At 37.4% G+C, this 57,671-nt stretch carries 56 protein-coding genes, 1 pseudogene and 1 riboswitch (2 of these 58 cut by a window edge); of the genes and pseudogenes, 39 read left to right on the top strand and 18 right to left on the bottom strand.

Features of this window, described 5'->3' with window-relative positions:
- The 3 genes from glcD to V2145_RS10285 all read right to left on the bottom strand — a co-directional run.
- Positions 1-516 carry the beginning of a glycolate oxidase subunit GlcD gene (glcD, locus tag V2145_RS10295; RefSeq protein WP_094909900.1) on the bottom strand. Its footprint begins 897 nt before the window's first position, so only the first 516 of its 1,413 coding nucleotides appear in the window; its start codon is at positions 514-516; its stop codon lies off the left edge, out of view.
- A 113-nt stretch (positions 517-629) separates the two neighbouring features.
- On the bottom strand, positions 630-1,718 hold the full coding sequence (locus tag V2145_RS10290) for a CdaR family transcriptional regulator (RefSeq protein WP_094909901.1): 1,089 nt from the start codon (positions 1,716-1,718) through the stop codon (positions 630-632).
- A 170-nt stretch (positions 1,719-1,888) separates the two neighbouring features.
- Complete coding sequence (locus tag V2145_RS10285; protein ID WP_094909902.1) at positions 1,889-2,665, bottom strand: 3-hydroxybutyrate dehydrogenase; 777 nt, start codon at positions 2,663-2,665, stop codon at positions 1,889-1,891.
- A gap of 178 nt (positions 2,666-2,843) precedes the next feature.
- Here V2145_RS10285 and V2145_RS10280 point away from each other — a divergent pair, with 178 nt between their 5' ends.
- Positions 2,844-4,061, top strand: a complete 1,218-nt coding sequence (locus V2145_RS10280) for an MFS transporter (RefSeq protein ID WP_094909903.1) — start codon at positions 2,844-2,846, stop codon at positions 4,059-4,061.
- A 12-nt stretch (positions 4,062-4,073) separates the two neighbouring features.
- Here V2145_RS10280 and V2145_RS10275 read toward each other — a convergent pair whose 3' ends face one another.
- The gene (locus V2145_RS10275; RefSeq protein WP_094909904.1) at positions 4,074-4,613 is read right to left on the bottom strand and encodes a dihydrofolate reductase family protein; all 540 of its coding nucleotides are present in this window, start codon (positions 4,611-4,613) and stop codon (positions 4,074-4,076) included.
- A gap of 100 nt (positions 4,614-4,713) precedes the next feature.
- Between V2145_RS10275 and V2145_RS10270 the strand changes: the two genes are divergently transcribed.
- The 3 genes from V2145_RS10270 (at position 4,714) to V2145_RS10260 (ending at position 7,501) form a co-directional block, all read left to right on the top strand.
- Positions 4,714-5,646, top strand: a complete 933-nt coding sequence (locus V2145_RS10270; protein ID WP_094909905.1) for a helix-turn-helix transcriptional regulator — start codon at positions 4,714-4,716, stop codon at positions 5,644-5,646.
- A 68-nt stretch (positions 5,647-5,714) separates the two neighbouring features.
- Positions 5,715-6,710 carry an LLM class flavin-dependent oxidoreductase gene (locus V2145_RS10265; RefSeq protein ID WP_330988136.1) on the top strand — a complete coding sequence of 332 codons (996 nt, stop codon included), beginning with the start codon at positions 5,715-5,717 and terminating at the stop codon, positions 6,708-6,710.
- A gap of 59 nt (positions 6,711-6,769) precedes the next feature.
- Entirely contained in the window at positions 6,770-7,501 is a 732-nt protein-coding gene (locus V2145_RS10260) for a polyphosphate kinase 2 family protein (RefSeq protein ID WP_131886821.1), read from the top strand.
- A 33-nt stretch (positions 7,502-7,534) separates the two neighbouring features.
- Here V2145_RS10260 and V2145_RS10255 read toward each other — a convergent pair whose 3' ends face one another.
- Positions 7,535-9,154, bottom strand: coding sequence for an ABC-F family ATP-binding cassette domain-containing protein (locus V2145_RS10255; protein ID WP_094909906.1), 1,620 nt, complete (start codon positions 9,152-9,154; stop codon positions 7,535-7,537).
- Between the two features lie 380 nt (positions 9,155-9,534).
- The gene (locus V2145_RS10250; RefSeq protein ID WP_094909907.1) at positions 9,535-9,975 is read right to left on the bottom strand and encodes a YtoQ family protein; all 441 of its coding nucleotides are present in this window, start codon (positions 9,973-9,975) and stop codon (positions 9,535-9,537) included.
- A gap of 146 nt (positions 9,976-10,121) precedes the next feature.
- On the opposite strand from V2145_RS10250, the gene V2145_RS10245 reads away from it, so the two are divergent.
- From V2145_RS10245 to V2145_RS10230, 4 genes are all read left to right on the top strand, one after another.
- Positions 10,122-11,033 carry an ABC transporter ATP-binding protein gene (locus V2145_RS10245; RefSeq protein ID WP_330987667.1) on the top strand — a complete coding sequence of 304 codons (912 nt, stop codon included), beginning with the start codon at positions 10,122-10,124 and terminating at the stop codon, positions 11,031-11,033.
- Complete coding sequence (locus tag V2145_RS10240) at positions 11,026-11,787, top strand: ABC transporter permease (RefSeq protein WP_330987666.1); 762 nt, start codon at positions 11,026-11,028, stop codon at positions 11,785-11,787. Before V2145_RS10245 ends, V2145_RS10240 begins: the two co-directional genes overlap by 8 nt.
- Before the next feature lie 113 nt (positions 11,788-11,900).
- A riboswitch (SAM riboswitch) is annotated at positions 11,901-12,004 on the top strand.
- 78 nt (positions 12,005-12,082) lie between these two features.
- On the top strand, positions 12,083-13,393 hold the full coding sequence (locus tag V2145_RS10235; protein ID WP_094909910.1) for a Na+/H+ antiporter NhaC family protein: 1,311 nt from the start codon (positions 12,083-12,085) through the stop codon (positions 13,391-13,393).
- 98 nt (positions 13,394-13,491) lie between these two features.
- Positions 13,492-13,839 carry a n-acetylglutamate synthase gene (locus V2145_RS10230; RefSeq protein ID WP_179289187.1) on the top strand — a complete coding sequence of 116 codons (348 nt, stop codon included), beginning with the start codon at positions 13,492-13,494 and terminating at the stop codon, positions 13,837-13,839.
- Between the two features lie 21 nt (positions 13,840-13,860).
- Here the strand turns inward: V2145_RS10230 and V2145_RS10225 are convergent, their stop codons facing one another.
- A complete protein-coding gene (locus V2145_RS10225) occupies positions 13,861-14,004 on the bottom strand; it encodes a hypothetical protein (protein ID WP_330987665.1) in 144 nt (47 codons plus the stop codon).
- Positions 14,005-14,082: 78 nt separating this feature from the next.
- On the opposite strand from V2145_RS10225, the gene V2145_RS10220 reads away from it, so the two are divergent.
- The 7 genes from V2145_RS10220 (at position 14,083) to V2145_RS10190 (ending at position 21,832) form a co-directional block, all read left to right on the top strand.
- Positions 14,083-15,042 carry a LacI family DNA-binding transcriptional regulator gene (locus tag V2145_RS10220; protein ID WP_094909911.1) on the top strand — a complete coding sequence of 320 codons (960 nt, stop codon included), beginning with the start codon at positions 14,083-14,085 and terminating at the stop codon, positions 15,040-15,042.
- Positions 15,043-15,111: 69 nt separating this feature from the next.
- Positions 15,112-15,354: a transcriptional regulator SplA domain-containing protein gene (locus V2145_RS10215; RefSeq protein WP_094909912.1), complete on the top strand. Its 243-nt coding sequence runs from the start codon at positions 15,112-15,114 to the stop codon at positions 15,352-15,354.
- A gap of 115 nt (positions 15,355-15,469) precedes the next feature.
- A complete protein-coding gene (gene splB, locus V2145_RS10210) occupies positions 15,470-16,498 on the top strand; it encodes a spore photoproduct lyase (RefSeq protein ID WP_094909913.1) in 1,029 nt (342 codons plus the stop codon).
- 120 nt (positions 16,499-16,618) lie between these two features.
- Positions 16,619-18,274 (top strand): DUF2339 domain-containing protein, encoded by a 1,656-nt coding sequence (locus tag V2145_RS10205; RefSeq protein ID WP_131886820.1) that lies wholly within the window; start codon positions 16,619-16,621, stop codon positions 18,272-18,274.
- Between the two features lie 131 nt (positions 18,275-18,405).
- Positions 18,406-20,481, top strand: coding sequence for a DNA topoisomerase III (locus V2145_RS10200; RefSeq protein WP_330987664.1), 2,076 nt, complete (start codon positions 18,406-18,408; stop codon positions 20,479-20,481).
- Between the two features lie 87 nt (positions 20,482-20,568).
- A complete protein-coding gene (locus V2145_RS10195) occupies positions 20,569-21,030 on the top strand; it encodes a YrvL family regulatory protein (protein WP_094909915.1) in 462 nt (153 codons plus the stop codon).
- Between the two features lie 106 nt (positions 21,031-21,136).
- Entirely contained in the window at positions 21,137-21,832 is a 696-nt protein-coding gene (locus tag V2145_RS10190) for a metallophosphoesterase (protein WP_131886818.1), read from the top strand.
- 14 nt (positions 21,833-21,846) lie between these two features.
- Here V2145_RS10190 and V2145_RS10185 read toward each other — a convergent pair whose 3' ends face one another.
- Both V2145_RS10185 and V2145_RS10180 read right to left on the bottom strand, forming a co-directional pair.
- Positions 21,847-22,173, bottom strand: a complete 327-nt coding sequence (locus tag V2145_RS10185; RefSeq protein ID WP_094909917.1) for a general stress protein — start codon at positions 22,171-22,173, stop codon at positions 21,847-21,849.
- 147 nt (positions 22,174-22,320) lie between these two features.
- A complete protein-coding gene (locus V2145_RS10180) occupies positions 22,321-22,863 on the bottom strand; it encodes a DUF3231 family protein (protein WP_094909918.1) in 543 nt (180 codons plus the stop codon).
- Between the two features lie 180 nt (positions 22,864-23,043).
- Here V2145_RS10180 and recQ point away from each other — a divergent pair, with 180 nt between their 5' ends.
- Complete coding sequence (recQ, locus tag V2145_RS10175; protein WP_330987663.1) at positions 23,044-25,197, top strand: DNA helicase RecQ; 2,154 nt, start codon at positions 23,044-23,046, stop codon at positions 25,195-25,197.
- A 396-nt stretch (positions 25,198-25,593) separates the two neighbouring features.
- Positions 25,594-26,514, top strand: coding sequence for a 1,4-dihydroxy-2-naphthoate polyprenyltransferase (locus V2145_RS10170; RefSeq protein WP_094909919.1), 921 nt, complete (start codon positions 25,594-25,596; stop codon positions 26,512-26,514).
- A gap of 28 nt (positions 26,515-26,542) precedes the next feature.
- Here the strand turns inward: V2145_RS10170 and V2145_RS10165 are convergent, their stop codons facing one another.
- Positions 26,543-27,721, bottom strand: coding sequence for an alanyl-tRNA editing protein (locus V2145_RS10165; RefSeq protein ID WP_131886816.1), 1,179 nt, complete (start codon positions 27,719-27,721; stop codon positions 26,543-26,545).
- A 205-nt stretch (positions 27,722-27,926) separates the two neighbouring features.
- Positions 27,927-28,127: pseudogene (locus V2145_RS10160) on the bottom strand (manganese catalase family protein); the annotation flags it as partial.
- A gap of 149 nt (positions 28,128-28,276) precedes the next feature.
- Between V2145_RS10160 and V2145_RS10155 the strand changes: the two are divergent.
- From V2145_RS10155 to V2145_RS10135, 5 genes are all read left to right on the top strand, one after another.
- A complete protein-coding gene (locus V2145_RS10155) occupies positions 28,277-28,651 on the top strand; it encodes a PH domain-containing protein (protein ID WP_094909922.1) in 375 nt (124 codons plus the stop codon).
- Between the two features lie 184 nt (positions 28,652-28,835).
- Positions 28,836-29,789 (top strand): ABC transporter substrate-binding protein, encoded by a 954-nt coding sequence (locus V2145_RS10150; RefSeq protein ID WP_330987662.1) that lies wholly within the window; start codon positions 28,836-28,838, stop codon positions 29,787-29,789.
- A gap of 89 nt (positions 29,790-29,878) precedes the next feature.
- Positions 29,879-30,889: a FecCD family ABC transporter permease gene (locus V2145_RS10145; RefSeq protein WP_094909923.1), complete on the top strand. Its 1,011-nt coding sequence runs from the start codon at positions 29,879-29,881 to the stop codon at positions 30,887-30,889.
- Positions 30,886-31,869: a FecCD family ABC transporter permease gene (locus V2145_RS10140; RefSeq protein ID WP_131886814.1), complete on the top strand. Its 984-nt coding sequence runs from the start codon at positions 30,886-30,888 to the stop codon at positions 31,867-31,869. Before V2145_RS10145 ends, V2145_RS10140 begins: the two co-directional genes overlap by 4 nt.
- 24 nt (positions 31,870-31,893) lie before the next feature.
- Complete coding sequence (locus V2145_RS10135) at positions 31,894-32,679, top strand: ABC transporter ATP-binding protein (RefSeq protein ID WP_094909925.1); 786 nt, start codon at positions 31,894-31,896, stop codon at positions 32,677-32,679.
- A 30-nt stretch (positions 32,680-32,709) separates the two neighbouring features.
- Here the strand turns inward: V2145_RS10135 and V2145_RS10130 are convergent, their stop codons facing one another.
- A complete protein-coding gene (locus V2145_RS10130) occupies positions 32,710-33,591 on the bottom strand; it encodes a LysR family transcriptional regulator (protein WP_094909926.1) in 882 nt (293 codons plus the stop codon).
- 281 nt (positions 33,592-33,872) lie between these two features.
- On the opposite strand from V2145_RS10130, the gene V2145_RS10125 reads away from it, so the two are divergent.
- The 4 genes from V2145_RS10125 to V2145_RS10110 are packed head-to-tail and all read left to right on the top strand — an operon-like array spanning position 33,873 to position 37,631.
- A complete protein-coding gene (locus V2145_RS10125; protein WP_094909927.1) occupies positions 33,873-34,262 on the top strand; it encodes a GntR family transcriptional regulator in 390 nt (129 codons plus the stop codon).
- The gene (locus tag V2145_RS10120) at positions 34,255-35,154 is read left to right on the top strand and encodes an ABC transporter ATP-binding protein (RefSeq protein WP_094909928.1); all 900 of its coding nucleotides are present in this window, start codon (positions 34,255-34,257) and stop codon (positions 35,152-35,154) included. The genes V2145_RS10125 and V2145_RS10120 overlap by 8 nt, the downstream gene beginning before the upstream one ends.
- Complete coding sequence (locus V2145_RS10115; protein WP_094909929.1) at positions 35,129-37,135, top strand: DUF6449 domain-containing protein; 2,007 nt, start codon at positions 35,129-35,131, stop codon at positions 37,133-37,135. The genes V2145_RS10120 and V2145_RS10115 overlap by 26 nt, the downstream gene beginning before the upstream one ends.
- A 13-nt stretch (positions 37,136-37,148) precedes the next feature.
- Complete coding sequence (locus tag V2145_RS10110; protein ID WP_094909930.1) at positions 37,149-37,631, top strand: RNA polymerase sigma factor; 483 nt, start codon at positions 37,149-37,151, stop codon at positions 37,629-37,631.
- Between the two features lie 37 nt (positions 37,632-37,668).
- Here the strand turns inward: V2145_RS10110 and V2145_RS10105 are convergent, their stop codons facing one another.
- Positions 37,669-38,244: a DedA family protein gene (locus V2145_RS10105; protein WP_131886811.1), complete on the bottom strand. Its 576-nt coding sequence runs from the start codon at positions 38,242-38,244 to the stop codon at positions 37,669-37,671.
- A 197-nt stretch (positions 38,245-38,441) separates the two neighbouring features.
- Between V2145_RS10105 and V2145_RS10100 the strand changes: the two genes are divergently transcribed.
- Complete coding sequence (locus V2145_RS10100; protein ID WP_094909932.1) at positions 38,442-39,641, top strand: DNA polymerase IV; 1,200 nt, start codon at positions 38,442-38,444, stop codon at positions 39,639-39,641.
- Positions 39,642-39,753: 112 nt separating this feature from the next.
- A complete protein-coding gene (locus V2145_RS10095; protein WP_094909933.1) occupies positions 39,754-40,170 on the top strand; it encodes an organic hydroperoxide resistance protein in 417 nt (138 codons plus the stop codon).
- Between the two features lie 32 nt (positions 40,171-40,202).
- Here the strand turns inward: V2145_RS10095 and V2145_RS10090 are convergent, their stop codons facing one another.
- On the bottom strand, positions 40,203-40,658 hold the full coding sequence (locus tag V2145_RS10090; protein WP_131886809.1) for a MarR family winged helix-turn-helix transcriptional regulator: 456 nt from the start codon (positions 40,656-40,658) through the stop codon (positions 40,203-40,205).
- 157 nt (positions 40,659-40,815) lie between these two features.
- Between V2145_RS10090 and V2145_RS10085 the strand changes: the two genes are divergently transcribed.
- On the top strand, positions 40,816-41,025 hold the full coding sequence (locus V2145_RS10085; protein ID WP_094909935.1) for a cold-inducible protein YdjO-related protein: 210 nt from the start codon (positions 40,816-40,818) through the stop codon (positions 41,023-41,025).
- 323 nt (positions 41,026-41,348) lie between these two features.
- On the opposite strand, the gene V2145_RS10080 is transcribed toward V2145_RS10085, so the two are convergent.
- Both V2145_RS10080 and V2145_RS10075 read right to left on the bottom strand, forming a co-directional pair.
- Positions 41,349-41,459, bottom strand: a complete 111-nt coding sequence (locus V2145_RS10080; RefSeq protein WP_256993243.1) for an LPXTG cell wall anchor domain-containing protein — start codon at positions 41,457-41,459, stop codon at positions 41,349-41,351.
- Between the two features lie 121 nt (positions 41,460-41,580).
- Positions 41,581-42,561 (bottom strand): LysM peptidoglycan-binding and 3D domain-containing protein, encoded by a 981-nt coding sequence (locus V2145_RS10075; protein WP_330987660.1) that lies wholly within the window; start codon positions 42,559-42,561, stop codon positions 41,581-41,583.
- 312 nt (positions 42,562-42,873) lie between these two features.
- On the opposite strand from V2145_RS10075, the gene V2145_RS10070 reads away from it, so the two are divergent.
- Genes V2145_RS10070 through V2145_RS10060 form a run of 3 tightly spaced genes read left to right on the top strand, consistent with a single transcriptional unit; the run spans position 42,874 to position 46,706 of the window.
- Positions 42,874-45,402: a DEAD/DEAH box helicase gene (locus tag V2145_RS10070; protein WP_330987659.1), complete on the top strand. Its 2,529-nt coding sequence runs from the start codon at positions 42,874-42,876 to the stop codon at positions 45,400-45,402.
- Between the two features lie 21 nt (positions 45,403-45,423).
- Positions 45,424-46,086, top strand: coding sequence for a cobalamin B12-binding domain-containing protein (locus V2145_RS10065; protein WP_094909939.1), 663 nt, complete (start codon positions 45,424-45,426; stop codon positions 46,084-46,086).
- The gene (locus V2145_RS10060) at positions 46,083-46,706 is read left to right on the top strand and encodes a hypothetical protein (protein ID WP_131886806.1); all 624 of its coding nucleotides are present in this window, start codon (positions 46,083-46,085) and stop codon (positions 46,704-46,706) included. Before V2145_RS10065 ends, V2145_RS10060 begins: the two co-directional genes overlap by 4 nt.
- Here the strand turns inward: V2145_RS10060 and V2145_RS10055 are convergent.
- The gene (locus tag V2145_RS10055) at positions 46,703-50,260 is read right to left on the bottom strand and encodes a CheR family methyltransferase (RefSeq protein ID WP_330987658.1); all 3,558 of its coding nucleotides are present in this window, start codon (positions 50,258-50,260) and stop codon (positions 46,703-46,705) included. The two genes, V2145_RS10060 and V2145_RS10055, sit on opposite strands and share 4 nt — an antisense overlap.
- A 530-nt stretch (positions 50,261-50,790) precedes the next feature.
- On the opposite strand from V2145_RS10055, the gene proC reads away from it, so the two are divergent.
- The 7 genes from proC (at position 50,791) to V2145_RS10020 (ending at position 55,937) form a co-directional block, all read left to right on the top strand.
- Positions 50,791-51,633 (top strand): pyrroline-5-carboxylate reductase, encoded by an 843-nt coding sequence (gene proC, locus V2145_RS10050; RefSeq protein ID WP_094909942.1) that lies wholly within the window; start codon positions 50,791-50,793, stop codon positions 51,631-51,633.
- Between the two features lie 80 nt (positions 51,634-51,713).
- Positions 51,714-52,820: a glutamate 5-kinase gene (proB, locus tag V2145_RS10045; protein WP_094909943.1), complete on the top strand. Its 1,107-nt coding sequence runs from the start codon at positions 51,714-51,716 to the stop codon at positions 52,818-52,820.
- 98 nt (positions 52,821-52,918) lie between these two features.
- On the top strand, positions 52,919-54,181 hold the full coding sequence (locus V2145_RS10040) for a glutamate-5-semialdehyde dehydrogenase (RefSeq protein WP_094909944.1): 1,263 nt from the start codon (positions 52,919-52,921) through the stop codon (positions 54,179-54,181).
- Positions 54,182-54,538: 357 nt separating this feature from the next.
- Positions 54,539-54,736 (top strand): cold-shock protein, encoded by a 198-nt coding sequence (locus V2145_RS10035; RefSeq protein ID WP_094909945.1) that lies wholly within the window; start codon positions 54,539-54,541, stop codon positions 54,734-54,736.
- 216 nt (positions 54,737-54,952) lie between these two features.
- Positions 54,953-55,423 (top strand): hypothetical protein, encoded by a 471-nt coding sequence (locus V2145_RS10030; RefSeq protein WP_094909946.1) that lies wholly within the window; start codon positions 54,953-54,955, stop codon positions 55,421-55,423.
- The gene (locus V2145_RS10025) at positions 55,411-55,713 is read left to right on the top strand and encodes a YxcD family protein (RefSeq protein ID WP_094909947.1); all 303 of its coding nucleotides are present in this window, start codon (positions 55,411-55,413) and stop codon (positions 55,711-55,713) included. Before V2145_RS10030 ends, V2145_RS10025 begins: the two co-directional genes overlap by 13 nt.
- Positions 55,710-55,937, top strand: coding sequence for a DUF2164 domain-containing protein (locus V2145_RS10020; protein WP_094909948.1), 228 nt, complete (start codon positions 55,710-55,712; stop codon positions 55,935-55,937). Before V2145_RS10025 ends, V2145_RS10020 begins: the two co-directional genes overlap by 4 nt.
- Positions 55,938-55,961: 24 nt before the next feature.
- Here the strand turns inward: V2145_RS10020 and V2145_RS10015 are convergent, their stop codons facing one another.
- Positions 55,962-57,671 carry the 3' portion of an MMPL family transporter gene (locus tag V2145_RS10015; RefSeq protein ID WP_330987657.1) on the bottom strand. The gene runs 459 nt beyond the window's last position, so the window shows 1,710 of its 2,169 coding nt (coding positions 460-2,169); its start codon lies off the right edge, out of view; it ends in the stop codon at positions 55,962-55,964.

The following is a 57,671-nucleotide window of genomic DNA, read 5'->3' as shown; positions in this document are numbered from 1 at the left end:
GGCAAGCACCACTTCAAGGCCTAACACATAATCGCGCGTAACTCCGTATTTAAGTCCGCGAAGCCCACCTGAGTTTTCATTGATGTTGCCACCAATTGTAGAAATTTTCATTGAGCTTGGGTCTGGAGGATAAAAGAGTCCTTTTTCTTCAACTTGGTGGATAAAGTCTAATGTAATGACTCCAGGCTGAACCGTAGCTGTTAAGTTTTCTTCATCGATTTCTAGCACTTTGTTCATATGTTTAAATAAAAGAACAATTCCACCTTCAGTTGGACAAGTACCAGCACATAAGTTTGTACCAGATCCTCTAGGTACAATCGGGATATTATGTTGATTGCATAGCTTTACAATAGCTACTACTTCTTCAGTATTTTTGGGTGCAATAACGGCATCGGGCAGCGATTGAAATTGAGGCGTAGCGTCGTAGGAATAAACGAGTCGTCCGGCTTTTGAGTCATCATAATTATGGGCACCGACAATGTCTTCAAAGGATTTCTTTAGTTCAATAGGTATCATGATTATAGCTCCTTTTAAGTAAACAAATTCTTATTTTTATGATAAGAAATAAAAGAAGGATTAACTATAGTTAATCCTCTAAAATGTAGCGGTTATTTATCTGATATAGTTGGTTATTCATCTAAAAATAAGAAAGCGAGATGGAAAATGAGCAAGTCCTCGGTATGACGAAGGTTTAGTCCAGTTAATTCTTCGACTCGCTTTATGCGGTAGTGTAACGTGTTGATATGAATATGCATTGTATCTGCTGTAGCTTTAAAGGATTGATTCTTTCTTAAAAACGTCTTAACGGTTTTTACTAATTCTTGGTCCTTCATAACCTGGGAAATGGTTCTGCGTACAAATTCAGCCTTTGTTTCTTTCTTTATATCCTTTAACAACATTTCAAGGCGAAGGTCATCATCAAATATAATGGAGGCTGATTTTTTGGCAGTATTCAAAGCTCGTTCCGCTTCGTGGAAGGATTGATGAACTGACTTTGGGGAAGCAGGTTGTCCAATTCCAATTGCGACGCTTAGCTGATATCTGTTTTGAAGGTAACTACTAATTTGTTTAGCAAAGTAAAGCGTACGTTCTTTTGTCTTCTTACCAGCTTGTAAAATAACAAAGCGCTCATTTCCCCAGCGAACAAACACATCTGTATTATTCTTATCGAAAGTTTCCATGAGCTCTTTTAAAATTTGATTCGTCATCATGTCTGAACAGTGGCCAATCAACACTTGTCTTTCAATTGAAAGGTCGATGCCAATTAGCTCGCCTTGATGAATAAATTCTTCGCTCCAATCAGATTTTTGCACCCAGTCGAAAACAAATGCTTCAAGTGCCCGTGCTTGCCATTCAAGCTGTTCGGAATAGTAACGCTCGTTCATCATTAATTCGGTCATTCTTTTTAAAATTTCTGCATAGGCAGATACGCGTTCTGGGTTACCTGTAATTCCAATTACACCAGCAATTTGGTTTTGAAAAAGGATTGGAAGGTTAATACCTGCTTTGACGCCTTTTAAAGTCGCTTGATCCTCTCGAGTAATAATGAACTTTTTCTTTTTTTGCGTGCAAATAAGAGCTCCCTCATGAAATGTATTTATTCGGTTTTTATCCGTGCTGGCAATAATCATGCCAGACGTATCAGCTACAATTAAATCTTCATGAATTAGATGATTGATTTCTGAAATGATGCTATCTGCTAAGGATGCTATCATCATGCATATTCCTCCGTTCGGTTTCTATCACTAGTGTAGCATAGTGGGAGTGAAGAGCTAGTAGTGTAATGAAAAGAGGATGAAGTAAAATTTCTCGCATTTGAGCAAGCGGGCTTCATCTTTATCTTAATCTTGCAAACAAGAAGAGACTCTAAAAGAGCCTCCCTCTAGTTTTATTGAGCCGTATATCCACCGTCAATAACGACAGCTTGACCGGTCACGCCTTTTGCTGCATCACTTGCTAGAAAGAGGGCGTAATCGGCAATTTCACGTACATCTAATAAACGCTTTTGAGGAACGAGCGGATAAATTACTTCTTCAAGTACTTTCTCAAGCGCAACGTTTCTTGTACGAGCTAAGTCTTGTAATTGATTGCGGACAAGAGGTGTATCCGCGTAGCCGGGACAGATAGCGTTAACGGTCACACCATGTTCAGCACCTTCTAGCGCAGCTACTTTTGTTAAGCCAATAACTCCGTGTTTTGCACTGTTATAAGCAGCTTTCCCTGCAAAGCCAATTAAGCCATTTATAGACGCCATATTGATAATTCGGCCAAATTTTTGCGCTTTCATAAGAGGAAAGACATGCTTAGTAGCAACAAATGGTGCAGTCAACATAATCTTTAGTAAGAGTTCAAATTTTTCAGTTGGAAATTCTTCGATTGGGGAGACGAACTGCATGCCTGCATTGTTAATTAAGACATCAATTCGGCCATATTTTGCAGATGCTGCTTCAATCATTGACTTAATATCATCTTCATTCGTTACGTCCGCTTTTACACCGTAGACGTCATACCCCTTTGAAGAAAGCTCTTGCTCTGCTCTTTTTACACCATCTTCATTTAAATCAGTCAAGATAACCTTCGCACCGTTTTCAGCAAAACGCTCACCGATTTGAAAGCCAATACCTTGAGCAGCCCCTGTGATTAAAACAACCTTATTCTTAACCATTATTCATTCCTCCCACACGTTTTATATAAAACGCTTACTTTTTTATTTTATCAAAAGAATAGACTGATAGAAATATAATTACATTTCAAAAAAGGAAATTTTCTTTGTTTGAAGAATATAATACAAGTTCATAGAAAGTTGACGTAGAGATAAGTAGGCAATAGAAAGAAGGTTTTTTATGCAAGCAGTAGTAAAGTTACAAACTAAACAAGAACAAACTATTTATCGTATTTTATTCGCTATCAGCTTAGGTCATTTTTTAAACGACTGCATGCAGTCAGTTGTTCCAGCGCTTTTTCCTATTTTAGAAAAATCCATGAATTTGAATTATACGCAAATTGGCTGGATTGCATTTGCTTTGAATATGACATCATCCATCATGCAGCCGGTATTTGGTATCTTTGCAGATAAGAGGCCACTCCCGTTTTTATTACCAATTGCAATGTGTTTAAGTCTAGTCGGTATTATTGGTTTAGCGCTAGCACCTAACTTTTATTTTGTCTTAGCGTCCGTACTATTTATTGGATTAGGATCAGCCATTTTTCATCCTGAAGGCTCGCGCGTTGCCTATATGGCTGCTGGACAGAAAAGGGGACTAGCTCAGTCCATTTACCAAGTAGGAGGTAATACGGGTCAGTCAATGGCTCCTTTGTTTACCGCTTTTATCTTTATTAGCTTAGGGCAGTTTGGCACGATGTGGTTTACAATCTTAGCAGCAGTTGGAGTTGCAACCCTTTACTACGTATCAACGTGGTATAAGCAAGAGCTGATTGTTCGAAAACAGTTGCAAAAAAAACAATCAGTAAACGAAATGAAGGTGACAAAAAAATTAATGTTTGCCATTGCTTTATTAATTTTTTTAGTGTTTGCTCGTTCATGGTATGGAGCAGGAATTTTGAATTATTTTCAGTTCTATTTAATTGAAGCATATGGAGTAACGATAAAACATGCACAAATCTACGTCTTTTTATTTATGATTGCAGGGGTGTTTGGGACTTTTTTTGGGGGACCTTTAGCAGATCGTTTCGGAAAGCGAAATGTTTTGTTGGTATCCATGCTTGGATCAGCACCATTTGCACTTATGCTACCGCACGTAACGCTTGGTGTAGCAGCACCGTTGTTATTGCTTATTGGTTTTATCCTTCAGTCTAGTTTCAGCGTTACCGTAGTTTACGCTCAAGAATTATTACCTGGAAAAATCGGTCTTGTTTCAGGACTTATCGTGGGATTAGCGTTTGGAATGGGAGCGCTAGGAGCCGTTATATTTGGAAAGTTAGCGGATATATATAGCTTGCAATTTATTATGCTGTTTTGCAGTATCCTTCCTCTGCTTGGAATTCTAACGTGGTTATTGCCAAGTGACAAGGAAGTAAAACAGATGAATAGCGAAGTATAAAAGCCGTCAGCATTACGCTGTCGGCTTCTTACCATTCACAAATTTAAGAAAAACAAATCCAGAAGGATAAATTTTTGAATCAATTAACGAAAGAGGCGTGTCGGCTACGTTTCCTTGGAAGAGAGGGATGCCACTTCCTAGCAATATAGGTTTTTGGAAAATCCAATACTCATCAATTAAGTTTTCATTTAAAAACAGTGCATTTAGTGATCCGCCACCTACTAAAAAGATATGTTTACCTGGCTGCTGTTTTAAATTGATAACGGTATCGTGTACTTCTGTAGGTGAGATGAACGTTACATCTTCAGAGTTGCCGCCTTTTTTTGTCGTTACTACAAATACTTCTTTTCCTTTATAAGGAAACTCGCCAAAGGTTAATACTTGTTCATATGTGTGCCGCCCCATGAATACAGTATCAATGCTTTCATCGAATTCATTATATCCATAATCTTCATTTGTTTCATTCTCCACTAGCCAATCAATTTTTCCGTCTTCACGTGCAATAAAGCCATCAATTGTAGTTGCAATATATAAGATTACTTTTCTTGTCATTTCATGTTCCTCCTTAGCAAACCGCTATTATATTTTACCCGCTTCGTGTATGATAATAACACTTAAATACGTCAAAATCTGTCATGGATAGGTGAATAATATGAAAACCAAAAGGTTATTTGAAGTGATGTTTTACATCAATGCGAAGCGCTATTTTACTGCCAGGGAAGTTGCAGAAGAGTTTAATATGTCTGTGCGAACTGTTCAGCGCTATTTGTTGGATTTACAGGAACTAGGGGTTCCTTTATATGCTGAAAAAGGAAAATATGGCGGCTATCGTGTTTTGAACAATCGCGTATTGCCTCCTTTATTCTTTTCTGAGGAAGAAGGGAAAATGATGTATTTTTTACTTGAAATGATTACTCATTATCCTACAATCCCATTTCAAGTAGATGCTCAAAGTGTAAAAACCAAGTTTTATACTCATTTACCTGCAGATGTCAGAAATCAACTAGAACAAATAAATGATTTTGTTGTATTTTTAACGCCAAATCGTTCAGAGGAAGCCCCCTTTTTAAAAGACTTATTGTTATCAGCAATGAAGCATAAAAAAGTAGCGATTCAGTATGAAAGTAAAACAGGGATAAAGGGGCATATCGTTAAACCAATTGGTATTTATGCACATGAAGGTCTATGGTATTTTCCAGCTTATAGCTATAAAAAAGAAAAAATCCTGCTTTTTCGTGCAGATAGAGTTAAAAAAATTGAGCACTTAGGTGAGGATTTTACGGAATCTCTAACGTTAAAGAAATGGTTAGCTCAAGACTATGTTCCCAAAAAGGCTCTATTGTTGCATATTGAAATGACAAAAGAAGGCGTGCGGTTAGCAAGTGCAAATCCTAGTTTAGGGCCTCATATAACCATAAATAACGATGGAACGGGAACAATAAAATCAGTAATTGGTCGAGATGACCTTGATTTTACGGCAAATATATTACTGAATTTAGGATGCTATGCAGAAGTAGTTGAACCAAAAGAATTAAGGGAGTCCTTAAAAAAGAAAGCAACTGAAATTGTAAATATGTATACATAAATGACTAAGCAAAATAACGGACGAGAAAGCCTCTTTCTTTTAAAATAAAAGCAAAGGAAGTGATATCAATCATGATTTTAAGCGTATTAGATCAGTCTCCAATATCAAGCGGCCAAACAGCAAAAGATGCGCTTGCTCAGACGGTACAGCTAGCAAAGTGGACAGAAAGACTAGGATATCATCGCTTTTGGGTAGCTGAACATCATAATAAAAATGGGTTGGCAGGTTCTTCGCCACTTTTATTAATGACTCATTTGGCATCTCAAACAAGTTCGATTCGAATTGGCTCTGGAGGCGTACTTCTCCCTCAATACAGCCCATATAAAGTGGCTGAAGACGTACAGTTATTAGAGAATTTGTTTCCAGGGCGAATTGACTTGGGATTAGGTCGATCTCCAGGAGGCGATGCACTAACGAGATTAGCATTAACAGACGGAGTACGAAAAAGTCTGAATGAATTTCCACGTCAAATTCAAGCGCTACAGGGACATTTGCTGCAAAACCTTCCTGAAAATCACCCTTATTACGGGGTAACAGCTTATCCCAAAAGTGATACTAAGCCTGAGATGTGGCAGTTAGGAATTAATAAACGAGGTGCGCGAGCAGCTGGGGAACTTGGAGTTTCCTTTACATTTGGACACTTTATCTCCCCAATCGGAGGAAAAGAAGCGCTGAAACACTATCGGCAAACATATGTTCCATCAGACTATCAGCAAGTGCCTCATACGAACGTTTGTGTATTTGTCGTATGTGCTGATACAGAGGAGGAAGCGGAACAACATGCCAAAACGCTTGATGATTGGTTGTTGAAAGTAGAAAAAGGAAAAGATACAAAGGTTTCTTCTATCAATGAAGTTAATCAGCGTGTGTATTCTGAATATGAGCAACAAAAAATAAAGAAAAATAGAAGTCGAATGATTGTAGGGTCTCCAGAAACTGTTCATGCTAAGTTGTTGCGTTTACAAAATGAATATAATAACGATGAGTTTTTAATCATTACTAATATTCACGATTTCCAAGCGAAGCTACACTCTTATGAACTGATTAGCAAAGTGTTTCAATAACATAATTACAGCCTAGAACGTTCATACTATACTACTGACTAGTAGGTAGGAGTGATTATATGAATTTAGAAGATATTGATCTGTCTAAAAAGATTTCATCTAAAAAAGAATATAAAAAAAAGCTAAAATCTTTGCAGCTACGCTTATTGCGATTAGAACACATTATCTATATGGAAAAGGTACCTATTATATTTGCGTTTGAAGGGTGGGATGCGGCAGGGAAAGGGGGAGCTATTAAGCGTATTACACAAAAGTTGGACCCCCGAGGCTTTCATGTGTATCCAATTAGTGCACCAACTGATGATGAACGCAGTTATCACTACCTCCATCGGTTTTGGACGAGGCTGCCACACGCTGGACAAATAGCTTTATTCGATCGTTCTTGGTACGGTCGCGTACTTGTCGAGCGAGTTGAAAATTTAATTTCAACAAGTGAGTGGGGAAGGGCTTACGAAGAAATCAATCAGTTTGAGCGTACGTTAACAGATAACGGCTATATTGTAGCGAAGTTTTGGTTCCATATTAGCAAAGATGAACAGCTCAAGCGCTTTAAAGAAAGAGAAGCAGATCCTTTTAAACGCTGGAAGTTAACGGAAGAAGATTGGCGTAATCGAAACAAGTGGGACGAGTATGAAGAAGCTGTAGAGCATATGTTTAAATACACGAATACGAATCAAGCACCGTGGTTTGTTATAGCAGGTAATGATAAGCAATATGCGCGAGTTAAAACCTTAAGCATGATGATTTCTTACCTTGAACAAAAACTGATGGAACGGGGAATTCGAGTATAAAAAAAGGTGACGAACATTCGTCACCTTTTTAAATTAAGCATACATACCTTTTAGTTGTTTTTGTAGTTCAGTATTTGCTAGGTATTCGTCATATGTTGTTTGCTTATCAACCACTCCGTTTGGCGTGATTTCGATAATGCGATTCGCAATTGTTTCAACGAACTGATGGTCATGAGATGTGAAAATCATTGCACCTTTATAGCTCATCAATCCATTGTTTAATGCCGTAATTGACTCTAAGTCTAAGTGGTTGGTAGGGTCGTCTAAAAGAAGAACATTTGAACCACTTAGCATCATTTTAGAAAGCATGCAGCGAACCTTTTCGCCTCCGGATAATACGTTGGCTTTCTTTAATACCTCTTCACCAGAGAATAACATTCTTCCTAGGAATCCACGAAGGAAGCTTTCGCTTTCATCTTGTGGTGAGTATTGGCGTAACCACTCAACTAAGTTTAAATCGCTATTCTCAAAGTACTCAGAGTTATCTTTCGGGAAGAAAGATTGAGATGTTGTTACACCCCACTTAAATGTACCGCTATCTGCTTCCATTTCACCCATTAGAATCTTCATAAGCGTTGAGTTTGCAATTTCGTTACGACCAACTAAGGCAATTTTATCTTCTCGATTCATCGTAAAACTTACATTATCTAGTACCTTAACACCATCAATAGTTTTTGTTAAACCTTCAACTCGCAGTACGTCATTTCCAATTTCACGCTCTGGTGTAAAGTTTACGTACGGATAGCGACGAGAAGATGGACGGATATCGTCTAACGTAATTTTATCAAGTAGTTTTTTACGAGATGTTGCTTGTTTTGATTTTGACGCATTGGCGCTAAAACGAGCAACAAACGCTTGAAGTTCTTTAATTTTTTCTTCTTTTTTCTTATTAGCATCTGATGCCATTTTTTGGGCAAGTTGGCTAGACTCATACCAGAAGTCGTAGTTACCAACGTAAACTTGAATTTTACCAAAGTCTAAATCTGCAATATGTGTACAAACTTTGTTTAAGAAGTGACGATCATGGGATACAACGATTACTGTGTTTTCAAAGTTAATTAAAAACTCTTCCAACCACTGAATTGCTTGAATGTCTAAGTTATTCGTCGGCTCATCTAGTAGTAAAACATCCGGTTTACCAAATAGGGCTTGAGCAAGTAACACTTTTACTTTTTCACTACCTGTTAGCTCAGACATTTTTTTATCATGAAGATCTTCGGAAACGCCTAAACCTTTTAAAAGAATTGCAGCTTCTGATTCAGCTTCCCAACCGTTAAGTTCAGCGAATTCACCTTCAAGCTCAGCTGCTTTCATTCCATCTTCATCAGTGAAGTCAGCTTTCATATAAATAGCATCTTTTTCTTGCATCACTTCATATAAGCGAGCGTGACCCATAATAACGGTTTTTAATACTTCGTACTCTTCGTATTCGAAATGGTTTTGTTTTAAGACCGCTAGGCGTTCGCCTGGTCCCATATGTACATCACCAGTTTGTGACTCGAGTTCACCAGATAAAATTTTCAAAAATGTTGATTTTCCAGCACCGTTCGCTCCAATTAATCCGTAGCAGTTACCAGGAGTAAACTTAATGTTTACATCTTCAAATAACTTACGGTCTGCAAAACGTAGGCTTACATTACTAACTGTAATCATGTATGAGCAATCCTCCAAATTCAATATCTATCAAATTATATCATTCTTTCTTTACAAGAGCGATATCAATAGCAATAAATTGAACATAAAGTGTACATGAACAAAGAAATAACGTCAAGGAGGCTACGTCATAACGAAATGATTCCTTTTAAGAGGGAAATCATGACTTTTCTAAAGGCTTTCGTTTGGAAAAAAATTTCGCTCTGTTGTGCGACTGGTTCTGAATTTTTCTTCTACTTTCTGGAGAAGTGGAATGTCTTACGCTTCATTCCACTATTTATTTAAGTTGTTTTTGATAAAAGTAAAAAATATCCGAGCAGTTGCAAATTAATTTGCAATCGCTCGGATATTTTATTGACTGAGGTAGGTATATCTCAACCTTATTCAAAGATATAAGCTAGTGCACGAATCGCTTGGTCTGGTGTTTCAACAACTACTTGTGCTTTGTTTGAAAGTTCTTTTAAAGGATGGTGCAACTTTTCTGGACGAACAAGAATAAGCGGCTTGTTTAATGCAACGGCTGTAGCAGCATCCATTGCGCTATTCCACTGCTTGTATTTTTCACCGAAAAGCGCAATGACTACGTCGGATTTCTTAAGCAGTACTTCTGTACGCAAATTATTAAAAGCTGAAGCAGCTTCATCTTTTAAAACAGCTGAGTCTTGTTTACCTAAGATTACTTCGCCGATATTATCCGAGCGATCATGGTCGGTCATCGGTCCTACAAACGTAATTGGGAGCTTTAAGTCTTCAGCTTGTTTTTTAATATCGTCTCTCCAATTATCATGAATTTGTCCTGCTAAATAAACGACTAATTCCATAACGGCATCCCCTTTATAAAGAAATATATGTGTATATAGCTTACCAAAAAAAACAAAGATAAACGAATAGTTTGCTTTAATCTAGACAAATACCTTAAAACAAGGAAAAATAAAAGACGGATTACATAGAGGAAAGGATGAACATGATGTCAGAGAGAGAGGTACTACAGGTACATGGCGTCACGAAAAAGATTGGCAGTAAGATTATTTTAGATAACGTATCATTATCTGTGCAAGAAGGAGAAATCTTTGGGCTACTAGGTCCAAATGGTTCAGGTAAAACCACGCTTATTCGAACAGTTGTAGGTTTAGTAAGTTCAACAGGGGACGTTATCATTAACAATAAAGACCTGCGCAAACAGTTTAATGAAGCCGTAAAATCAATTGGGGCAATCATTGAAAATCCAGAGTTTTACGGATATTTAACTGGTTATCAAAATCTTAAGCATTTTGCACGGATGCATGGTGTATCTGCAAGTCGCATTGATGAAGTAGTAAAGTTAACAAGATTAGAAAAAAGCATTCATCAACCCGTAAAAACGTATTCACTAGGGATGCGTCAACGTCTCGGTGTTGCACAAGCTATTTTGCACAAGCCCTCATTGCTGCTTTTAGATGAGCCTACTAACGGCTTGGACCCAGCAGGAATGATTGAGTTTAAAGCGTATTTAAAGCAGTTGTGCAAAGAAGAAGGTATTTCCATTCTTATCGCTAGCCATTTGCTGAAAGAAGTGGAAGCTTTGTGTGATCGCGTAGGAATTATTCAAGAAGGTAGATTACTATCTGTTCAAGAATTGGCTAATCGTAATACGGCAGAGAGGGTAACAATTGTATTTGCAGTTAGCGCGTTAGAGCAAGCGGAAAAGCTGCTTTTAGCTAAAGGTTATACTTGTGTGATAAAAGAAAATCAGCTTTCTGTACAAGTTCAACCGAAAGAAGCTGCTACTATTAATAAACTGCTAGTGGAAGAAGGCATTGGAGTGTACCAAATTACCCCAATTTATGAATCGTTAGAACAATCGTTTATGTCTGTTACGGGAGGAGATTTCAATGCTTAATTTAATACAAAATGAACACATGAAATGGTTTATGAAGAAAAGCACGAAGGTCGTATTTTTAGCACTTGCTGTTTTAACGCTTGGAATGGCTCTTGTAATGAGGGCTATTACGACGAATGCAGGAATTACAGAAACGCTGCCAGGCTTTGTTGCTTTCACTTCAAACTTCTTAGTTATTGTCCAATTTTTTGCTGTAGCTGCTGCAGGATCAATTGTTGCGTCGGAATTCGAAAAAGGAACGATTAAATTTTTATTAATTCGTCCTAAGAGTCGCTCAACTATTCTTTTATCGAAATACCTGACTAGTATTTTGATTAGTTTATACTATTTGGCTGCCTTCTTTTTCTTTTCAGTCATTTGGGGAACTATTTTCTTTTCAGGAGAAGCTTTTAGTGGTCAAGAAGCGCAAGGGATATGGATTGCATACGGCGTTTCATACCTTGAAACCTTTATGATGGTTGCTTTTGCATTTATGCTATCTTCGGTATTCCGAAATAGTGCATTAGCCGTTGGTCTTAGCATTGTTGTTGGAGTAGGAGCAAAAATGCTTGCTGGAATTCTATCTGAGTTTCAAGTGCAGTGGGGAATTATTTTACTGTTTGCTAACACGAATCTTAGTCAATATATGGAAGGGAGCCAAACTTATTTCCCGGGCATGACCCTACCGTTTTCTTTATTTATTATTATAGCTCACCTGATTTTCTTTGTAGGAACGGCTTGGCTGTTTTTCCTAAAGCGAGACGTAGCGAACTGAAGTTTGAATTTTCTTTCTTTTTGTTTTTCTACAATAGTGTTTGACAAGGAAAGTAAAAGATATTACAGTAGTTAAGAGTTAATTTTGAATAATAAATTTAAAAAATATTATACTTCTTATCAAGAGAGACGGAGGGACTGGCCCGATGATGTCTCGGCAACTGACTCACAGAGTGCGGTGCCAAATCCAGCAAACAATTTTGTTTGAAAGATGAGAAGAGCGTATTCTTATAAAGAATTATAAGAGGGCCTCTTCTTGATGAAGAGGTCTTTTATTTATGTAAAGAGGTGTAAACATGGAAAAACAAAAAGAAAACGGCTGGGCACTGCTTCCGTTAGGAGTGTTTTTGGCTTTGTTTGTAGGCTCAGGGATTATTACAGGTGATTTTTATAAGTTACCTGTACTTGTAGCAATCATCGTAGCGGCTATTGTGGCATTAGCGATGAATCGAAAAGAAACGCTAAACGCAAAGGTAGAGCGCTTTGCTAAAGGCGCAGGACATCCGGATTTGATGATTATGGTCTTTATCTTTATTCTAGCGGGTGCTTTTTCGGAAGTAGCAAGCGGCATGGGAGCGGTTGATTCAACCGTTAATCTTGCTTTGTCTGTTTTGCCACAAAGCTTGCTTGTAGTTGGGTTATTCGTTATTGGTGCTTTTATCTCACTTGCAATGGGAACGTCGACTGGTACCATTGCGGCGCTAGCACCAATTGCAGTTGGAGTAAGTGCTGAAACGGATATTTCTGCAGCGCTAGCCGTAGCAGCCGTTATTGGCGGTGCGATGTTTGGAGATAATTTATCTATTATTTCTGATACAACAATTGCTGCGGTTCGTACGCAAAAGACAAAAATGAACGATAAGTTTAAAGTTAATTTTCTAATCGTATTACCAGCAGCAATTATTACAATGGTTCTTTTACTAGTAATGACGCTTGGAAATAATTCTAATATAGATGTTGAAAGCTTTAGCTTTGTAAAAATGCTTCCTTATATAGGCGTTTTGGTTGCGGCATTACTTGGGTTTAATGTATTGGCAATCTTGACAGGTGGTATTGTTGTAGCTGGGATTATTGGGTTGGCAGATGGAAGTTATACGCTAGCATCGTTTGCAAAAGCTATTACAACAGGAATAGGCGGTATGGCTGAACTCATTATTCTTAGTATCTTAATTGGTGGAGTTGTTGAACTGATTAAGCATAATGGAGGAATCCATTTCTTGCTTGGGTTGCTAACACGTAATATTAAAACAAGAAAAGGCGCAGAGTTTAGTATTGCAGGGTTAGTAAGCGCAACAAACCTTTCTACAGCTAATAATACAATTTCAATTATTACGGTGGGCTCTTTAGCAAAAGAGATTGCAGATGAATATGAAATCGATAATCGCAAGTCAGCAAGTATCCTTGACTTATTTTCATGTAGCGTGCAGGGACTTGTTCCATATGGAGCACAAATGCTTATTGCATCAGAGTTTGCAAAAGTATCCTCAGTTGAACTAATGCCATTCGCATTTTATCCGATTTTAACAGCGATATTTGGAATTTTAGCGATTGTTTTTAATTATCCAAGGCTAACTCGTAAACAACCTGCTAAAAAACAAATAGCGTAACGTTATCATTTTCATTAGGTGACATTAACCAGAAAGAAGGGTTGATGTCATCTTTTTTTAGGGTTAAAATGTTAGAAAATTGAAAAAGAGGTGAAGGGATGATTTGTTTTAAGAATCGAGTATTTCGCTCTGTAGAGAATACGGCTAACGGTGAAGTTTCTTCTCATACGACGTTTCGCTATGAGCAGGAAGGTAAAATTATTCATGCAACATATGAAGGTGGAGACACTTTATATGGGACGTTAGTGGGGACCATAGATGAAAAGAGCTGTCTTACATTCCGCTATCAGCATGTTAACAAAGCTTATAAAATTCGCGGAGGGACGTGTTTTTCTACACCGGAAGTTTTGCCAGATGGAAGAATTCGCCTGCATGAAGAGTGGCAATGGTTAGATACGGATGAAACAAAAGGTCAGTCAATCATTGAAGAGCTTGTACATAAATAAGTAGAAAAAGCGATAGAAGTTCTATCGCTTTTTTAAATCATAAAAATCATAAAAATCTTCCAGTTCAATCCCCTTCCATAAATCTGGTTTTTGATTTAAAGCTATCGCAGCTAGTAGAAGTTCAACTCCACATAAAATAAATAAAATAACCAATCCAAGCATCATTTATGACCACCTTCCGTTATAATAAAAACAGCATAAATGATGAAACGCGTTTCAGAACAAGAGCAAAAGGAGAGAAAAATGGTAAATATTCGAGATATTGCAAAGAAAGCAGGAGTATCCGTTTCTACCGTATCGCGAGTTTTGAACAATCACCCTTATGTAAGCGAAGAAAAGAGAGAACGTGTACAAGCCGTAGTAGATGCACTTAACTATGAGCAGAATATCAATGCAGTTCATTTATCAAAAGGAAAAACTAATCGAATTGCGGTTGCCCTCCCTTTTATCAACCATCCTTACTTTAGTGTTATTCTTGAAGGCATTGCAAAAGAAGCTCTTGGTGCCCACTGCCAGCTTATTTTGTGTCAAACCGCTTATGATCTACAAAAAGAGATGGATGCTCTCCATATGCTAAAAACAAAGCAGGTAGATGGCGTAATTATTTGCTCTAGAGCAAATGACTGGGATGTTCTTAGTGAGTACCAATCTTATGGACCCATTGTTGTATGTGAAAACGGAACAGCTAAAAAGGTATCGTCCGTTTACGTTAATCATTACGCGGCTTTTGAAAAAGCCCTATCTTACCTGCATGAGAACGGACATCAGAAAATTGGTTACTGCGTAGGTAGGATGAGTGGCACAAACAGCGAACAGCGAGCTAACGCTTACGGTGATTTTATGAAGAGAATGCAAGAACCAATAAGAAAAGAGTGGATATTCACAGATTGTTTATACATTACGGACGGAGATATGATTGTAGATCGTTTGCTTGAAATGGAGGATCGGCCAACAGGGCTGCTTGTGACCAACGATCAGCTTGCAGTAGGAGTTATTACTCGCTGTAAAAAAGAAGGTTTATCAGTGCCCAAAGACATTGCGATTATTGGGTTTGATAATCATCCATTAACAGCTTATTTAGACATTACAACGATAGAGCTACCTCTTTTTGAAATGGGAGAGTATTTATTTAAACTCGTGCTTGATAAAAGTCTTCAATATATGGAACTTCCGTTTCAGCTTATTGAGCGCCAGACAGTGTAAAAAAACACCATTATAAAATCATTATGTGCGGACACTATAGAGATAAAGCTAAATAGAGAAGGTGACATAATGAAAAAAGAATATCATGTTGGTGACCAAGTTTTTGTAATCTATCGAAATCCTCACACGGCAAACGTGGCTAATATTACGCAGGGAGAAGTAGTTCAGCATCCTGAAAATGACAGTGACGTTGCGCTGCTTTTACATGAGTCATATCACTTATTATCAGATGATGACGCAATATATACAAGCTATGAAGAAGCAGAACGAGCATATAACGAACTATTTGATTACGAACCATACGAAGGCTAAAAAAAGACGCTGTATTAAACAGCGTCTTTTTTTAGCCTACATTTAACAGGCATATGCTTTTCTTTTCTTCAAAGACTATATGCTATGAAGTGAATAGTAAAGGGAAGTGATGAATGTGATAAAACCGTTTGTGCCCCAATTAGTATATATTGAGCCAAGAGCTTTAGAATATCCATTAGGCGTAGAGCTAAAAGACAAATTTGAAAAAATGGGCATTGAAATTCGCGAAACAACGTCTCATAACCAGGTTCGAAATATTCCTGGAGAGAATCATCTTCAAAAATATCGCAATGCAAAATCGACGCTTGTTGTGGGTGTACGTAAAACGCTGAATTTTGATACTTCCAAGCCTTCAGCAGAATATGCAATTCCTTTTGCCACAGGATGTATGGGACATTGCCACTATTGTTATTTACAAACAACAATGGGAAGTAAGCCGTACATTCGAACGTATGTAAATGTAGAAGAAATTCTAGATAGAGCTGAGCAATACATGAAGGAAAGAGCACCAGAAATTACGCGATTTGAGGCTGCGTGTACGTCTGATATCGTAGGTATTGACCACTTAACTCATACGTTAAAGCATGCCATTGAATATTTTGGAGAAAGCGACTTAGGACAACTCCGCTTTGTAACAAAATTTCATCATGTCGATCATTTACTTGATGCAAAACATAACGGTAAAACACGCTTTCGTTTCAGCGTGAACGCTGATTATGTAATTAAATATTTCGAACCTGGGACATCACCATTAGATTACCGGATTGAAGCGGCAAACAAAGTTGCAAAAGCCGGTTATCCTCTAGGATTTATCGTAGCACCTATCTATATCCATGAGGGATGGAGAGATGGATATCGGGAGCTATTTGAAAAGCTGGATGCTTCCATTCCACAGGAATCACGAGATGATATTACATTTGAAATGATTCAGCATCGATTTACCAAACCAGCTAAGCGTGTCATTGAAAAGAATTATCCAAAATCTAAGCTGCAAATGAATGAAGAAGAGCGTCGTTATAAGTGGGGGCGCTATGGAATTGGAAAATATGTGTATACAAAAGACGAAGAGCATGAGCTGCGTGAAACGCTTGAATATTATATTGGGCAATTCTTTCCAAATGCAAAAATTGAATACTTTACATGAGCAGAAAGTGCAGGCAGTTTTTAGCCTGCACTTTTTATTGTTGGAATCCAAAAAAATATATCCTAAAAAACACTTAAATGATATAATTTGGTAATTATTGGAGCTGTAGGGAGAGATGTTATGGATTATAAAAGAATAGAGAACCTAGAAAAAAAGATTACGGTATTAGAGGAGGAAGTAAAGGAGTTAAAGAAACTACTTACTGAACAATATCCGAGCAAAACAGAATTCACAGGGCAGGCAAAGAAACCTTCAATTCATGAAGAAGCGGTTTCTCATCAGCCGATGAAGCCAACTGAAGTTCATGAACAACAATCGAAAGAATCAATGAATTGGGAAGAACAGCTTTTTCAAGTATGGTTGCCCCGCATCTTTATTTTTGTTTTTATAGTTGGTGTTCTTTGGGGATTTAAAGCTGCATCTGACTACGGGGTAATGAGTGAAGGTGTAAAGATTACGCTAGGATACATTGTTAGTGTCGTGTTCGTAGGTATTGGCCATTTGCAAATTGTAAAGAACCGATCTGTATTAGGGCAAGTGCTTCTTGGTGGCTCTGTTCCAATACTAATGCTAACAACATTTGCAGCGCATAGTCTATATGAAATGATTGGGTTTTCGTTTGCTTTTATTCTGAATGTGCTGTGGATTGTAGTAGGTCTTGTTATGACGGTTTATTACTGTTCGCAAGCGCTTGGAGTTATTAGTATAATTGGGGGTATTTTGGTTCCTTTTTTAATAGAAAGTAATTCACCGAATCCACTTGTATTTATTAGTTATGAAACACTCTTATACCTTGCTTTTGCGTTCATTGCATGGAAGTTAAACTATCATGTGTTATATGGTTTAGCAGCAATACTCTTGAATATAGTGTTGTTAGTATATGGGTGGTTTGTAGAATTTACCGCCCTTCTAGGAGCAGCTATTCTCATTCAACATGTTTGTTTGCTTTTACTGTTAGTTGTTCGTAAAGTGAATGAGTTTATTTATGCTTCAACCGCTCTGGCAAGTTTATTTATCGTTTATGGCTGGATAAGTAATACAATGGAAGAAACGAATGTTACCGTTATAGTTGCTGGGCTTATTGTAGTATATGGTCTATGTATTAAGCTATATAAAGAAGAAAAGGTGAAATTCGATTTCTTTATGAGCTATCTGGTCATTGGAATTGCTTTTTTGATTAATCAGCTCTTTAATAAAACGGAAGATGCACTGTTGCTTTACATTATTCAAGGGGCTGTTACATGTTATTTAGCACATAAATATAACAATCAGATTCAGAAAATTGTAGGGTACGGAATTTACACAATCAGCGCAGTTGCTATTATGGGTATGCCAATTGAGTCGGTATTTTCACAACCTACATTAAATTGGCTGGGGTTTTTAGGAACAATGCTGTTCCTAGTGTTTATTCAAACTAATTCAATGAAAAAATCGACCCTATTTGTAGCAAGTACCAGTATTTTGTTTACTGTTTTAACTTTGAGCTTTGTCACACAGGAAGTTCTACTTTCCACAGAAGCGCTATCCACCAATAATCAAACACTAGCTCTAACATTTTCGTGGCTTTTACTATCTATCATTGGACTATCCATTGGTATAGCAAGGGCCTTTAAAACAGCTACTTATATTGGAATAAGCTTGTTATTTCTTACTTTAATAAAACTTGTGCTTTATGATCTACCATTCATTCCATTAGCAATTCGAGCCGTTTTATTTATTGCTTTAGGAGGAACAGGTCTTATCGTATCAAGAATTTTGCATAAAAAAATGACATGACGTAAAAAAGGCCTCCTAAATAGTGGAGGCCTTTTTATTAACTATAAATTTATTATGTAAACTTATCTAATCATACACAAACAATCACAATACATGTATAATGGAACAAGTGAATTGGAGGTATACATAAAATGAAATCACTTGTATTAGCAGAAAAGCCAAGCGTTGCGCGAGATTTGGCGCGTGTGCTTGGCTGCACTCAAACGAAAAAAGGCTACATTGAAGGACCTAATTATGTAGTAACCTGGGCGTTAGGTCATTTAGTTGAGCTACAAACACCAGAAGATTATGATAATCAATATAAAACATGGCGCATGGAAGATTTACCGATTATGCCAGAGAAAATGAAATTAAAGGTGATTAAAAAGACAAGCCCGCAGTTCCGAACAGTTTCTCAACTGGCTAAACGCAGCGACATCAAAGAGTTAGTTATTGCAACAGATGCAGGGCGTGAAGGAGAACTTGTTGCAAGATGGATTATGGAAAAAGTGAGATGGAACAAACCGTTTAAACGCTTATGGATTTCTTCTCAAACAGATAAAGCAATTAAGCAAGGTTTTCAACAGCTTAAGCCAGGAAAAGAATTCGACCGCTTGTATGAATCAGCCGTGTGCCGTTCAGAAGCGGATTGGCTAATTGGCCTCAACGTTACGCGTGCGCTAACGACAAAATATGAAGAGCCGTTATCAGCTGGAAGAGTTCAAACGCCAACTCTAGCTATGATTATTGAAAAAGAACAACAAATCCAAGCATTCAAGCCGCAACCATATTGGACGCTAACGGCAGTTTTACCTGGGTTTGAAGCAAAGTGGCAAGGTGGACAAGAAAAGCGAATTTTTAATGAAGAAAAAGCAAAAGAGCTGCGTGAAAAGCTTATGGGCCAAGCGGTAGTTAAGCATGTCAAAAAGAAAGTAATGAAAGAATCGCAGCCGCTTCCGTATGATTTAAATGAACTGCAGCGAGATGCCAACAAGCGCTTTGGATTTTCAGCGAAAAAGACGTTAAACGTGTTACAAAAATTATATGAGCAACACAAGCTCGTAACCTACCCACGAACAGATTCTCGCTACCTTACAACGGATATGGTTGGAACAATGAAAGAGCGATTAGAAGCCGTATCAGGTGCCTATAAAGAAGAAGTGAGGCCGCTGATTGCTAAAAATGCACAGCTCCCAAAACGCGTAGTGAACAATGAAAAAGTCAGCGATCACCATGCGATTATCGTAACAGATCAGCCTGTCTTCTTACAGGATTTATCTTCAGATGAGCGTAAACTGTACGATTTAATTGCCAAGCGCTTCATTGCACTATTTTATCCTGCATACGAATTTGAAGTAGTAAAAGTAGAGCTTGAAGTCAACGGAGAGCAGCTTGTAGCACAAGGGAAAAGAGTGATAAAACTTGGATTTAAACAAGTGATTAGTAGTGATTTAGAAGAGTCAACGCTTCCTAATTTACAAGAAGGTGCTACTTTATCGATTAAAGCCGTTGAAATGAAGCATGCTTTAACAGAACCACCTCTGCGTCACTCAGAAGCGGATTTACTTGGTCAAATGGAAAAGCATAATCTTGGAACGCCAGCAACTCGTGCTGATATTATTGAAAAGCTGTTACAAAATGAGTCCATTGATCGTCAAAATAATCGTCTGCATCCTACGCCAAAAGGAAAGCAGCTCATTTCACTTGTAGCAGATGAACTAAAATCACCGGATTTAACAGCAAAATGGGAACGAGAGCTAGAAGCAATTGCAAAAGGAAAAGGAAATGCCAAAGAATTTTTAGCTAACATTCGAAAACAAACAGCAAAGCTTGTACAACAAGTGAAAACAAGTGAAGAAACGTATAAGCCTCATAACTTAACAGGATCAAAGTGTCCAGAGTGCGGCTCGTTCTTAAAAGAGAAAAAGACAAAGCAGGGAAGAGTACTTGTTTGTTCTAGCCTTGAATGTAGCTATCGACGTGCTAAAGATCCGAAGCTATCCAATCGTCGCTGTCCACAGTGCCATAAAAAGATGGAAATTCACGAGGGGAAAGCAGGTAAGTATTTCCAATGCCGTCAATGTCAAGTTGTTGAAAAAGCAGAGGACAAAAAGAAAAAGATGACGAAGCGAGAAGAAAGAAAACTGCTTAATAAATACAGTGATGACGGTGACTTTGGCTCAAGTTTAGGGGATGCATTAAAGCAAGCGTTGAAGAAAAAAGAGTGAGAAAAAAGAAGGAGCTAGATTTTTCTAGCCCTTTTTTTGTTGTTTTTTGGTATAATTTAACTTAAAGCTAACAGTAAAGGAGATAGAATGAGAAAACAAAAGAAAAAAGAAGATATGATGTCCAAGATAATTGCGATTTTATTCGTTATGCTAATTATTGTCGTAGCGCTTGTTGCTATTGCTGGAGTGTACTTTTTTGGTCTCTTAGGCATATTTAAATTTATGGGAGTTACGTATACAACAACAAGTGCTTTTTTATGGTTTGTTTTACTCTTACTTATTGTTGGAAGCATAGTAGATTTGCTTTCTAGAGCACTCATTTCACTATTTAAACCCTTCGCTACATCAACTTTAAGTCGCTTCATTTTAATTGCCACTATCGACATTTGGTTCTCTTGGTTTGCTATTTACACAGCGGATACATTCGTTAAAGGAATTACGCTATCTTTTGGTGCTGAATTCGCCCTAGCGGTCATTTTATTTATTATTGATTACGGACTAGATATGAAAGTCGGGAGCGTAAAAGTAAAGGTTGAAAATAATACATAAACACTCATGATGAAAAGTCGCTAGTACTGGCGGCTTTTTTGCCTGGTGCAAAATTGCCTAGCCTACGAGTATAATAAATTTATGAAATGAAAAAGGAGAGGGCGACATGAGGAAATTTGCAATGAGTGATATTCACGGTAGCTATTACGAAATGATGCGCTTATTAGAAGCCGTAAAGTTTAATCCAAGCGTAGATCAGCTCGTAATAGTAGGAGATTTAATCAATCGTGGCCCTTATAGCGGCGAGGTTTTGAAAGAAATAAAAAGCTTAAATGAAGCGTATGACCATGTGCACGTTACGATTGGTAATCACGAAGAGATGATGCTTTGGTATATTGAAGGTAAAAATCCGATGTGGTCGCAGTTTGGTGGGCAACGTTCTTCGAGTACTATTATTGAAGCATTTGGCAAACAGGGAATTGATGAAGCGATTCATTGGGTGAAAAAATTACCTCTCATTTTTGAAGATAATGAATACGTTTATGCGCATGCGGGCTTTCAACTACCTTATAAAACTGCTTTTAATAATAGAAGTAATTTGTGGCTACCCCGAAAAGAGTTTTATCAAACTCCAATTAATCGCCTCTTACAAGAAACAAACGGTAAGCCTGTCGTCCACGGACATACGCCAGCACCGAACGTGGTGTTTGATGGGGCGAGAATTGGGATTGACCTCGGAGCTCAGGTTGTGAGTAAAGGGAGATTAGCATGTGTTGAATTAACCACTTCAAGGGTTTGGGAATATGACTTCACATTAAAAACGGTTAAGGATAACCAAATAAAAAGACGCGACTATTACTAGTCGCGTCTTTTTAATTATGCACTTTTACTAGCCACGACTAAGACGCGACCCTTGTCCAATTCTTCTTCATACTTTTCAGCCTCTACTCGAGATAACCCAAGCGATTCCATTTTTGAACGAAGCTCGTCTCCTCGGGAACGGAAAATATTTGCGACTGAATCTGTTAGCCCTTGTTCTGATAATCCAATGTTGTTTACATCCGTTGCGTCTGTTAAATGCTTGGAGCGTTCTTTGTGATGTGCGAGCAAATAAACTTCATCTTTCGTATATCCACTTCGTAAGAATTGATCAATCGTTTCTTTTGCTTGAACACCATTTTCGACTACTTTTACGTTTGTCATTTGTAAAACCTCCTAGTTTTAGTACGTGCAACGTGCTTTTTCTTGCTTCATCTGTGATTTAAGAAGAATATCAATCTCCTTGCTATGTATATAGACGTTTTAAAGAAGGTTAAACCAAAAATGGTAAAAAAATTTATACATATGAATTTAAGAACCAGGAGGAGTATAGCTTGGCGGCTTTTTTAACCAACCTTTTTCTCGCTGTGTTTCTTTTACTTTAAAACCAAATGCAACTTTTTCACTATGAAATTTTAGCCAGAGCATACCGACATCATTTCGGATGGATTGACTAATGTTTGTACTGCACATAATGATGTTTGAAGCAACTTTTGCCGATATTAAATTAGCAATTTCAGAATCTGTTGCGCGTACACCAGGAGGTATTTGGTAAGGGTCAGATTCTGGTTTTTGGGCTGGAATATCAGAAAGTGGGATTCCTTCGTGTAGCATGAATTCCTTTAACTTATTTCGTTGAGTCAAGGCTAACAGTTTTGATTCATGGGCAAGTTCTAATAGCGTTTCATCGGTTGTTGTATGTAAGGATGTTTCAATTGCCGGTATTTCTTCAGTAAGTGCCGTAAAATAAAGCCAGCATCCCATAGCTTCTCCTATATGTAATGGTTCGTGCTTGTTAGTATTAATTGTTTTTAAATATGTTGTTAATGCTTCAATAGCGTGAATCAATGCCATCAACCCTTTTGTATTTTTTATATTTAAATTGTTTCCTTTTTATGAAATAATACTCACTTTGCCTAGAAAAACAAAAGATTTTCTAGGAACTCTTAGTGCTTTTTGATAAAATAAATCCATTACCCACAAGATAATTTCTTCGTTTATTCCCCGATATGTATTTTGTAAGGAGGAGTTTCTTTGTTATTTGAAAAAGCGTTATCACAGTTAAAAACCTATTTTGGCTACGACAGCTTCCGCCAAGGACAAGAGCAGACGATACGTCATATTTTGGAAGGGCACAATACCGCTTGTATTATGCCAACAGGTGGAGGGAAGTCCATTTGCTATCAAATTCCATCCCTTTTATTAGAAGGAACAACAATCGTTATTTCGCCACTGATTTCCTTAATGAAGGACCAAGTGGATGCGCTGAATGAAGTTGGAATATCGGCAACGTATATTAACAGTTCACTTACAGCGTCAGAAGTGGAAGAGAGATTAGAAGAAGTTTCTCTTGGTGTGTATAAACTTTTATACATAGCACCAGAACGTATGGAGTCACCTTTTTTCTTTGAACAGCTTAAATCGTTACCTATTCCTTTAATCGCCGTTGATGAAGCACATTGTATTTCACAGTGGGGGCATGATTTTAGGCCTAGCTATCTACGCATTAGCAACTTGATTTGCGAGCTGCCGAGTAAGCCAATTGTGGTCGGGCTGACGGCTACTGCTACGCCTCAAGTACGAGAAGATATTTGTACAGCTCTACAAATTCAGGAACAAAATACGATCATGACAGGGTTTGAGCGTTCAAATTTGTCATTTAATGTTGTTAAAGGGCAAGATCGCTTAGCTTATATCGATGAGTATGTAAAGAAAAATAAGCAAGAAGCAGGTATTATCTATGCAGCAACGCGCCAAGAAGTGGATAGTTTACATGAACATTTTCAAAGCTTAGGTGTACAAGTCGGAAAATATCATGCTGGAATGAGTCCATCAAGTCGAGAGCATGAGCAAAATCGCTTTTTACAGGATGATGTAACGCTTATGGTTGCTACTTCTGCTTTCGGAATGGGAATTGACAAGTCCAATATTCGTTTCGTCATTCACTATCAACTTCCCAAAAATATGGAAAGCTACTATCAAGAAGCGGGTCGCGCAGGACGAGACGGTTTGCAAAGTGAGTGTATAGTTTTATACTCTGCTCAAGATATTCGCGTTCAGCGCTTTTTAATCGAGCAGTCAACTAACCATTCAGGAAAGCTTGTTCAAGATCTGGAGAAGCTACAACAAATGGTAAATTATTGTCACACAGAAGAATGTTTGCAAGCATACATCTTACACTACTTTGGTGAAGAGGAAGCTCATGCTTGCGGACGCTGTAGCAACTGTACGGATACTCGTACAGCTGTTGATGTAACAGTTGATACACAAAAGGTTTTATCTTGTATGATTCGAATGGGAGAGCGTTTTGGTAAAACGATGATTGCTCAAGTATTAACGGGTTCTAAAAACAAAAAGATTCTAGACTTTCGCTTTGACCAACTCTCTACCTATGGAGTGATGAACAAGCAGTCGTTAAAAGAAGTAAGTGAGTTTATAGAATTTCTCATTTCAGAGCAGTATATTGTGGTTGGGCAAGGGTCTTTTCCAACTCTTTCTGTTGCAGCTAAGGGGAAAGGAGTACTTCTTGGTGAAGAAAAAGTAATGAGAAAAGAACAGATTCAAGTGAGTCAGCTTGTACAGGATGATGAGCTGTTTATGCATCTGCGCGCTTTACGAAAAGAAATCGCAGAGCTTGAAAATGTTCCTCCTTTTGTTATTTTTTCAGACGATACGCTTCAGGACATGTGTGCAAAGCTTCCTTTTACATTATCTGATTTTGAGAATGTAAAAGGAGTAGGTTCCCAAAAGCTCGATAAGTATGGCAGCCGTTTTATTCAAGCGATTGTGAACTTTTGTGCAGAACATCCTGATCGCGAGAGGCAGGTCGTTGAAGTACAGAGGGAAAGAAAAGCGAAAAGTGCATCTAAGCAAGGGTCGCATCTAGATTCGTATCAAATGTGGAGAACGGGTTCCTCTATTCAAGAGATTGCAGCAGAGCGAGAGTTAAGTACGCAAACAGTTGAAAATCATTTATTTAAATGTGCTGAAGAAGGGTACGAAATAGATTGGCAGACGTTTTTAACAACTAAACAGCAAGAGCTTATCAACGAAGCGGTTGAATTGGTGGGAGACGATAAGCTAAAGCCAATTAAAGAAGCCGTACCTGAAGAGGTTACGTATTTTATGATCAAGGTCGCTTTATTTTTGCGTCGTATGAACAAAGAAGAGAAGCTGAGACATAAGTAGGTCAGCCCCTTTACTACCTGAACAATTGAGAGTTTACAACTTTTAATCGTTCAGGCTTTTTTTGTTGATTGAGAAAAGTCAGTTCCTCCCCGGGCAAAGCGAGTAGCCTTAGTGCAAGAAAACGAACATTTTTACATGAAATGTTTTGTGATAGACGTTGAACACCTTCCAGTCGTTATTTTTTTGATATAATTCTATGTCGAATGTGTGAACTTTTTGTTATAATGGATAGGCGTTGAATAGGAAAAGCTGTACCAGATAATAAAAAATAGTATGAAAATAAAACGTTTACTTGTTTTTTTAGAAATATGTAAGCTGTGTATGGTCGCTTTCTACAATTATCAACTAGAAAGAGAAAGGTGACATGTTCACTTTTAAAATGAAAGGAAGAGGAAGATGAGTCAAACGAGTTACGCTCAACCTAAAAGACCGCTAAAAACAGTACTGTGGCAGTTAACTCGTCCCCATACATTAACAGCTTCGTTTGTACCGGTGTTAATTGGAACAGTAATGGCAATGTATGTTGGACAAGTTGATGTATGGTTATTTTTAGCCATGCTTTTTGCATGTTTATTTATTCAAATTGCAACGAACTTATTTAATGAATACTATGATTTTATAAGAGGACTGGATACAGAAGATTCAGTAGGGATTGGCGGTGCCATTGTACGCGACGGAATGAAGCCAAAAACTGTGTTGCAGCTTGCCTTAGCTTGCTATGGAATTTCTTTGTTATTAGGTGTTTACATCTGTATGAGTAGCACATGGTGGCTAGCACTTGTCGGGCTATTCGGTATGGCGATTGGATATTTATATACTGGAGGGCCGTTGCCAATAGCCTATACACCTTTTGGAGAGCTGTTCGCCGGTGTATGTATGGGTGCTCTGTTTATTTTAATTTCTTTCTACATTCAAACAGGCGTCGTTACGACAGAAAGTATTCTTGTTTCAATTCCTATTGCTTTTTTAGTTGGAGCGATTAATTTATCAAATAATATTCGTGATATTGAAGAAGACACAAAAGGTGGACGTAAAACGCTAGCAATTTTATTAGGCGAAAAGAAAGCAGTTTATTTTCTTGGATTTTTATTTGTTATTTCATATATCTGGATTGTTGTTCTTGTCATAACAGGAGTTGTGGGTGCGTTTGCGCTGTTAGTTTTCTTAAGTATCCCAAAACCGATTAGAGCAATTAAAGGGTTTGTGTCGGGTACTCCACCGATGAATATGATCGTTGCAATGAAATCTACTGCGCAGACAAATACGTTCTTCGGACTATTGTTGTCAGTTGGGTTGTTTATTGGCTATTACTTATAAAAAAACCACGCTTAACGCGTGGTTTTTTTTATACTTTATCTAAGTATTCTTGGAGATAAGAGATAAAGTGGTTACAATCTTCCATCTTTAAGAACTGCGCCTGCGCTTGGTTTGCACCTCCGCCACCTTTTCCGTTAAATTGAGAAAGATGCTCTTTAAAAAGGCTTCCACTGTGAATTTTATCAGTATTGTGTGCTAATAACACTTTTGGTTCTAAAGACGAAGAGAAGATACCAATTATGTTTTCAGTTTGAAGCAGCTGCTTAATGATAGCTTGTCCATCTTTTAACGTCTTATCTTCAAATTCATGAGTTAGAACAAAGCCTTGTTTTTTATCAAGAAGAGATTGAGATAAGTAATGAGCATTTTCAGATTTTAGCACGTCGTTTTGTTTACTAAGGACCTTGAAGTCAGCTTCTAGTTTTTCCAATCTCTCTAAGACAAGCTCGCTTTTTGTACTAAAATGGTAGCTGACTTGAGAAAGGATACGGTGGGTTTGTTCGTAGTCTTTTAGCGCTCGCATTCCGCATTTAAAGAACAATCGAGTATGTCCTCGCTGTTTTTCAGTTTTCAATAGCTTAATAATGCCTAGCTCACCTGTACTTCTCACATGAGTTCCGCAACACGCTGAGGTATCTAGCGTATGGATCTCCACAATTCGAATTTGTTCATCTTCTAACTCAGGCATTTTACGAAGAGAAAGAGTGGATAGCTGATCTTGTGATACATAATATGTGTTCAACGGCTTGTTCGCATAAATAGCTTTATTTACTGCCTGCTCAATTTCTATCAACGCTTTATCATCAATTGAAGGAACGTTCACATCAATTGAAGCGATATCCTTACCTAAATGAAAACTTACGGTATGTATGTTGAACACATCACTTAAGATTGCTGAGAGCAAATGTTGCCCTGTATGTTGCTGCATGTGATCAAAGCGACGATTCCAATCAATCTCACACTCTACTTGTATATCTACCTCTAATGGCTTATCAATTTCGTGGAAGACAGAATGATCTTTTTCCGTGACATCTAACACTTTATGTCCTGCAATAGTACCTATGTCAGAAGGTTGACCACCACCTTCTGGATAAAAAGCAGTTTTGTTTAGTTCAACGTAATAACGATTGTTGCTTTCGAATGAAGATAAAATAGAAGCAGTCCACTTTGTTGTGTAAGGGGACGTATAATAAATTTTTTCAATCATTTTGTCATCTCCTGTAAAGAAAAATTCAGTATCTAACTCTTATCCTAACAGAAAGTAAAGAGCAATGATAAAAAAATCTCCATCAACTTGTGATGGAGAATGGGCTTGTTTACATATGTGACGGAGGAAGCGTGTGGGAAGAGGTACGTAAGTTTTTCGGAAGTGTATTATAAATGTAAGAAGGAGCAGGGTTTAAGTTAGGCTTAAGCCCCTCCGTTCCTGTATCCATTAATAAATCTTTGTATTTACCATTTCCTCTAACGTTCCAACCTTGAAACAGGTACTGCATGGCAACTGAAATCTCTCCAAATTGGCCACCTAAAACTTCTTGAAGCTGTCTGGCAAAAATGGGGTCGGGTCTGTCTGGCTTTGAAAGGTATTGGAGTTCTTTTTCATGGAAAAACATTAACAACATCCTGTCTTTTTCAGTTCACTTTACAATCTATGTAAAAAAAGTGAAACATAACTATATTTGAGCCGTATAAAATAGTACCAGCTGTTTATGAGCCTATGATATAGGGTAAAAGCAGTAGGAAAAGTAAAGGAGTGAATCATATGGGTTTACTAGATGGTTTAATGGGCAATGCATCAGAAGTAAGCGTGTCTTCAGTAGAAAAAGATTTGCGAGATATTTTAGTACAGGGAGAACAGGTAGAGCATGCGTTTAAATTGATTCGCGATATCTTTGTTTTTTCTAATAAACGATTAATATTAATCGATAAGCAAGGTGTAACTGGTAAGAAAACAAGCTATCATTCCATTCCATATAAAAATATTACGCATTTTAGCGTCGAAACGGCTGGAACATTTGATTTGGATGCAGAACTGGTTATCTGGGTTTCAGGCTCAACAGCTCCAATCGTAAAAGAGTTTCGTAAAGATAAAAACATTTATGCAGTACAAAAAGCACTTGCTACGTATGTACTATGAGTAAGAACAAACCGCTTCTTTCAGGTCGAAAGGAGCGGTTTGTTTTGATAAAAATACTATTTATTTGCTAAGACAATCTACCAAATTGTGAGAAAACTATTGACGGTTCTAATTGAAACGTCTAGTATTAATGATAATGATTATCATATACGGTAAGGTTTATATGCAGTAGGAGGAAGTACATATGAAGAATATAAGAATGAAAAAAAGCTTGGGGATGGTTGCTGCTTTATCAGGGCTATTGTTTTTAGGAGCTTGCGGCGGAGCGGTTGAAGAGTCTAAATCAACTGGTGAAAAAAATGGTGACACTGTAACCGTGAAGCATGAGCTTGGCGAAACAGATGTTTCAAAAGAACCGAAAAAAGTAGTTGCGCTTGAATTGTCTTTTGTTGATGCGCTTGAAGGATTAGGTATGCAGCCTGTAGGGATTGCAGATGACAATAAAAAAGACATGATTGAAAAACTAGTTGATGGTAAAGTGGATTACACATCAGTTGGAACGCGTCAACAGCCGAATCTAGAAGTAATTAGCTCCCTTCAGCCGGATTTGATTATTGCGGATGTTCAGCGTCATAAAGCCATTTATAAAGATTTACAGCAAATTGCACCAACCATTGAACTGAAAAGCCGTGAATCTACATATGAAGAGAACATAGATTCATTTGAAACGATTTCAAAAGCAGTTGGGAAAGAAGACGTAGCAAACAAAAGGTTACAAGAGCACGAACAAACCATTCAAGAGTTAAAGGATACGTTAAAAGAAGAAGCCGGTCAAACAGTGCTGCCAGCTGTTGTACGAGACACTTCTTTCCAAGCTCATACATCTTCTTCATACGATGGGGAGTTTCTAGAGAAGCTAGGCTTAAAGAATGCTGTTGAATCAGAAGAAGCGTATGCGGAAATGAACTTAGAACAGTTGTCAGACATTAACCCAGGAATTTTAATTTTAGCAAATAATGAAGGTAAACTAATTACAGATGAATGGAAAAACAACCCTCTTTGGAAAGACTTAGATGCTGTGAAAAATGATAAAGTATTCGTAGTTGATCGTGATTTATGGACACGATTTCGAGGCGTAATTTCGGCTGAAGCAATCGGAAAAGATACAGTTAAGTTGTTAGACAACAAGACAAAATAACAACGTAGCGGCGAAATACTAGAGGCGAGAATAGATTCTATTCTTGCTTCTATTTGTTTAAAGAGAAACTATGAGAAAGTGTGTGTATCATGACGAAAAAATCTCAAGACAAGAAAATAAATAAATACGCAGTTGCTGTAATTAGCGCTTGTTTGCTGCTCGTTGGTATAGTGATACATATTGGTGTAGGCTCTTCATCTATTGGGCTTAAAGAGATTCTCAGCACCTTTTTTAATGAACATGATGCTTCCAGAGAAGCAACTATTATTCAAACCTTAAGGCTTCCCAGAGCTCTGTTAGCAGCTTTGATTGGAGCTTCTTTAGCAGTCGCTGGGGCATTAATGCAGGCTATTACGCGAAATTCACTTGCTTCACCGCAGGTATTTGGCGTAAATGCAGGGGCTTCGTTTGCCATTGTTTTAGTATTGCTCTTCTTCCCGATGTTTACATCTCAAGTAACCGTATATGCTGCTTTTTTCGGAGCCGCACTTGGAGGCGTAACCGTATATGCATTTGCTGCAGGTGGTAAAACAACGCATGTTAAATTGGCTTTAGCTGGCATGGCAGTGCATTTGTTTTTATCATCTTTAACACAAGGTGCGATCGTTTTAAATGAACAAGCAACGGACGTTTTATATTGGCTAGTAGGTTCTGTTAGCGGTAAAGATTGGACGCATGTAAAAATTGCGCTGCCTTGGACTATTTTAGGTTTACTTGGTGCTTTTATTTTGTCAAAATCTGTCTCTATTTTTGCATTAGGTGAGAACATGGCAACTAGTCTAGGTGAAAAAGTAAAATGGATTCGCGCTGCAGCTGGAGTGTTGGTCATTATTTTAGCAGGTTCTTCTGTGGCTGTAGCTGGGCCTATTGGATTTGTTGGGTTAATTACTCCGCATATTGCTCGCAAGATAGTGGGAGGAGATTATCAGCGAATACTCCCGTTTTCAGCAATGTTTGGAGCGATTTTGCTTGTATATGCGGACATTTTATCAAGATTTATCGCTTACCCTTTTGAGTCACCTGTAGGTATTGTAACTGCGCTCATTGGTGCACCGTTCTTTTTATATCTTGCTCGTAAAGGGAGGGGAATTAAGCAATGAAACAAAAAAAGCAAACATACATGAAGGTTTTGATGCTGGTGCTGCTAGTCATTGTAGCCTCTGTTATTAGTTTAGGAGTCGGAGCAGTATACATTTCACCAGTGGAAGTTATCCAAACGCTGCTGGGTACATCGCAGGATGGTTTATTTATCTTAAACAACTATCGAATTCCCCGTATTTTAATTGCACTTATTGTAGGAGCGTCGCTTGCGGTAGCAGGAGCGATTTTGCAAGGAATCTTAAAGAATCCTTTGGCATCTCCTGACGTCATTGGTGTGACGAAAGGAGCTGGACTGTTGGCTGTATTTGTTATTATCATTTTTCCTGGTGCTTCAATGATAGCTGTACCGATAGCAGCTTTTCTAGGAGCAGCGGTAATCGCACTGGTTTTAATGATTTTTTCGCATACCTCTGGAGCTAAACCATATACCCTCGCACTCGTGGGCGTCGCTCTCGGTGCAATTTGTCAAGCTGGTATTCAGTACTTTATGATTAAGTTCCCAGACAACGTAAATACAACGTTGCTTTGGTTGACAGGAAGTCTTTGGGGAAGGGGATGGAGCGAACTATGGTTTTTACTACCAGCACTCATCCTCACTCCTATTATTATTATCTTTACACCAAAGCTTGATATCTTGAACCTTGGAGATGATGTAGCTTCTGGATTAGGTGAGCGAACAAGAGCCTTACGATACACGCTTCTTGGGATTGCGGTGATTTTAACAGGAGTAGCAGTTGCTGTTGTTGGTACAATTGGCTTTATTGGATTGATCGCACCTCATATTGCAAGAAGGCTAGTCGGGAGCCAGTCAAAGTTTTTGTTGCCAACATCTGCATTAACAGGAGCTTTGTTTCTATTAATTGCTGATAGTGTAGGACGTGGTCTTGTGCCCCCAATTGAAATTCCAGCAGGCATTGTTACGGCCATAATAGGCGGTCCGTATTTTTTATATTTATTACGTAAAGAACAAAGCAGCTAATCGTAGTGAGAAAGGAAGAGCGTTGTGAACAAGCTAACAGCAGAGCAACTTTCGTTATCGTATGATAAAAATACAATTATTGATAATATTGATTTACACATTCCCCAAGGGGAAATTAGCATTATTATTGGAGCAAACGGGTGTGGGAAGTCAACCATTCTTCGATCATTAGCTCGCCTTTTAAAGCCAACGCAAGGGAGCATTTATTTAAATGGGAAAGACATTCATCGCCATTCGTCTAAAGAAGTAGCGAAGCAGCTCGCGATTTTGCCTCAAGCGCCGGAAGCACCTGAGGATTTAACTGTTAAAGAGCTTTGTTACTATGGACGCCATCCTCATAAAGGGCTATTTGCAAGGTATACGCAAGAAGATCACCAAATTGTTGATGAAGCTTTGCGTGCAACGCGCATGGATGCTTTCAGTGAACGTACGCTTGATGCTCTTTCAGGTGGACAACGTCAGCGAGCGTGGATTGCGATGGCCCTTGCCCAAGGCACCGATCTTTTACTGCTGGATGAGCCAACGACGTACCTTGATCTAGCTCACCAAATTGAAGTGTTGGAACTGCTTCGTTCGTTAAATCAACAGCATCAGAGAACAATTGTGATGGTTCTCCATGATTTAAATCAAGCTGCACGCTATGGTGATTACTTAATTAGCATCTCTGAAGGGGCTATTTATAAGGAAGGTCCACCTGAAGAAGTATTTACAGAAAAAATGATTGAAGATGTTTTTCGTTTATCTTCAACAATTATTAAAAATCCGGTGGATCAATCTCCAATTTGTATTCCAACAGGCGTAATTAGGTAAGAAAGCACACTTCAATTGAAGTGTGCTTTCTTATTGGTTAGAAGTTAACAGGTGTAAAAAAAGTTCTACAATTTTGTTTTGCCCATTTGTTGTTGGATAAATATACGAAAATTTACGTTTGAATGGTTCTGTATCAAGGTTTAAGATGGCTAAATTGCCTTGTGCAACATCTTGTTTTATAGCTGATTTAGAAAGTACAGACAATCCTAAGTTCTGCATAACAGCTTCCTTAACTCCCTGATTGCTGCTGATTGTTAGCATATTCTTCATTTTTAATCCATTTGAGCTCATCATCAAATCAAGGTAGGCTCTTGTCCCAGACCCCGTTTCGCGCGCAACCCATCCTTCGTTTTGCAGTTCACTTATTGCAACATGCTCCTGTGCTGCCAATGGATGAGAGGTACCAGCTACAACCACGAGCTCATCTTCCATAAACGGTTCAATATGTAACTCATGATCATCTGTTTGTCCTTCAATTAATCCTACATCTAACTTAAAGTGTCGAACAAGCTGAGCAATTTCTTTTGTGTTTCCAATCGTTACGTTCACATTTATATCGGGATACTGTGCTTGAAGTTTAGCGAGAAAAGAAGGAAGGACGTATTCACCAATTGTGAAACTTGCTCCAATAGTTAAAGTACCTTTGACTAAGTGATGATGTTCATAAATATCTCGTTTTGTATGCTCATATATTTGAATCATTTGCTTTGCACGAGTGTAAAGAATTTCTCCACTTGGCGTAATTTTTAATAATTTAGGTGAGCGTAAAAACAATGATGTTTGAAATTCTTTTTCTAAGTTTTTTATATGTACGCTTACGCTTGGTTGTGAAATTAATAATTTTTCGGCAGCTTTTGTAAAGCTTTTCTCTTCTACAACGGTCACAAAGGTTCGTAATGCGTCGTAATACATGATGAATCGCTCCTTACATAAAACATCTTATGAATTCATTATATAGTAAGTTTTTGCTAATAGATAGTACAATACCTATTTTCCTTATCTGATTTATAAGCTATTGAAGCGGGTTATTTCAGATCATCTATTTGTTACTTATTTGTAATAAAAGTACTTGTTTTTTCCAAAAAACGATGTATAATACTAACTGTAGTAACACATGTAGTACAGTTAATACAGTTAATACACCTAAACATAGTGCATGATGAATGATAAGCGAGATAGAGAGGAGGAAAAGTATGTTTGATTTAGATATTCGCAGTCGTAAGCCTATTTATGAGCAATTGGTTGATAAGTTAAAGGAGCTAATTATTCATGAGGTATTTAAAGCAGACGAGAAGCTTCCGTCTGTACGTTTGTTAGCGAAAGAACTAACAATTAATCCTAATACAATTCAAAAAGCATATCGAGAGCTAGAACATCAAAATTACATTTATTCAATTCCTGGAAAAGGAAGTTTTGTGACGGCGCAATCGGAACTATTAAACAATGAAAAGGTGAAAAAAATGAAAGAAGACTTAGTAAAACTTATTGCTGAAGCGATGTATTTGGGAATGGGAAAAGACGAGATCTTATCACTTATTTCACAAGCTGAACAAACCGTCAAAGGGGGAGAAAGTGATGATTGAATTAACAGAAGTAAAGAAATCCTTTGAAGATATAAAAGTATTAAACAATGTTTCTCTAACTGTTAGAAAAGGGTCTATTTATGGTTTGCTAGGATCAAACGGTGCAGGTAAAACAACATTATTAAAAACAATTGCGGGGATTTACCGTCAAAATTCAGGGAGTATACATATCAATAATGAGGAAGTTTTTGAAAATGTAGCTCTTAAAAAAAGCATTATTTTTCTCCCAGACATTCCTTATTTTTTTGCACAATCAACTATTAAGCAGCTTGCGCAATTTTATAAGAATATGTATCCGACGTGGAACGAAGAGCGTTTTCAGCAGTTAAAGCAGGCATTTCCAATTGACTTGAAGAAAAAAGTACACCGTATGTCGAAAGGAATGCAACGTCAAGTAGCATTTTGGCTTGCTTTATCTACGATGCCAGACATTTTAATATTAGATGAGCCTCTAGATGGACTGGATGCTGTTATGCGTCAAAAAATCAAAAATTTGCTTGTACAAGACGTAGCGGAACGCGAAATGACTATTTTAATTTCGTCTCATAATCTTCGCGAAGTGGAAGATTTATGTGATCATGTCGGCATATTGCACCAAGGCCAGCTATTAATTGAAAAAGACCTTGACGATTTAAAATCCGATATTCATAAAATTCAAGTAGCATTTAAAGGCGATGTACCGCTTGCATTTCATGAAGACTTAGAAATCTTATACGAAGAGAAGCGAGGAAGCGTACTTCTTTGTATTGTACGCGGTAAAGAAAAGAAGCTGGCGTCTCGTATTCAATCATACAAACCGCTTGTATTCGATATTTTACCGCTTACGCTCGAAGAAATCTTTATTTATGAAATGGGGGATGTTGGTTATGCCATCGAAAATATCATCGTTTAATCGAGGGCTGTTTACACAGTCGTTTAGAAGCGTGGGATGGATTGGGTTAGTTTACTCATTTCTTCTTTTGTTTGCTCTGCCTCTCCAGCTTCTGATGAAGTATACAGGTAATCCAGAGTTTAAGCCAGAAAAGATTAAGACATTATTTGAGCTATTTGATGGCTTACAGCTTGTCTTTATGTTTACAGTACCGGTTCTACTCGCGGTGTTTATATTCCGCTATATTCAAACAAAAGCAGCAGCAGATTATTTTCATAGTTTACCAGTTCGAAGAGAAGCCTTATATCACCAAAATATCATTGTAGGTATCGTGATTCTCGTCGTACCTGTGGTAATTACAGCGGGTATAATTGGTCTGATAAAAGGGATGTTAAACGTTGAAGACCTCTATACAGTAAAAGATGTTATGGTATGGGCAGGTTACACAGTCGTTTTTAACCTTGTTGTGTTCTTTGGAACAGTAGCATTCGGAATGTTCACCGGAATCTCAATCTTACAAGCTATTTTCCTATACGTTCTGTTTCTTTTACCTGGTGGCTTTATCATGCTTCTTTTATCAAATTTGAAATTTTATTGGTATGGATTCCCAATTGATTATTATTTAAATAAAAGTGCTGAAAAGCTAATACCGTTTTTACATGCAACGGAGTTAATGACAAAAAAGAATTTAACAATTAGCCCATGGATTTATGTAATACTTATCATTATCTTTTATGCCATTGGATACATTGCGTATAAAAAGCGTCATATCGAAGCGGCAACTCAGTCCATCTCATTTAAATGGGTGAAGCCAATCTTTGTTTACGGTGCGACAACATGTGCACTACTTGTTGGTGGTGTTTACTTTGGAGCCATGCAAGGAACGTTTGGCTGGATGATTTTTGGCTATATATTAGGTGCTCTTATTGGTTATATTGTTGCTCAGGTAATACTACACAAAACGTGGAGGATTGCTAAGTATTGGAAAGGGTTCGTGATTGCATTAGCTATTTTCTTTGCAATTGGTGCATTTGTTCATATTGATGCATTTGGCTATGAATCAAAGGTTCCAGCATTAGATGAAGTAGAAAGCATTTATTTTGAAGAAGGAACCTATTTACTAACTGAAGATCCAACTAGTGAACAGTACACAGAATATGGAAATGAGTATGTGCCTCCTTATTACTACACAAGTAAAGAAGCAGTTGAGGCAATTCATCGACTACATGAGCAATTAGCAAAGAATCCAGTCTCAATGACAAATAAGGATATTCAAGGAGATAATGGGCGCACAGCAGCAATAGCATATAAACTTAAAAATGGAAAGACGCTTGTGCGTGAATATGAGTTGAACTTTAAAGCGTACCATCCGCTATATAAGAAAATTTCTGAAACAAAAGAGTTTAAGGAAAACTTTAATCCATTTTTACGAAGTGGAGATATGAGCGACGTCACGAGTGTACAAATTAGTTCGGATGGACAAATCAGTAAGCAAGTTAGCATTCGAAATCCTGAAGATATTAAAGAGCTCGCTGAAGTAATAAAAACATCAATGAAAAACGAAACGTTTGAAGAAATGTACAGTGAGCGCGTACCATGGGCTTATATTGACTTCTATACGGGTCAAGGGAAAAATAAACAAAACGTAACCTGGGAAAAATCGTATGATGAAGTGAGCGAGTGGTTAAAGAAAAAAGGTTTATATAACAAAGCACGTGTATTACCAGAAGATATTGAAAAAATAGTTGTGTTAAAAAACCCGCATCAGCATGAAATAGATTTTTATGCAGACCAAGAGTTTCCTTCATTAGTAGAATCTGAGCAAACGATTGAAGTGAAGAATAACGATCAAAAAGAAGAAATTTTGAAAAACGTGTCTTGGGCCAACAATGGAGCTTACTTAGTTGGTATCTATTATAAAGAAGATCCTAGTACACCTGAAGTTCAGGAATTTACTGAAGAAACAGTTCCCGACTTTGTTAAAGAAAAACTATTAAAATAAAGGGAGAAGAAGTATGAGTGCTAGCAATATTGAACCATATTTGCGACAGGTGCTAGCTTATTTGCAAAAGCGAGGTGTCAGCAAGCAAGATGCTGAAGATATCACACAAGATGTGGCGATGAAATACTTAGAAAATCAGCATAAGGTTGAACACGGGAAAGAAAGAGCCTGGTTGTTTCGAGTTGCTTTAAATAAGCGCTGTGATTTAATCAGAAAAAATTCCGTTCAAACTCGCTATGTGTTAACACAGGGAGCAACAGAGCTGCAAAATGCGCCGATGGATTTTGTATTATCAAAAGAGCAATTTGAGCAATATGCGAAAGCGTTAAATAAACTAAAGCCTCAATACAAAAACCTACTTATCTTAAAATATGAGTATGGTTTGAAATATGAAGAGCTTTCTGAGCAATTTAATATGAAAGTGACGACTATTAAGTCAGCACTTTATCGAGCACGCAAGCTATTTATGAAGCATTATGCATATCAACTTATGTGAAAAAAAGCCAATCTTCTACTTAGAGGATTGGCTTTTTTCATTCCTTACTGCGCATTTTTCGTTTTTGGTACGCTAAACTTCCAATGCTGATGGCAATAAACAAAATAGTGAATTGAGAAATGGTTTCAAATGAAGCGGCATCATCAACTTTAAACCCCCATAAGAAAAACGCAAATGTCCAAATCAATCCAAACGAGAATGTTGTGGTTATATAATTAAGATGTGGCATTTTCGTTGTTCCTAAAAATAAGGGCATAACGTGGCGCATTCCCGGCAAGAAGAAGCTGAGCATAATACCAAAGGAACCGTATGAAGCAATAAGATTTTCAATTTCATATCGTTTTTTTTGAAAGCGTGATTGAGATAGAGATTTTATCGTTTGCTTGCGAAACCATCTAGCAAATAAGAATTTTATATATAAGCTAAGCATCATGGCACTGTAAGTCAGAAGAAAAGCAACAAAAGGGTGAAAAGTCGAAAGGGTGGCATGATTGCCTGCAAGCATAATGAAGAGAGGGTCTGGAATAGGTGTGAAATTAGCACCAATGATGATTAATAAAAAGAAATATCCGTATCCAAACTGTTGAATTACTGTAATAATTTGATCCACCACGGCGCTTCCTCCCTATTTTTGTCAAAGTTACTATAGTATACGAATGCTTTACAGGGATGTTCATTAAACAATCCGCCCGTTTTTAACTCTTTGTCCATCATATTACAAACTGCTGTAGAATTATTCACATTAATTGCTTTTTGGTTTAAAATAAGAACGTACATTCTGTTGGTTCGAATAGAAAGAAGGTGAGAGTGTTGAAAGAGATGTATCCAAAAAAGGGAAGAGTAATATTGCATATTGACGCGAATGCATTTTATGCTTCGGTGGAAGAAGCACGTAATCCAGCGCTAAAAGGAAAACCTATGGCCATTGCAGGTAACCCAAAAGAACGTAGAGGAATTGTGGTAACGTGTAACTATGCAGCGCGCAATGAAGGGGTATACGCACCGATGCCACTATGGGAAGCGAAGAAAATTTTCCCTCAGCTCATTGTATTAAAACCAGATTTTACTCTTTACCGTAAAGTATCAGCGCAAATGTTTTCTTACTTATCGACAATCTCTTCTATTCTTGAGCCTGCTTCAATTGACGAAGGCTACTTAGATATTACGGATTGCTTTCATCAAGGTACGCCGCTTGAGATTGCACAGCGAATACAGAACGACCTATTGAATGAATTACAAATACCTGTCTCAATTGGCATTGCACCAAATAAATTTTTAGCTAAAACGGCGAGCAATATGAAAAAACCTCTTGGAGTTACAATCTTAAGAAAGCGAGATGTTAGTCAGAAACTTTGGCCACATCCAGTAGTTTATATGCATGGTATAGGTGATAAAACTGCTGAGAAATTGAATGCTGTTCATATCCATACGATTGAAGAGCTAGCGCATGCAGATGATCATAAGCTAAAGACCGTAGTGGGAATAAGAGGAATAGAAATGAAGCAAAGAGCTAATGGAATTGACGATCGATCTGTAAACCCAAATCGCCGGTCAGAGTTTAAATCGATTGGAAATTCAAAAACGCTAGCGAAAAATATGACAGATGATCGTGAAATGGTACCGGTTTTAAATGACCTCACGGAGTCTGTTAGCCAGCGAATGCGCGCAAAAAAAGTAGTCAGCAAAACGATTCAGTTAACCATTCGCTACGGTAATTTTAAAACCATTACAAGAACCCAAACCATTGATCAGTGGACGAATCAGCAAAAAGTGTTGTTACATTGGGTAAACAAGCTGCTTCAAAAGCATTGGGACGGTGAACCTGTTCGATTGTTAGGAGTAGCTGCTTTACAAGTAGAAAGAATCAATGCTCGAGATCAAGAACAGCTGAGCTTATTTACATATGAACGACATGCAAAAGATGAACCGCTTTATAAAGCAGTTCAGGAGCTTCAAAGTAAGTATGGTGACGAAATAATACGCAAAGGGTTAAAAAAAGAGGAAAAGTGAGTATAGAACGAGATGTTTCAATCCACTCTAAAAGGGTAATATATCCATAGAACGTGCAAGAGCGTTTTTGCATGAGCAAGGACTTTACAATTACGTATATGAGGTGATTTCAATGTCAGTTTTATTTACTTCAAAAGCAACAGCAGTAGGCGGAAGGGAAGGGCACGTCAAATCAGATGATGGCCTAATTAATTTAGATTTAGTCATGCCTTCGCCAAACAATAAAAAAGAAGGAACAAACCCTGAGCAACTTTTTGCAGCAGGATATGCTTCTTGCTTCGACGGAGCTTTAAATTTAATTGCTAAAAAGCAAAAGCATTCTATTGAATCATCTATTACCGCTGAAGTTAGTTTAATGAAAGACCCAGCAGATGATGGATTTAAGCTAGCAGTAACGCTAAATGCACATATAAAAGGGGTATCTCAAGAAGATGCTGAAAAGCTAGTGAAAGCAGCACACGATTTTTGCCCATATTCAAAAGCAACTAGAGGAAATATTGATGTAACGTTAAACACAACGGCTGAATAAAAAAGCGGTGCACTTTTGTGCACCGTTTTTTTTTAATTGTTTTTTCCATTATAACTATGGATAGCAGTTAACAACTCATGAAGCATTCGTTTTAAATTTGCTAGCTCTTCAGGAGAGTAATCGGTCATATTAAATACTTCATCTGGAATTTGGCACGCTTTATCTCGAAGCGTAGCACCTTTTTCTGTTAAGCTTACTAACACAACTCGCTCATCTTCCTGAGAGCGTTCGCGGATTACAAGCTCTTGCTCTTGCATACGTTTCAGCATTGGAGTTAGCGTACCAGAATCTAAATATAAAAGCTCTCCCATTTTTTTTACACTAACTTGTCCATGCTCCCATAGGACAAGAAGAGCTAAGTACTGTGGATACGTGACGCCAATTTTATCTAAAAGAGGTTTATATACTTTTGTAATCTCACGTGACGTAGCATAAATCGAAAAGCAAAGCTGATTTTCTAACTTTAATCTTGAAAATAAATCGGTCATTTTAAGCTCCTTCAATATAATTGTTCACTATGTAATTATATACAATTTATCAAAGAGATTCAAAATAAACAAACATAAATTTTGACATAGTTTGTCAAAATACCTTAAATAAAAAAGCATTTTTTACATATACTAAGAAAAAAAGGGAGCTGTGCTCATGTATTTCGCGAAAAAAGGTATGGAAGAACAAGTTACTCAAATGATGGATACAAACGTTTATGCGTGCCAGTCTGACTCTTGTAACGGATGGATGAGAGAAGACTTTGTGACGGCAGATTATAATTGTCCAATGTGTGGAAATGAAATGTCTCAAGAAGTGAGAGAGCTACCTAAAATCAAGAAGGATTTTCAGTTTTATAATCGTTAAGCAAAGAGCGCCTAATAAAGAGGCTGGGGTATAAGTCATACAGCCAATGATAAACCTAAACGGTTGAGAGTTCCTTACTTTTAATCGTTCAGGTTTTTTTTGTTGATTGTGAAAATGAATTTGGAAACAAGGTGGAATGAAGCGCAGGGCACTCAACTCCTGCGGGATATAGAGTGAAACTGAGATCCCCGCAGCGAGGAGGGGCAGTCTCCTCCCGGCGGAGAGAGGCATTAGCGCAACGGAACGATTGTATTATGATGAAGAGCTCAGAAAAGGAAATATTCGTCTTTTTGGAAATTTGTTTTGTTATGTACGCCCCTCTTTTATTTTTTATTATGCTTGCGGCGTCTTTTAAAATAAAAGTAAAAGCCTCCTAATAGTAAAGCAACTAATAATAATACGCTCGTTGGAAAATATAAGGTGCCAATATTCATAGTCATAACCTCCAGTATAGCAATCTAAATAGTTGAAACGTTTACGTTGTCTTAGAATTCCTATTCCCTTTATGCAGAGGGTTAAACACTAAAATAAAAAAAGAAGCCTCCCAGGCTTCTTTTAGTTTAATATTTTAACTGTAACCGTTTTGCGACCCCACTTCATTGCTTCGCTTTGAGACGGAATAAAAACGTCAATACGGTTCCCTTTAATAGCACCACCCGTATCGCCTGCAATCGCTTCTCCATATCCCTCCACATAAACGCGTGATCCAAGAGGAATAACGGACGGGTCAACAGCAATTACTTTTTGATTTGGGTTTGCACGGAGGTCAATACCTGTCTTTGTAATACCACTACAGCCAGTACAAAAAGCTGTGTAAGCCGTAGCTACAACCTGAAATTCTTTCTTTACTTCCTGGTTTTCAGAAGGGGCTGGTGTTTGTGGCTTAGAAGATACAGGATTTGATACCTCAGGGGCAGCTGGTGCTGGAGCAACAGATCCATTGACTTTAAGCACTTGATTAATGTAAATTGTGTTTGCTGACAAGCCGTTTAGCTCCTGTAATCTTGAAACTGAAACACCGTGCCTTTGGGCAATGCTCCACAACGTATCGCCTGGCTTTACTTTATATGTACTAACAGGAGCTTGTTGTTCTGGTTGTTCTATTTTTTCATCTGCCGGTGCTGTTACAGCGCTGGAGCCATTTACAGTTAACACTTGGTTCACGTAAATAACATTGGATGATAGGTTATTATACTGTTTTAATTGCTCAACCGATAAGCCGTGAGATTTTGCAATACGATAAAGCGTATCGCCTGATTGAACTTTATGTGTATTTTGAGACGTAGAGGGTGATGGTAATGCTGTATTCGTGTCAGATGAACTACTAATATGTAAGGTTTGATTTGCATAAATGATAGTGGATGATAAGTTATTCCATGCTTGTAGGTCTTTTACTGATACATTGTATTTTTTTGAAATGCTATAAAGCGTGTCTCCTGACTGAACTTTATAAGTTTCCGCGTCTGCTGATGCCATGCCTGCAATTCCCATTGAAACAAGTGCCGTTGCACCAAGTGAAAAAATATGTTTTTTCATTCTTTTTTCTCCTTTGTGACTATGAATTTATTACCATTCTATCAATCTTATGTGACAGGAATGTTTCAATAGTATAGATAGTTTGTTACAAAAAAGAAAATAAAGGAGAAAAATTGTGTGTTTTTTGTCGTTATTTGTAGATATAAAGTCCTATCAATAGTTAATGATAGAAAAAATAGGAAATCCATGTCAGATTTTGTGACTGCATAAAGTGTTGGAACATGCTAGAATAGAAAAGTTGTAGAGAACGGAACGAATGAGTTGGAGGTGAAAGGCACTGTTAGAAAAACCTTGAGACAGTGCTTAACTCAATTGAAAAAAACAGTTTCACAGTATTTAAAAGAGTGGGTTCGGGCTTTATCAATGGAAATTAGCCACTTAAAGAAAGAAGGAGGGAGAAAAGAGCAGCTAGTTAACGGTGAATACGTAGGACGATATGGAGAAGCTTTTGTGTACCGTTTTCAGATGGTACGCTTTTTTCACATAATAGATGGAACGAGCATGCGTGTAAGGGTTCAAGATGCAGAGCTTGATGGCGAGATTTTAGCTCATGAAAAGCACGAAGTATATATAAAAGTAGGGGTCTATTTAGGGGCAGATGTTCCTGTCTTGTACTTGTTCAATGAACCATGGGAGCTTTTACAGGCACTGATTGACCGGTTAGAAGAACTGAAAGACTATAAGAAAAAGCGTGCAAGAGTTAAACGTTTAATGGCGGGTACAGCGAAGGTGAATCATGAAGAATACAAAATAAAAAATGATCTTCATGAGATTTTATTGAGAGCTCACCATAATCAAACAACGTATTTATGGGGGCCTCCTGGAACAGGAAAAACATATACGCTTTCACGTATTATTAATAGCATGTACCGAAAGAAGAAGCGTGTCTTGGTAGTGTCGCACAGCAATGCAGCGGTTGATGTATTAATGAACGAAGCATTAATGCGTATTGAAGCGAAGCATAAGTGGAAAAAAGGAGAGGTTGTACGTTATGGAGCTATGGCAAATGAAGAGCTTCAAACAAAACTTTCTACGACTCTATTAGTTGAACACGAGCATCCAGATCTTGCAAGAAAAGGAAAGGACCTGCAAGAACAATATGTACGTTTAACAAGATATCCTTCTAAAGAGCGTGAAATTCAACAGGTTAAAAAGAAGCTCACTAGCGTGAAGCAGGAGATGGCAGAGCTGGAAAAAGAGCTGGTACAAAAAGCAGTCATTATTGGAACAACATTAACTAAAATGGCAACGGACGCATCGGTTTATGAAAAAGAATATGATGTAGTAATTGTAGACGAAGTAAGTATGGCTTATACGCCACAAGTGGCTTTAGCAGCTTCTTTAGGTAAGCACATTGTTGTTTGTGGAGATTTCAAGCAACTTCCAGCCGTTTCTCAATCAAAGCATGCGTATGTGAAAGAAGCACTAGGACGTGATATATTTGAACAATCGGGGATTGCAGCACAAATTCATGAAGGAAACTGGCATCCACATTTAGTAATATTAAAGCAGCAACGTCGTATGCATCCAAATATTTCAGCGTTTACAAACGCTCATGTATATGGTGGTAAAGTAAGCGATCATCCATCTGTAGTACAGCGAGAAGCAGTTGCTCAACTAAAACCGTTTGTAGATAAAGCTCTTGTACTTCTGAATACAAGCGGTATTAAGACATTTGCTCAAAAAGAAAAAAATGGGGGGTCACGGTATAACTTAGTGTCTGCTTTTATTTCAAGTAGCTTGCTTATTCGCGCATTTAAAAGTGGAATTACATCATTAGGTTATGTTACCCCATATCGAGCACAAGCGCAGCTTGTAAGAGACCTAGTAAAAGGAACGATTCCTGAAGAGCATATTCTTGCTGCAACGGTTCATAAGTTTCAAGGTTCTGAAAAAGACCTTATGATTTTTGATGCGGTTGATAGTCATCCTTTTTCAAAGCCAGGCATGCTTCTTACAAATGAATTAGCAGACCGCCTTATAAACGTAGCAATTACAAGAGCAAAAGGAAAATTTATTATGATAGGTGACGTTCCTTACTTAGCTAAACGTTTGCCTAAAGAGCGCTTGCTTTTTAAGCTACTTCAATATATGAATGAACAAAATGTCATCTACCAACCGAATGAATATTTGAAAGAAATGATTCAAGATAGCCAGCTAATTTGGCGTAAAGGAATGGATGTTGACAAGATAGTAATGGATATTAGACGTGCGAAAAATAAATTGTTTATCGTGTTGCCTACTATAAAAGAATGGCCAAATAGGCTTTGGGAAGCGATTAATAAATTTCAGGGAACGGTTACAATTTTGACAAAAGAACCTGGAAGGCTTAAGGTCAAAGAAGGAATTGAAGTTATACCTTCTCATCTTCCTTTTTTTATCTTTGCGATGGATGAGAAGTGTTTGTGGTGTAGCAACGAGAGTAATCAAGGAAACTCTATTCCTTTAACCGTTCGCATTGAGTGCTTAGACTTTGTCCAAATGTTCTTAAGTTATGTGGATATGACGCCCGTTTTTAGTCATTCAAGGCAAGATTGGCTGCAGATAAATAAAATAGGATATTCATTAGCAGACTACTTAAGTATATGGGATCGATGTTCGGAATGTCATAGCGTTCGAGACGCTGAAGTGACAGTAAAAGGAAAAGTTCGGTTTGTTTGTCATCACTGTGGGAATACAGGTGGTATAACGAGGAAAATTTTCCAAGATTATTTAAGGTATGTAACTGCTGAATGTAAAGCCTGCAACAAAGAGGTTGAAGTTGCTTTTCGAGAAGGTGTTTACGCTTACTGTCCGTCATGTAAAAAAGAGGCGCTACCGAAAGATTTGCTTTCTATCTAAAAGAGAAAGGGTGTGTTCACTTTGGACAACCAAGCCCCCTTAGTATTAGCAAAATCACTTGTAGAAGGGAAGATACAAAAAAGTTGGTTGATCGTGGGTTCATATCTAGAAAATGGTTCGTCCTTATTGGATACGTATCTTTTAATAACCAATGCTATGTATCAGATTGGACAATGGTGGCAAGAGAATAAAATTTCAGTTGCTGATGAACATTTGGCTACCGCGACATGTGATTATGTACTTGCTCGACTACAGTTTACGTTGAACAAAGATAAGCTTCCAAGCAAGCGTGCTTTGCTTTTTTGTGTCGAAGGAGAAGAGCACTATATCGGTCTGAAGATGTTGGCGTCTTTGCTTGAAGAATATAGGTGGGAAGTGAAAAATTTAGGAGCTAATCTTCCTTTACCATACGCTATTAACAGCATTGAAAAGTGGAAGCCAGAAGTTGTTGGAATATCTATTTCACAGGTACATTTGTTGCCAAGCTTAAAGCAATACATTAACGAAATAGAAAGTTTAGCTTATCCACCGACTGTTTTAGTAGGTGGTAGGTTACTTCAACATTATGATCTAACTGGATATGGTTCAACACAAACCGTATTTATTAATAAGGTTGAACAATTTGAGCAGTGGCTGCTTGAAAACGCACTGAAGCAGTCTCTTGTATCGGGGGAAAAAATATGACGTCATTATCGCTTGAAGCTATTCCCGTTCCGTTATTTATTGTGGATAAAAATGGACGAATCATTGATTTTACACCGAGCGTTACTAAAACATTTTTACCAGCTCATGAAATAGCCGACATAATTGATAAAGATAGTCATCAAAAGCTAAAAACTCTCGTTCGAGAACGAGAAGAAAAGCGTGTGGAACTTAATATGGTTACGTTTGATAATCCGGTTGCTTTATTTGATGTTTACTATAAACCAGCAGCGTATAATAACCAGGATGTATTTATTTGTTATCCCGTTCATGAATATATGACAAATATTCAGTCAACGCTAAACCAATTTAGAAGTATGATTATTCAAGAGCCAGAACATGCAAAGCAAACATTGACTGTTATTGAAGAAGATCAAGACACCATTACTCAGCTTCATTCACTCTCATCTAAGCGTCAGCTACGGGAAATGAAAAGAAATGTAAAGACGGTATTAGATTTATTGACGATTATTCATCCGGATGTAATTGAAGCTGAAAAAGCTGAGTACTTCGATTTAATCGTTACTCAGCTTTCACATACACATGAAATTATAGACGAGCTTTTATGTCAATTAAATGAAAAGAATGCCGCCGTTAATTAAGAGAGGGGTAAGCGTATCTCAACGGTAGTACCTTTGTTTTCTTCACTATCATAGAAAATGGTTCCTTTGTGATTGCTAATGATTTTATGACTCACCATTAGTCCAAGCCCTGTTCCTTTTTCTTTGGTAGTAAAGAATGGTTCGCTAATTCTTTTTAAACGTTCTTTTGGCATTCCTTTACCTTCATCAATAACATGTACAACAATTCGTTGATCCGTAAGGTCATAGTTTGCATTAACGTAAATTGAACCTGGATTGTCCATTGCCTCAATTGCATTCTTCACCATATTAATAAATACTTGCTTCATATCTTTTTCAATACAATACATTGTAGGAAGGTCATCAGCAATATTACTAGTAATTGTAATGTTTTTCATAATGGCTTGTGTATGAAGAAGGGTACAGACATCCATTAAGATTGTGCTAATGTTTTTGTGCTCATACTTTACCACTTCAGGCTTCGCTAAAATCAATAGCTCGCTGATAATGAGTTCCAAACGGTTAAACTCTGACATCATTACGTCAATATATTCTTTTTTGTACTTTTCTTCTTGAAGCATCAACTGCAAAAAGCCTTTTAATGACGTTAAGGGATTGCGGATTTCATGCGCAATTCCAGCTGCTAGCTGTCCTAAAGCAGATAGCATTTCAGAATTTTTCAGCATGATTTCAGATTGTTTGTGCTGAGAGATATCCTCGCTTAATCCAATGTAATGAAGCACTTCATTTGCTTCATTTTTAATCGGCATTAATAATAAACGCTGCCAAACGGCTTCACTGTCATCGTTTGTATAAGAAATCTCACCATTCCATTTCTTTCCACGATATACTTCATTCCAGATAGAAGGGAAGTTTTTAACTCCTAGCTGCTTTGTATAAAAGTCGTATACGTGCATGCCAAACATTTCTTTAAAATCAACTTTGTATTCTGTGAACTTTTGATTCATATATTTAATTTGACCTTGATGATCCGTAATAAAGATACTTGTTGGGCTATGGGCAACAGCAAACGAAGTAATTGCTAGCTCTTCATTTGAACGCTTAATTTCCGTAATATCAATGAATGTAATAACCACGCCGTTAATTAAGTTTTCTGTTGTGCGATAAGGCATCATTTTCATACTGTACCACTGTCCGTTATCACTTTGAATTTCTTTGTGAATGGTTTCGTTTGACTGCAGTACATAGCGAGCATCATCAACTAAGTTGTTATAACGCAGGTTATGGGAAATATGAAAGAAAGGCCTTCCAACATCCTGATGTAGCACGTTAATAACCTTTTTCGTTTCCGGTGTAAACAGTTTGATATGAAGCTGATCATCTAAAAAGATTGTAGCAATAGTTGTACTAATTAATAGATTGTCAATATCATTATTCAAATCTGTTAATTCGTCAATTTTGCGTTCATATTGATTATTAACGCTAATCAGTTCTTCGTTGACAGATTGAAGTTCTTCGTTTGTAGACTGAAGTTCTTCGTTAGAAGCAATTAGCTCCTCATTTGTTGATTTTAATTCTTCATTTGTTGTTTCTAATTCTTCAATCGTTGTTTGTAAATGCTGTTGCGTATAGTGTAGCTCTTGCTCTAAATCAATTAATAATTCATTAATAGTACTTGTTTGATTTAAGTACAAAGTCTCTTCTATAGCAGAAGTACCAATTACTTCTTGCTCGTCAAATACGAGCAGGTGGAGTGAATCATTTGTTGGAAACGAAGAGACGGTCAAATTAAACCGTCTTGTAGATCCATCAATAATAAAGTCAATATCTTGACAACAAACGCTAATTCCTTGCTCTTTGACACGTTTTATAGCAGCTCCAATCGCTAATGAAACGTGTACGGGAACCATTTTAAAGATTGTGTAATGAATTTTTCCAGCTGGGACATTAATTAGCTTTGTAGCGTCTTTAGAGCAGAAAATTACTTCATTATATTCATTTAAAACAAGACAAGGACTCATAAAGTTATTGATTAATGCTTGATACATGCTATCCAACTGCAAAGAAGGAAGTGGTTTATAAAGCTGGTTAGGTATTGGCGCATGTGTCATTGTTGAGTCGTTAGAAATTGACTTTGATAATTTAAATGAGCTAGCTAGCTGTCTGTTCGGTTGACCTGTGCTTTTGAATACTTTCCACTTGTTACTGATAGGTTGAAATAAGTTAGATAGCTTTCCTGTTGTTTCGCTAGGTCCTAAGAATAAAGTCCCTTCATCTGTCAATGAAAAGTGGAAGAGCGATAAAATTCGCTGCTGTAACTCAGCTTGAAAGTAAATCAACATATTCCGACAGCTAATTAAGTCAACGTTAACAAACGGTGAATCCTTTGCAATATTATGTGGAGCAAATACAATCATTTTGCGAATGCTTTTTTTTACTTGATAAGAATTATGCTTTGTTGGTTCAAAGTACTGACTGATTTGTTCTTCTGAAAACACGCTTAAGTTATCTTCTGTATAAATTCCCTGACTCGCAACTTTAATCGCTTGCTTGTCAATATCTGTTGCAAAGATTCGAACATCGAAATAATGGTTAACAGTTGATAAATATTGATGAAATAGAATAGCTAGTGAGTAAGCCTCTTGGCCAGTGGAGCAGCCTGCAACCCAAATGCGAATTTCATCTTCTTTACGCTCAATTTTTCGATTTACAATCTTGGGGATTACCTGTTCTTCAATTAATGAAAAAGCTTCTTTATCCCTCAAAAATTGCGTTACGCCAATTAATAAATCACGCTGAAGATCAACAATTTCAACAGGATGAGCATTTAAATAATCTCGATAAACTTCCAGCGTCTCACATGGAGTATCTAATAAAGACATTCGCTTTTCAATGCGCCTAAGCACGCTATTTTTTTTGTAAAGAGAAAAATCAATTCCAGTTTTCTTTTTTATTAATGTGAAAATATATTGAAGAGTTTCTTCATTGTATTGAAAGTCATAGTTTAGTAGATTGTTTTGAATTAGTTCAGGCATAGCTGAGGGTGAAAGAATATAATCAGCTAAGTGAGCTTGGACTGCGCTATGAGGCATATCTGGGTATTTTGCAGTTGTTTCATCCTGAACTAAAACGGTTCCGCCTTCTGCGCGAATCAGCTTAGCGCCTTCTGTCCCATCGTTTCCTTTTCCAGATAGAATAACGGCCGTGCAGTTTGTTTTATGACTCAAAGCTAAAGATGAAAAGAGTTTATCAATTGGAAATTTCACTTGTTCATTTTGATCGTAAGGTGTTAGCTCTAATACAGAGCCTTTTAAAGTAACAAAATAGTGAGGAGCAGCTAGGTAAACAGTATTTTCTTGTAACGTCATACCGTCTTCAATTTGAACAATATCCATATTGGTTTTTTTGGCTAAAAGCTCGGGCATAAAACTTTTATATTTTGATGATAAATGCTGAATAACAATAAAAGCCATGCCGTTTGAAGAAGGCATATTTGCAAAAAATTGCTCAATTGCATCTAGACCACCAGCCGAAGCCCCAATTCCTACGACATGGATGGCTTTTTGGTTATGTACTTCAGGTGATAAGATGGTAGAAAACGTTTTGTTTTTCATATTGTGACCTCCAAGTTCCGGTGAAATTCTGTTTTCTATATGTTAGGAGTGAATTTTACCGATAATAGTATAAATGTATTAATGGTCAGCGAAAGTTTTCTTCATCTGTCATTGAGTAGAAAGCTAATCATTATCTACAGACTGAAATCTCATTAGAAATTCTTAAATGAGGTAAATAAAGAAAAAAATTCTAAAATATCCATATATGTATTTTAGCAAATCTTAAGGTCTGTTCAAATCCTGTTTTGTAAATTTCTTTATAATTATTGAAAAACATCCAAAATAAGTAATTTACCCTCAATTATCAAGCATAAACATAAAAGTAGCAAAAAAAGTCGATTTCTGGAGGATTTTCTAATAGAGAAATTTGTTGAAAAATAATTTTGAATTCGTTTTCATCTCTTTTGTACTATGTGCTGATAGCATTATTTCTACCTTGTCGACAGGTTGACAGTCATTTTGAGCGTGTTACGATAGTTACCGTTGAAAGAATACGAACAAAAATACGAACATTTGACAGGGGAGATTTGATGATTAAAACAAAAAAGATTGCTTTTCTAGGTGCCGGGTCAATGGCAGAAGCAATGATTTCTGGTATGATTGATTCTAACATTGTTCCAGCAAAAAATATTGTGGTAACAAACCGCAGCAATGAAGAACGCCTCTTAGAATTGGAAAATAAATACGGTATTCAAACAAGAAAAAGAGCTAATTTAGACATGACGGATATTGATGTGTTCATTTTAGCAATGAAACCAAAAGATGCTGAGCAAGCATTATCCTCTTTAAAACCCAATATCACAAAAGATCAAGTTGTTTTATCAGTGCTAGCTGGTATTTCAACAGCCTTTATGGAAGATCTATTGCATGAAGAACAACAAGTTGTTCGAGTGATGCCAAATACCTCAAGTATGATTCAACAATCTGCTACAGCAATATCTCCAGGACAATATACAGCAATGGATTCAGTCATTTTAACAAAAGAGCTACTATCGTCAATTGGTCAAGTTTACGTTATTGATGAGAAACAAATGGACATTTTCACAGGCATTGCCGGTAGTGGACCAGCGTACTTTTATTTCTTAATGGAGCATATTGAAAAAGTAGCCAAAGAAGAGGGGTTAGATCCAGAAGTAGCCAGAGCAATCGGAGCACAAACCATATATGGTGCGGCAAGAATGATGATGGAGCGCGACGAAACGCCAACAGAGCTTCGGGAAAACGTAACGTCTCCAAACGGCACAACAGCAGCAGGCTTGAAAGCACTTGAAGAACATGGTGGCGGCACGGCAATTATGCGCGCGGTAAAAGGAGCATCAAACCGTTCAAAAGAAATGAGTGAACAGCTTGAAAAGGTATCCAGCAAACCATAACTTCATATTCTTCGTTATTACCCTCATATTTATAAATCAATAAAATAAACAAACGAAATGAATTAACTAGGAGTGATTTGATGAGTCCCGATGGTAAGAAGCGGGTTGTAATTAAGATTGGAAGCAGTTCTTTAACAAGTTCACACGGTGAGATTAGTCGAAAGAAATTGGAGCGCCTTGTTGACCAAGTAGTTGAATTGAAAGATCAAGGTCATGAGGTGCTGCTTGTTTCATCGGGTGCGGTAGCGGCAGGATACAGAAAGCTTGGTTGTTTAGAAAGACCTAGCTCATTACCTGAAAAACAAGCGGCTGCATCCATTGGCCAAGGACTTTTAATGGAAGCATATTCCGAGCTGTTCTTATCTCATGGTTACGTGGCGTCACAAATCTTAATTACAAGGGATGATTTTTCTGACGAAAGCAGATATAACAATGCACGTAATACCATTAACGTCTTGTTAGAGCGAGGAATTGTCCCAATTGTTAATGAGAACGATACGGTAACTATTAACCGTCTGAAGTTCGGGGATAATGATACGTTATCTGCTAAAGTTGCAGGATTAGTTGATTCGGATCTACTTATTATCCTATCTGATATTGACGGACTATACAGCGCAGATCCTCGTGAAAATCCAGATGCAGAGTTATTATCACATGTATCTGAAATTACGCCAGAAATTGAAGAAGGCGCTGGAGACTCTGGAAGTTCAGTTGGTACAGGTGGTATGCGATCAAAAATCGATGCATTTAAAATTTCAATGGCTTCTGGAATTCCGTCATTCCTTGGAAAAGCAGGAGTTCCAAATATTTTAACAGAAGCCGTGTTAGGTGAAGCAGTTGGAACGTATTTTGAAGCCGGAGAAGATGCTGTTAACTTAAGTCAAAAAGAACAGTGGATTGCGTTTAACTCAGGACCTGAAGGGGAAATAGTTATTAAAGACGAAGCAAGAACGGTTATTGTAGAGGAAAAGAAGCCGCTCCTACGAGAGCATATTAAGTTTATAAAAGGTCATTTTGAAGAAGACTCAGTTGTTAGAATCTTAGATGTTGATGAGCAAGAGCTTGCATTAGGTGTTTCGAACTATTCTTCCGAAGAATTGGCTCAAAACCAAGAAATCAATGAACCTGTGGTTGACAGTGAAGGATTGGTTTGTCACGTCGAAATTCCGATTCCTGTGGGTCTTTAATTAATCAATCGAAGAGCAACAAATCTATGGTATAATGATGTAAAAAAAATAATCATAATATTAAAAAAATATTGTAAATCTTATCCAGGAGTGATTTTGTGGTACAGGTAAAGGCAGATATTTCGGTTAAGCAACAAGCGGTGTTAGCTAAAAAAGGTGCAAAACAGCTTAGTCTATTAACAACAGAGCAAAAAAACAAAGCGCTTTTAACAATTGCAGATGTACTTGAAGAGCACACGGATGACATTTTAAAAGCCAATGAAAAAGATTTAGAAAATGGAAAAGAAAAAGGTTTTGATGATGCATTAATGGATCGTTTAGCATTATCTGTTGAACGTGTAAAAGACTTTGCAGATGGATTAAGGCAGGTATCAAAGCTTGATGACCCAACTGGAGATATCTTAACTGAATGGACGCTCGAAAATGGTCTAAATGTTAAACAAGTTCGCGTTCCGCTTGGAGTAATTGGAATGATTTATGAAGCGAGACCGAACGTAACGGTGGATGCTACAGGTCTGGCGTTAAAATCAGGTAATGCAATTGTATTAAAAGGTGGCTCGTCTGCCATCCATTCCAACAAAGCCATTGTCGAAGTCATGCATAAAGCATTAGATAAAACAGAAATTCCTAAAGAAGCTGTCCAGTTTATTGCAAGCACAAATCGTGAAGCAACGCAGCAGCTCTTTACGATGAAAGAGCATATTGACGTATTAATTCCACGTGGCGGTGCATCATTAATCCAGGCTGTTGTAAACAATGCCACTGTTCCTGTATTAGAAACAGGAGTAGGGAACTGTCACCTTTACATCGATGAACATGCAGACGTTGAAAAAGCTATTTCAATTCTAATCAATGCTAAAACAGATCGCCCAGCGGTATGTAACGCAGCTGAGACGGTATTAGTTCATGAAAAGTGGCTTGAGCAAAACAGCAGCCGTTTAATTCAAGCGTTTAAAGACTTTAATATTGAAGTATTTGGTGATGAGCTAACAGTTTCTACAATTCCTGGTGCTAAAGAAGCAAAAGAAACGGATTGGGCAGAGGAGTATTTACGCCTTGCAATTGCTATGAAGGTTGTTTCAAACGTAGATGAAGCAATTGAACACATTGAAGTATATGGGACGAAGCATTCAGAAGCTGTAATTACAGAAGATGAAAGTGTTGTGAAGAAGTTTATGGCGTTAGTAGATGCAGCAGCTCTTTACCATAATGCTTCAACTCGCTTTACAGACGGTGGTGCGCTTGGTTTTGGAGCAGAAATTGGAATTTCAACTCAAAAACTTCACGCAAGAGGACCAATGGGCTTACCGGCGCTAACAACGATTAAGTATGTAATGAGCGGAAATGGTCAAGTACGCTAATTTCATAAAAGTAATTATGTAAAAGAAACTCAGCAGAGATGCTGAGTTTCTTTTATGTAGTTTATAAAATATAGTTGTCAATTCCCTGAAAATATAGTATTATTGAATTTTTTTCTAAACTCTGCTATAATAAAAATACGTAATTTTTTTACTATTGTATCCTCATATAAGCGTAGATGCTTTATGACAAACATGCGCTTATAATCTTATAATAATACTCCATCTTTGATTCGTTTCTCTCATGATAATATTAAATCTTCACGATAGGTCATTTACCGATATGCTCCATTTTAATAAACTCATGATGATACCCATATGAAGACGGATAGTAGATTACTTTAAAAGGAGATTATGTCTATGTATAACCGAAAAAATGTTGAACCAGCTGTAATTGAAGAAACAAAAGTATGGGAATGTACGTCAGATAGCTGTAATTGTTGGGTTCGTGACAACTTTAAGAGCGGTGATCAACCAACTTGTCCGCTTTGTAAAAGTGAAATGCAACAAGCAACGAAAGAGTTACAAGTGATTCACAATCCAAAAGTAATTGATTAATAAAATACGAGGTTTATAGAAACTGCTCATATCCTTTGTAACATGGATTTGAGCAGTCTTTTTGGTATGCGGGCAACAAATGATAAGATTGTGAACGTTTTTGGGCAATTGTTTCATTTTTATATAAAAAAATGAAACCTTTTGATACGATGAAACGTAGTACAAGTTACGTAGAAAATTTTGCGTATGTAACTATATAGTAGGGGGAAAAAATCTATGTTGAAAAAAGTACTAGCAGCTTGTGTAACGCTTACGATTATGTTTTCACCAGTAGGTGGGGCATTGGTTCAGGATAGCTCAACCATTGTAAGCGCAAAAGGTTATAAATCAGGAAAGCGTTCTTTTGATAGCGGAAACAGCAATCAACCAAGTATGTTTAAGAACAACAATAATAATACAAACAGTAACTCTTCTGTAAATCAAAAGAACAACACAACCAATAACTCAAAATCAACGAACACAGCAAGTTCTAATCGCGGTGGTTTAATGAAAGGACTACTATTCGGTGGGCTTGCAGGATTACTGTTTGGTAGTATGTTAGGAAATCTAGGTGCATTAGGTCCAGTAATTGGCTTCTTAATTAATGCATTAGCAATTGTAGCACTTATTTTAATCGTCATTCGACTGTTTCAAAGCATTAAACGTAACAAGCGTAAAGAACAGGAAGTGAACTCTTGGAGAAACTAAAAATTTCAGAACAAGACATTATCAATGCAATGTGTCTTTATATTGCTGATAAAAAGCAAGTGCAACCTCACGAAGTTGAGATTGAATTGATGTATGATGATGACTATGGCTTTTCAGCCGAGTCATACGTAAATGACCGAAAACAGGTTCATATTACGTTAAATATCATTGAGGCACTGCGTTTATGGTTAGATACACAGATGAACATTGATCCATTTTCAACAGGCTTGGAATTAGAGTTAGATGACGAGGAAGGCATTATTGCTTACGCAACGGTAAGACAAGGATGAGTCAGGCCTTAACAATATCAAAAGAAAAAAAGAAAGCATTGATTGAAGAAATTCAAACATATTTTTTAAACGAACGTGATGAAGAAATTGGAGAGTTAGCAGCGAGTTTACTGCTTGATTTCTTTGTTGATAAAATTGCTATTGAGTTCTATAACTTAGGCGTTGAAGATTCATATCGTTATATGAGTGATCGTTTAGAAGATTTGTTTGCTATCCAAAAATAACCCTGCAAATTGCAGGGTTATTTTTTATTTACTTAGCTGTGTGTTTGCTTTCGTAGTTTTTTTTCCAAAAAACCACCAGTTTGCATTGCCTAATAGTTTCATAAGAGAAGGGACAAGCAGCATTCGAACAACCGTAGCATCAATAAAGATAGCAAGGGCGATACCAACGCCCATTTGTTTGACAGGTGTAATACCAGTAAAGGCAAATGCACCTGTAATTACAATCATAATAAGGGCGGCGCTTGTAATAATTTTACTTGTTGAAGCTAATCCTTCAACAGTTGCTAGGTTATTATCGCCTGTTTGTTCATACACTTCATGAATGCGTGAGATTAAGAATACTTCATAGTCCATACTTAATCCAAATACTAGTCCGAACACAAATACGGGAAGGACTAAAGCAATATTAGACTCTGTTAAACCGAGATGTCCTCCTTGGAACAGCCAAACAAGCAAACCAAAAGTAGCTGTTAAGCTTAAAATGTTCATAATGATTGCTTTCAATGGAATTAAAACGGAACGAAAGGCAATCATAAGGATTAAATAAGTAGATGCTAGGACCAGCAATAAGCCGTAAGGAGCTTTTTCGTATATTTCATCAAAAATTTCTTGTTCAAACTTTGGATATCCGCCTACATACAGTTCCAGATCACCCGGAGTTTTAGAGGCCCACGTCTTTACAAAATCCTTTGCTTCCTTTGAGCTTTGTTTCGTGTCTAACGTTGCTTTGATAAGCATATAATCATTGTTTACAAATGTATCAACTGCGGGCTTGGTTTGAGCCTTTAGCTGTTGGTTGTTCAATAGCTGGCTAAGTTCTTCCCCGGAATCTACTTTTAATGCAGTAGGTAAAGAGTCAACTTTTGCGACTAAATCATCTTTTTCTATTTGATGAATAAACGATACAACATCATTTAGGGAATCTTCTGCTAACATATCTTCATTGCTTTTTAATACAAAGAAGACGTCTGTAGTGGCTTCATCTGTAAAGCGCTCATTGTAAATTTCTAAAGCCTTCTTGGAATCATAGTTATCTGGTAGAGCTTCAGAAGATGGAATTTCCAGCTGCATATCCTTAATAGGAAGAAGAGCTGTTAATAAAATAACAAGGGACATAAGTGTCATAATAACTGGTCGTTTCATTACAAAATGAGCAAAAGAACGCCATTTTGATTGACCTGATTGATCATTTGTGCGTAGGATACGCAATCGATTTACCTTTTCACCAAGCATTGCTAGAATAGCTGGCAGTAATGTAATGGCTGATAAGACAGCTACAAATACAACAGCCATGCCTCCTAACGCTACGTTTTGAAAAATGTCTACTTGTATGAATAACATTCCAGCAAGCCCAATGAATACGCATAGTCCAGAGAAAATGACAGAGCGTCCAGCTGTTTGAACGGTCTTTTTCACAGCATTTTCTACGCTATTATGTGCGAGCTCTTCTTTAAAACGATTAATAAATAGAAGGGCAAAATCAATACTTAAAGCTAATCCAATCATTGGTACAACGTTTAAGATAAAGATGGACAATGGTGTTACATGATGAAAGAAATAGACGATTCCCATTGTCGTAATAACCGTCACGATGCCGATGATTAAAGGAATACCAGCTGCAACCACGCCACCAAAAGCAAGTAATAAAACAATGAGTGCTACAGGGATTCCAATTGCTTCAGCCTTTGCTAAATCCTTTTGGCTAGCTGTATTCATATCTTGAACAATAACAGG

Source organism: Priestia sp. GS2 (genome assembly GCF_036409025.1).
Classification (GTDB): domain Bacteria; phylum Bacillota; class Bacilli; order Bacillales; family Bacillaceae_H; genus Priestia; species Priestia aryabhattai_A.
Note: the sequence above shows the minus strand (reverse complement) of the source record. Positions and strands in the feature narration are given on the sequence as shown.

Excerpts from the sequence above, each read along its gene's own strand:
- V2145_RS10290 (WP_094909901.1), bottom strand. The coding sequence starts at position 1,718 with ATGATGATAGCATCCTTAGCAGATAGCATCATTTCAGAAATCAATCAT.
- V2145_RS10285 (WP_094909902.1), bottom strand. The coding sequence starts at position 2,665 with ATGGTTAAGAATAAGGTTGTTTTAATCACAGGGGCTGCTCAAGGTATT.
- V2145_RS10280 (WP_094909903.1), top strand. The coding sequence starts at position 2,844 with ATGCAAGCAGTAGTAAAGTTACAAACTAAACAAGAACAAACTATTTAT.
- V2145_RS10275 (WP_094909904.1), bottom strand. The coding sequence starts at position 4,613 with ATGACAAGAAAAGTAATCTTATATATTGCAACTACAATTGATGGCTTT.
- V2145_RS10270 (WP_094909905.1), top strand. The coding sequence starts at position 4,714 with ATGAAAACCAAAAGGTTATTTGAAGTGATGTTTTACATCAATGCGAAG.
- V2145_RS10260 (WP_131886821.1), top strand. The coding sequence starts at position 6,770 with ATGAATTTAGAAGATATTGATCTGTCTAAAAAGATTTCATCTAAAAAA.
- V2145_RS10255 (WP_094909906.1), bottom strand. The coding sequence starts at position 9,154 with ATGATTACAGTTAGTAATGTAAGCCTACGTTTTGCAGACCGTAAGTTA.
- V2145_RS10250 (WP_094909907.1), bottom strand. The coding sequence starts at position 9,975 with ATGGAATTAGTCGTTTATTTAGCAGGACAAATTCATGATAATTGGAGA.
- V2145_RS10245 (WP_330987667.1), top strand. The coding sequence starts at position 10,122 with ATGTCAGAGAGAGAGGTACTACAGGTACATGGCGTCACGAAAAAGATT.
- V2145_RS10240 (WP_330987666.1), top strand. The coding sequence starts at position 11,026 with ATGCTTAATTTAATACAAAATGAACACATGAAATGGTTTATGAAGAAA.
- V2145_RS10235 (WP_094909910.1), top strand. The coding sequence starts at position 12,083 with ATGGAAAAACAAAAAGAAAACGGCTGGGCACTGCTTCCGTTAGGAGTG.
- V2145_RS10230 (WP_179289187.1), top strand. The coding sequence starts at position 13,492 with ATGATTTGTTTTAAGAATCGAGTATTTCGCTCTGTAGAGAATACGGCT.
- V2145_RS10225 (WP_330987665.1), bottom strand. The coding sequence starts at position 14,004 with ATGATGCTTGGATTGGTTATTTTATTTATTTTATGTGGAGTTGAACTT.
- V2145_RS10220 (WP_094909911.1), top strand. The coding sequence starts at position 14,083 with ATGGTAAATATTCGAGATATTGCAAAGAAAGCAGGAGTATCCGTTTCT.
- V2145_RS10215 (WP_094909912.1), top strand. The coding sequence starts at position 15,112 with ATGAAAAAAGAATATCATGTTGGTGACCAAGTTTTTGTAATCTATCGA.
- V2145_RS10205 (WP_131886820.1), top strand. The coding sequence starts at position 16,619 with ATGGATTATAAAAGAATAGAGAACCTAGAAAAAAAGATTACGGTATTA.
- V2145_RS10200 (WP_330987664.1), top strand. The coding sequence starts at position 18,406 with ATGAAATCACTTGTATTAGCAGAAAAGCCAAGCGTTGCGCGAGATTTG.
- V2145_RS10195 (WP_094909915.1), top strand. The coding sequence starts at position 20,569 with ATGAGAAAACAAAAGAAAAAAGAAGATATGATGTCCAAGATAATTGCG.
- V2145_RS10190 (WP_131886818.1), top strand. The coding sequence starts at position 21,137 with ATGAGGAAATTTGCAATGAGTGATATTCACGGTAGCTATTACGAAATG.
- V2145_RS10185 (WP_094909917.1), bottom strand. The coding sequence starts at position 22,173 with ATGACAAACGTAAAAGTAGTCGAAAATGGTGTTCAAGCAAAAGAAACG.
- V2145_RS10180 (WP_094909918.1), bottom strand. The coding sequence starts at position 22,863 with ATGGCATTGATTCACGCTATTGAAGCATTAACAACATATTTAAAAACA.
- V2145_RS10170 (WP_094909919.1), top strand. The coding sequence starts at position 25,594 with ATGAGTCAAACGAGTTACGCTCAACCTAAAAGACCGCTAAAAACAGTA.
- V2145_RS10165 (WP_131886816.1), bottom strand. The coding sequence starts at position 27,721 with ATGATTGAAAAAATTTATTATACGTCCCCTTACACAACAAAGTGGACT.
- V2145_RS10155 (WP_094909922.1), top strand. The coding sequence starts at position 28,277 with ATGGGTTTACTAGATGGTTTAATGGGCAATGCATCAGAAGTAAGCGTG.
- V2145_RS10150 (WP_330987662.1), top strand. The coding sequence starts at position 28,836 with ATGAAGAATATAAGAATGAAAAAAAGCTTGGGGATGGTTGCTGCTTTA.
- V2145_RS10145 (WP_094909923.1), top strand. The coding sequence starts at position 29,879 with ATGACGAAAAAATCTCAAGACAAGAAAATAAATAAATACGCAGTTGCT.
- V2145_RS10140 (WP_131886814.1), top strand. The coding sequence starts at position 30,886 with ATGAAACAAAAAAAGCAAACATACATGAAGGTTTTGATGCTGGTGCTG.
- V2145_RS10130 (WP_094909926.1), bottom strand. The coding sequence starts at position 33,591 with ATGTATTACGACGCATTACGAACCTTTGTGACCGTTGTAGAAGAGAAA.
- V2145_RS10125 (WP_094909927.1), top strand. The coding sequence starts at position 33,873 with ATGTTTGATTTAGATATTCGCAGTCGTAAGCCTATTTATGAGCAATTG.
- V2145_RS10120 (WP_094909928.1), top strand. The coding sequence starts at position 34,255 with ATGATTGAATTAACAGAAGTAAAGAAATCCTTTGAAGATATAAAAGTA.
- V2145_RS10115 (WP_094909929.1), top strand. The coding sequence starts at position 35,129 with ATGCCATCGAAAATATCATCGTTTAATCGAGGGCTGTTTACACAGTCG.
- V2145_RS10110 (WP_094909930.1), top strand. The coding sequence starts at position 37,149 with ATGAGTGCTAGCAATATTGAACCATATTTGCGACAGGTGCTAGCTTAT.
- V2145_RS10095 (WP_094909933.1), top strand. The coding sequence starts at position 39,754 with ATGTCAGTTTTATTTACTTCAAAAGCAACAGCAGTAGGCGGAAGGGAA.
- V2145_RS10090 (WP_131886809.1), bottom strand. The coding sequence starts at position 40,658 with ATGACCGATTTATTTTCAAGATTAAAGTTAGAAAATCAGCTTTGCTTT.
- V2145_RS10085 (WP_094909935.1), top strand. The coding sequence starts at position 40,816 with ATGTATTTCGCGAAAAAAGGTATGGAAGAACAAGTTACTCAAATGATG.
- V2145_RS10080 (WP_256993243.1), bottom strand. The coding sequence starts at position 41,459 with ATGAATATTGGCACCTTATATTTTCCAACGAGCGTATTATTATTAGTT.
- V2145_RS10075 (WP_330987660.1), bottom strand. The coding sequence starts at position 42,561 with ATGAAAAAACATATTTTTTCACTTGGTGCAACGGCACTTGTTTCAATG.
- V2145_RS10060 (WP_131886806.1), top strand. The coding sequence starts at position 46,083 with ATGACGTCATTATCGCTTGAAGCTATTCCCGTTCCGTTATTTATTGTG.
- V2145_RS10055 (WP_330987658.1), bottom strand. The coding sequence starts at position 50,260 with ATGAAAAACAAAACGTTTTCTACCATCTTATCACCTGAAGTACATAAC.
- proC (WP_094909942.1), top strand. The coding sequence starts at position 50,791 with ATGATTAAAACAAAAAAGATTGCTTTTCTAGGTGCCGGGTCAATGGCA.
- proB (WP_094909943.1), top strand. The coding sequence starts at position 51,714 with ATGAGTCCCGATGGTAAGAAGCGGGTTGTAATTAAGATTGGAAGCAGT.
- V2145_RS10035 (WP_094909945.1), top strand. The coding sequence starts at position 54,539 with ATGTATAACCGAAAAAATGTTGAACCAGCTGTAATTGAAGAAACAAAA.
- V2145_RS10030 (WP_094909946.1), top strand. The coding sequence starts at position 54,953 with ATGTTGAAAAAAGTACTAGCAGCTTGTGTAACGCTTACGATTATGTTT.
- V2145_RS10020 (WP_094909948.1), top strand. The coding sequence starts at position 55,710 with ATGAGTCAGGCCTTAACAATATCAAAAGAAAAAAAGAAAGCATTGATT.